Origin of the sequence: Nostoc sp. UHCC 0251 (assembly GCF_034932245.1) — a bacterium.
In the GTDB taxonomy this organism is placed as follows: domain Bacteria; phylum Cyanobacteriota; class Cyanobacteriia; order Cyanobacteriales; family Nostocaceae; genus Nostoc.
In genome coordinates this window covers 1-52,967 of record NZ_JAYGHD010000297.1, presented here as the reverse complement: position 1 = coordinate 52,967, position 52,967 = coordinate 1, and the positions used below count along the sequence as shown (strand labels likewise).

At 41.3% G+C, this 52,967-nt stretch carries 56 protein-coding genes and 1 pseudogene; 40 read left to right on the top strand and 17 right to left on the bottom strand.

Annotated features, from left to right (window positions below; translation table 11 throughout):
• Positions 1-167 precede the first annotated feature (167 nt).
• The 10 genes from VB740_RS22035 to VB740_RS21990 all read left to right on the top strand — a co-directional run bounded on the left by VB740_RS22035 (position 168) and on the right by VB740_RS21990 (position 7,045).
• Entirely contained in the window at positions 168-1,361 is a 1,194-nt protein-coding gene (locus VB740_RS22035; protein WP_323202039.1) for an aminotransferase class V-fold PLP-dependent enzyme, read from the top strand.
• Between the two features lie 86 nt (positions 1,362-1,447).
• Positions 1,448-2,554 carry a glycosyl transferase gene (locus VB740_RS22030; RefSeq protein ID WP_323202038.1) on the top strand — a complete coding sequence of 369 codons (1,107 nt, stop codon included), beginning with the start codon at positions 1,448-1,450 and terminating at the stop codon, positions 2,552-2,554.
• Between the two features lie 6 nt (positions 2,555-2,560).
• Positions 2,561-3,058: a hypothetical protein gene (locus tag VB740_RS22025; RefSeq protein WP_323202037.1), complete on the top strand. Its 498-nt coding sequence runs from the start codon at positions 2,561-2,563 to the stop codon at positions 3,056-3,058.
• Positions 3,055-3,279, top strand: a complete 225-nt coding sequence (locus VB740_RS22020) for a hypothetical protein (RefSeq protein ID WP_323202036.1) — start codon at positions 3,055-3,057, stop codon at positions 3,277-3,279. Before VB740_RS22025 ends, VB740_RS22020 begins: the two co-directional genes overlap by 4 nt.
• A 43-nt stretch (positions 3,280-3,322) precedes the next feature.
• Positions 3,323-3,736 (top strand): secondary thiamine-phosphate synthase enzyme YjbQ, encoded by a 414-nt coding sequence (locus tag VB740_RS22015; RefSeq protein ID WP_323202035.1) that lies wholly within the window; start codon positions 3,323-3,325, stop codon positions 3,734-3,736.
• 291 nt (positions 3,737-4,027) lie between these two features.
• Entirely contained in the window at positions 4,028-4,777 is a 750-nt protein-coding gene (locus VB740_RS22010; protein WP_323202034.1) for a hypothetical protein, read from the top strand.
• 39 nt (positions 4,778-4,816) lie between these two features.
• Positions 4,817-5,605 carry a Nif3-like dinuclear metal center hexameric protein gene (locus VB740_RS22005; protein WP_323202033.1) on the top strand — a complete coding sequence of 263 codons (789 nt, stop codon included), beginning with the start codon at positions 4,817-4,819 and terminating at the stop codon, positions 5,603-5,605.
• Between the two features lie 291 nt (positions 5,606-5,896).
• Entirely contained in the window at positions 5,897-6,115 is a 219-nt protein-coding gene (locus tag VB740_RS22000; protein ID WP_229454773.1) for a hypothetical protein, read from the top strand.
• Positions 6,116-6,355: 240 nt separating this feature from the next.
• Positions 6,356-6,514: a hypothetical protein gene (locus VB740_RS21995; protein WP_323202032.1), complete on the top strand. Its 159-nt coding sequence runs from the start codon at positions 6,356-6,358 to the stop codon at positions 6,512-6,514.
• Positions 6,515-6,733: 219 nt separating this feature from the next.
• Positions 6,734-7,045, top strand: a complete 312-nt coding sequence (locus VB740_RS21990) for a DUF6679 family protein (RefSeq protein ID WP_012408115.1) — start codon at positions 6,734-6,736, stop codon at positions 7,043-7,045.
• 77 nt (positions 7,046-7,122) lie between these two features.
• Here the strand turns inward: VB740_RS21990 and VB740_RS21985 are convergent, their stop codons facing one another.
• Complete coding sequence (locus VB740_RS21985) at positions 7,123-8,790, bottom strand: MBL fold metallo-hydrolase (RefSeq protein WP_323202031.1); 1,668 nt, start codon at positions 8,788-8,790, stop codon at positions 7,123-7,125.
• An 839-nt stretch (positions 8,791-9,629) separates the two neighbouring features.
• Between VB740_RS21985 and VB740_RS21980 the strand changes: the two genes are divergently transcribed.
• The 6 genes from VB740_RS21980 (at position 9,630) to VB740_RS21955 (ending at position 13,712) form a co-directional block, all read left to right on the top strand.
• Positions 9,630-10,187, top strand: coding sequence for an RDD family protein (locus tag VB740_RS21980; protein ID WP_323202030.1), 558 nt, complete (start codon positions 9,630-9,632; stop codon positions 10,185-10,187).
• Positions 10,188-10,230: 43 nt separating this feature from the next.
• Entirely contained in the window at positions 10,231-10,425 is a 195-nt protein-coding gene (gene rpmG / locus VB740_RS21975) for a 50S ribosomal protein L33 (RefSeq protein ID WP_094333178.1), read from the top strand.
• Between the two features lie 2 nt (positions 10,426-10,427).
• On the top strand, positions 10,428-10,643 hold the full coding sequence (gene rpsR, locus VB740_RS21970) for a 30S ribosomal protein S18 (RefSeq protein ID WP_012411240.1): 216 nt from the start codon (positions 10,428-10,430) through the stop codon (positions 10,641-10,643).
• A 245-nt stretch (positions 10,644-10,888) separates the two neighbouring features.
• Positions 10,889-12,949, top strand: coding sequence for a ribonuclease R family protein (locus tag VB740_RS21965; protein WP_323202029.1), 2,061 nt, complete (start codon positions 10,889-10,891; stop codon positions 12,947-12,949).
• Positions 12,950-13,122: 173 nt separating this feature from the next.
• On the top strand, positions 13,123-13,407 hold the full coding sequence (locus VB740_RS21960) for a type II toxin-antitoxin system ParD family antitoxin (RefSeq protein WP_323202028.1): 285 nt from the start codon (positions 13,123-13,125) through the stop codon (positions 13,405-13,407).
• Positions 13,407-13,712: a type II toxin-antitoxin system RelE/ParE family toxin gene (locus VB740_RS21955; protein ID WP_323202027.1), complete on the top strand. Its 306-nt coding sequence runs from the start codon at positions 13,407-13,409 to the stop codon at positions 13,710-13,712. The genes VB740_RS21960 and VB740_RS21955 overlap by 1 nt, the downstream gene beginning before the upstream one ends.
• A 13-nt stretch (positions 13,713-13,725) precedes the next feature.
• Here the strand turns inward: VB740_RS21955 and VB740_RS21950 are convergent, their stop codons facing one another.
• A complete protein-coding gene (locus tag VB740_RS21950) occupies positions 13,726-14,259 on the bottom strand; it encodes a GrpB family protein (protein WP_323202026.1) in 534 nt (177 codons plus the stop codon).
• 115 nt (positions 14,260-14,374) lie between these two features.
• On the opposite strand from VB740_RS21950, the gene rpmI reads away from it, so the two are divergent.
• The 9 genes from rpmI to VB740_RS21905 all read left to right on the top strand — a co-directional run bounded on the left by rpmI (position 14,375) and on the right by VB740_RS21905 (position 23,444).
• Positions 14,375-14,572 (top strand): 50S ribosomal protein L35, encoded by a 198-nt coding sequence (gene rpmI / locus VB740_RS21945; protein ID WP_109007939.1) that lies wholly within the window; start codon positions 14,375-14,377, stop codon positions 14,570-14,572.
• Between the two features lie 19 nt (positions 14,573-14,591).
• Positions 14,592-14,948, top strand: coding sequence for a 50S ribosomal protein L20 (gene rplT / locus VB740_RS21940; protein ID WP_069069781.1), 357 nt, complete (start codon positions 14,592-14,594; stop codon positions 14,946-14,948).
• Positions 14,949-14,960: 12 nt separating this feature from the next.
• The gene (locus tag VB740_RS21935; RefSeq protein ID WP_323202025.1) at positions 14,961-15,776 is read left to right on the top strand and encodes a transporter substrate-binding domain-containing protein; all 816 of its coding nucleotides are present in this window, start codon (positions 14,961-14,963) and stop codon (positions 15,774-15,776) included.
• Between the two features lie 115 nt (positions 15,777-15,891).
• Positions 15,892-16,416: a tetratricopeptide repeat protein gene (locus tag VB740_RS21930; RefSeq protein ID WP_323202024.1), complete on the top strand. Its 525-nt coding sequence runs from the start codon at positions 15,892-15,894 to the stop codon at positions 16,414-16,416.
• 294 nt (positions 16,417-16,710) lie between these two features.
• A complete protein-coding gene (locus tag VB740_RS21925) occupies positions 16,711-18,693 on the top strand; it encodes a primary-amine oxidase (RefSeq protein ID WP_323202023.1) in 1,983 nt (660 codons plus the stop codon).
• Between the two features lie 119 nt (positions 18,694-18,812).
• Positions 18,813-19,382: a peptidylprolyl isomerase gene (locus VB740_RS21920; protein ID WP_323202022.1), complete on the top strand. Its 570-nt coding sequence runs from the start codon at positions 18,813-18,815 to the stop codon at positions 19,380-19,382.
• 784 nt (positions 19,383-20,166) lie between these two features.
• The gene (gene bchB / locus VB740_RS21915; protein ID WP_323202021.1) at positions 20,167-21,693 is read left to right on the top strand and encodes a ferredoxin:protochlorophyllide reductase (ATP-dependent) subunit B; all 1,527 of its coding nucleotides are present in this window, start codon (positions 20,167-20,169) and stop codon (positions 21,691-21,693) included.
• A 145-nt stretch (positions 21,694-21,838) separates the two neighbouring features.
• Positions 21,839-22,465: a hypothetical protein gene (locus VB740_RS21910; RefSeq protein WP_323202020.1), complete on the top strand. Its 627-nt coding sequence runs from the start codon at positions 21,839-21,841 to the stop codon at positions 22,463-22,465.
• Positions 22,449-23,444: a DUF262 domain-containing protein gene (locus tag VB740_RS21905; protein WP_323202019.1), complete on the top strand. Its 996-nt coding sequence runs from the start codon at positions 22,449-22,451 to the stop codon at positions 23,442-23,444. The genes VB740_RS21910 and VB740_RS21905 overlap by 17 nt, the downstream gene beginning before the upstream one ends.
• A 169-nt stretch (positions 23,445-23,613) precedes the next feature.
• On the opposite strand, the gene VB740_RS21900 is transcribed toward VB740_RS21905, so the two are convergent.
• Positions 23,614-24,105, bottom strand: coding sequence for a hypothetical protein (locus VB740_RS21900; RefSeq protein ID WP_323202018.1), 492 nt, complete (start codon positions 24,103-24,105; stop codon positions 23,614-23,616).
• Between the two features lie 703 nt (positions 24,106-24,808).
• Here VB740_RS21900 and VB740_RS21895 point away from each other — a divergent pair.
• On the top strand, positions 24,809-27,955 hold the full coding sequence (locus VB740_RS21895) for a plasmid replication protein, CyRepA1 family (RefSeq protein WP_323202017.1): 3,147 nt from the start codon (positions 24,809-24,811) through the stop codon (positions 27,953-27,955).
• A 188-nt stretch (positions 27,956-28,143) separates the two neighbouring features.
• On the opposite strand, the gene VB740_RS21890 is transcribed toward VB740_RS21895, so the two are convergent.
• A complete protein-coding gene (locus VB740_RS21890; protein ID WP_323202016.1) occupies positions 28,144-28,428 on the bottom strand; it encodes a DUF2470 domain-containing protein in 285 nt (94 codons plus the stop codon).
• Between the two features lie 253 nt (positions 28,429-28,681).
• Here VB740_RS21890 and VB740_RS21885 point away from each other — a divergent pair, with 253 nt between their 5' ends.
• Positions 28,682-29,437: a metallophosphoesterase family protein gene (locus VB740_RS21885; RefSeq protein ID WP_323202015.1), complete on the top strand. Its 756-nt coding sequence runs from the start codon at positions 28,682-28,684 to the stop codon at positions 29,435-29,437.
• A gap of 117 nt (positions 29,438-29,554) precedes the next feature.
• Here the strand turns inward: VB740_RS21885 and VB740_RS21880 are convergent, their stop codons facing one another.
• Complete coding sequence (locus tag VB740_RS21880) at positions 29,555-30,418, bottom strand: M48 family metallopeptidase (RefSeq protein ID WP_323202014.1); 864 nt, start codon at positions 30,416-30,418, stop codon at positions 29,555-29,557.
• A gap of 381 nt (positions 30,419-30,799) precedes the next feature.
• Here VB740_RS21880 and VB740_RS21875 point away from each other — a divergent pair, with 381 nt between their 5' ends.
• A complete protein-coding gene (locus VB740_RS21875) occupies positions 30,800-31,333 on the top strand; it encodes a DUF4330 domain-containing protein (protein ID WP_323202013.1) in 534 nt (177 codons plus the stop codon).
• Between the two features lie 95 nt (positions 31,334-31,428).
• On the opposite strand, the gene VB740_RS21870 is transcribed toward VB740_RS21875, so the two are convergent.
• The gene (locus VB740_RS21870; protein ID WP_323202012.1) at positions 31,429-32,421 is read right to left on the bottom strand and encodes a metal ABC transporter solute-binding protein, Zn/Mn family; all 993 of its coding nucleotides are present in this window, start codon (positions 32,419-32,421) and stop codon (positions 31,429-31,431) included.
• A gap of 906 nt (positions 32,422-33,327) precedes the next feature.
• Here VB740_RS21870 and VB740_RS21865 point away from each other — a divergent pair.
• The 3 genes from VB740_RS21865 (at position 33,328) to VB740_RS21855 (ending at position 34,804) form a co-directional block, all read left to right on the top strand.
• Positions 33,328-33,663 (top strand): hypothetical protein, encoded by a 336-nt coding sequence (locus VB740_RS21865; RefSeq protein ID WP_323202011.1) that lies wholly within the window; start codon positions 33,328-33,330, stop codon positions 33,661-33,663.
• Between the two features lie 239 nt (positions 33,664-33,902).
• A complete protein-coding gene (locus tag VB740_RS21860) occupies positions 33,903-34,253 on the top strand; it encodes a YtxH domain-containing protein (RefSeq protein ID WP_229484176.1) in 351 nt (116 codons plus the stop codon).
• Positions 34,254-34,264: 11 nt separating this feature from the next.
• A complete protein-coding gene (locus VB740_RS21855) occupies positions 34,265-34,804 on the top strand; it encodes a DUF948 domain-containing protein (RefSeq protein ID WP_323202010.1) in 540 nt (179 codons plus the stop codon).
• 190 nt (positions 34,805-34,994) lie between these two features.
• On the opposite strand, the gene VB740_RS21850 is transcribed toward VB740_RS21855, so the two are convergent.
• The 4 genes and pseudogenes from VB740_RS21850 to VB740_RS21835 form a co-directional block, all read right to left on the bottom strand.
• Positions 34,995-35,867, bottom strand: a complete 873-nt coding sequence (locus tag VB740_RS21850) for a hypothetical protein (protein ID WP_323202009.1) — start codon at positions 35,865-35,867, stop codon at positions 34,995-34,997.
• A 261-nt stretch (positions 35,868-36,128) separates the two neighbouring features.
• Positions 36,129-36,542, bottom strand: coding sequence for a heavy metal-responsive transcriptional regulator (locus VB740_RS21845; protein WP_323202008.1), 414 nt, complete (start codon positions 36,540-36,542; stop codon positions 36,129-36,131).
• Between the two features lie 98 nt (positions 36,543-36,640).
• A complete protein-coding gene (locus VB740_RS21840) occupies positions 36,641-37,558 on the bottom strand; it encodes a cupredoxin domain-containing protein (RefSeq protein ID WP_323202007.1) in 918 nt (305 codons plus the stop codon).
• Positions 37,559-37,569: 11 nt separating this feature from the next.
• Positions 37,570-39,346, bottom strand: a pseudogene (locus VB740_RS21835) (heavy metal translocating P-type ATPase).
• 307 nt (positions 39,347-39,653) lie between these two features.
• Here VB740_RS21835 and VB740_RS21830 point away from each other — a divergent pair.
• Both VB740_RS21830 and VB740_RS21825 read left to right on the top strand, forming a co-directional pair.
• Positions 39,654-40,463 carry a TPM domain-containing protein gene (locus VB740_RS21830; RefSeq protein WP_323202006.1) on the top strand — a complete coding sequence of 270 codons (810 nt, stop codon included), beginning with the start codon at positions 39,654-39,656 and terminating at the stop codon, positions 40,461-40,463.
• Between the two features lie 104 nt (positions 40,464-40,567).
• Positions 40,568-41,197 carry a precorrin-8X methylmutase gene (locus VB740_RS21825; RefSeq protein ID WP_323202005.1) on the top strand — a complete coding sequence of 210 codons (630 nt, stop codon included), beginning with the start codon at positions 40,568-40,570 and terminating at the stop codon, positions 41,195-41,197.
• A gap of 175 nt (positions 41,198-41,372) precedes the next feature.
• Here VB740_RS21825 and VB740_RS21820 read toward each other — a convergent pair whose 3' ends face one another.
• The 4 genes from VB740_RS21820 to VB740_RS21805 all read right to left on the bottom strand — a co-directional run bounded on the left by VB740_RS21820 (position 41,373) and on the right by VB740_RS21805 (position 44,143).
• Complete coding sequence (locus VB740_RS21820; protein ID WP_323202004.1) at positions 41,373-42,059, bottom strand: phosphate ABC transporter permease; 687 nt, start codon at positions 42,057-42,059, stop codon at positions 41,373-41,375.
• A gap of 39 nt (positions 42,060-42,098) precedes the next feature.
• On the bottom strand, positions 42,099-42,935 hold the full coding sequence (gene dapB / locus VB740_RS21815) for a 4-hydroxy-tetrahydrodipicolinate reductase (RefSeq protein WP_323202003.1): 837 nt from the start codon (positions 42,933-42,935) through the stop codon (positions 42,099-42,101).
• 571 nt (positions 42,936-43,506) lie between these two features.
• Positions 43,507-43,674: a hypothetical protein gene (locus tag VB740_RS21810; protein WP_323202002.1), complete on the bottom strand. Its 168-nt coding sequence runs from the start codon at positions 43,672-43,674 to the stop codon at positions 43,507-43,509.
• 88 nt (positions 43,675-43,762) lie between these two features.
• Positions 43,763-44,143, bottom strand: a complete 381-nt coding sequence (locus VB740_RS21805; protein ID WP_416290364.1) for an IS200/IS605 family transposase — start codon at positions 44,141-44,143, stop codon at positions 43,763-43,765.
• A 465-nt stretch (positions 44,144-44,608) separates the two neighbouring features.
• Between VB740_RS21805 and VB740_RS21795 the strand changes: the two genes are divergently transcribed.
• The 3 genes from VB740_RS21795 (at position 44,609) to VB740_RS21785 (ending at position 46,043) form a co-directional block, all read left to right on the top strand.
• Positions 44,609-44,752 (top strand): hypothetical protein, encoded by a 144-nt coding sequence (locus VB740_RS21795; RefSeq protein WP_323202001.1) that lies wholly within the window; start codon positions 44,609-44,611, stop codon positions 44,750-44,752.
• Between the two features lie 42 nt (positions 44,753-44,794).
• The gene (psbP, locus tag VB740_RS21790; RefSeq protein WP_323202000.1) at positions 44,795-45,340 is read left to right on the top strand and encodes a photosystem II reaction center PsbP; all 546 of its coding nucleotides are present in this window, start codon (positions 44,795-44,797) and stop codon (positions 45,338-45,340) included.
• A gap of 109 nt (positions 45,341-45,449) precedes the next feature.
• On the top strand, positions 45,450-46,043 hold the full coding sequence (locus tag VB740_RS21785; protein ID WP_323201999.1) for a nucleoside triphosphate pyrophosphatase: 594 nt from the start codon (positions 45,450-45,452) through the stop codon (positions 46,041-46,043).
• Positions 46,044-46,092: 49 nt separating this feature from the next.
• Here VB740_RS21785 and VB740_RS21780 read toward each other — a convergent pair whose 3' ends face one another.
• Positions 46,093-46,320: a hypothetical protein gene (locus VB740_RS21780; RefSeq protein ID WP_323201998.1), complete on the bottom strand. Its 228-nt coding sequence runs from the start codon at positions 46,318-46,320 to the stop codon at positions 46,093-46,095.
• Between the two features lie 348 nt (positions 46,321-46,668).
• Between VB740_RS21780 and VB740_RS21775 the strand changes: the two genes are divergently transcribed.
• The 4 genes from VB740_RS21775 to VB740_RS21760 all read left to right on the top strand — a co-directional run bounded on the left by VB740_RS21775 (position 46,669) and on the right by VB740_RS21760 (position 52,028).
• Positions 46,669-47,406: a phycocyanobilin:ferredoxin oxidoreductase gene (locus VB740_RS21775; RefSeq protein ID WP_323201997.1), complete on the top strand. Its 738-nt coding sequence runs from the start codon at positions 46,669-46,671 to the stop codon at positions 47,404-47,406.
• Between the two features lie 979 nt (positions 47,407-48,385).
• A complete protein-coding gene (locus tag VB740_RS21770) occupies positions 48,386-49,810 on the top strand; it encodes an HlyD family efflux transporter periplasmic adaptor subunit (RefSeq protein ID WP_323201996.1) in 1,425 nt (474 codons plus the stop codon).
• Between the two features lie 226 nt (positions 49,811-50,036).
• Complete coding sequence (gene devC, locus VB740_RS21765; protein ID WP_323201995.1) at positions 50,037-51,191, top strand: ABC transporter permease DevC; 1,155 nt, start codon at positions 50,037-50,039, stop codon at positions 51,189-51,191.
• A 126-nt stretch (positions 51,192-51,317) separates the two neighbouring features.
• Positions 51,318-52,028 (top strand): DevA family ABC transporter ATP-binding protein, encoded by a 711-nt coding sequence (locus VB740_RS21760; RefSeq protein ID WP_323201994.1) that lies wholly within the window; start codon positions 51,318-51,320, stop codon positions 52,026-52,028.
• A gap of 55 nt (positions 52,029-52,083) precedes the next feature.
• On the opposite strand, the gene VB740_RS36835 is transcribed toward VB740_RS21760, so the two are convergent.
• Both VB740_RS36835 and VB740_RS21755 read right to left on the bottom strand, forming a co-directional pair.
• Positions 52,084-52,212, bottom strand: a complete 129-nt coding sequence (locus VB740_RS36835) for a DUF3105 domain-containing protein (RefSeq protein ID WP_416290380.1) — start codon at positions 52,210-52,212, stop codon at positions 52,084-52,086.
• A gap of 412 nt (positions 52,213-52,624) precedes the next feature.
• Positions 52,625-52,967: transposase (locus VB740_RS21755; protein ID WP_323201993.1), on the bottom strand; the 343-nt coding region annotated here is incomplete at its 5' end.

Sequence of the window (52,967 nt, the reverse complement as noted above, 5' to 3'; positions counted from 1 at the left end):
CGGGATGATTTTACTATTTTTGTGGGATGGGCATCTTGCCCGTCCCTTGTATTTCGGGGCGGGCAGGATGCCCACCCCACAAGAATCATCCCTTAATTCAGCAACGCCAAAAATAACTAATCATCAATGACTTTTGACTAATCCAAAATCTAAAATCCAAAATTGGTATGACTAGTATTTCTGTCGCACAAACCAGGTTGCATAACCATCGAGAGCAATTTCCCGCTTTAGCGAATAAGACTTATTTTAATTATGGGGGACAAGGGCCGATGCCCCAAAGGGCAATGGATGCCATGACTCAAACTCAAGCTCATGTTCAGCAAATAGGCCCCTTTGGTAATGAGGCGTATCGCTGGATAGCACCGCAGACTCAAGCTGCTAGAGAAGCGATCGCTTCGGAGTTACATGCATCAAGTCAAACAATTACTCTCACCCAGAATGTCACTGTTGGCTGTAATATCGCCATGTGGGGCATTGAATGGCGTGCTGGCGACCATATGCTGCTCTCGGACTGCGAACATCCAGGCGTGATTGCCACATCACAGGAAATTGCGCGGAGATTCGCTGTGGAAGTTACCACCTGTCCTCTCAAGGCGACCTTAAATGAAGGCGACCCGGTAAAAGTCATTGCCCAGCACTTGCGCCCCAATACCCGTCTTGTAATATTAAGTCATGTTTTCTGGAATACTGGTCAAGTTTTACCTCTTGATAAAATTGCCGAAGTATGCAGAAATAATCATTCCTTATTACTAATAGATGCCGCCCAATCTGCTGGTTTGTTGCCTTTAAACTTAACTGAACTGGGTGTAGATTTTTATGCTTTTACTGGTCATAAATGGTTATGTGGCCCAGCCGGTGCTGGTGGCTTGTATGTCCGACCAGAAGCACGAGAAAGCCTGAAACCTACGTTTATTGGCTTGAATGGCATTGTTGTGGATAGTCAATCTCAGCCTGTGGATTGGCTTCCAGATGGTCGACGATATGAAGTGTCTACATTAGCTTATCCGTTGTATGTTGGTTTAAAGGAAGCGATCGCTATCCATCAGGAATGGGGAACTTCACAAGAACGTTACGAGCAAATTTGTCAAAACAGTGAGTACCTTTGGCGGCGCTTGATGGCGTTACCCGATGTCAAGTGTCTGCGAACTTCTCCACCTGAAAGCGGTATAGTCTCATTCCAACTTGCAAATAATCAGCCTCAAGCTAATCTCAAGTTAGTGCAATTTTTAGAGTCGCAAAACATATTAACTCGGACAATTGCCGATCCTAGTTGTATACGCGCTACCGTCCATTACCTTACTTTAGAATCGGAAATCGACCTATTGGTTGAGAAGATTCAAGATTTTAGCAAAATTAATTAAAACTTAGGAGTGATAAGTTATCAGTCTGGGAATTATGATGTTAACTCCTACTCCTGTACAGACGCGATTAATCGCGTCTCTATAAAATGGAACGCCCAATCTTATACTTAGCCATAACTAACCACGGCTTTGGTCATGCAACCCGCATTGCTTCTGTAGCTGCGACAATTCAAAAATTATGTCCAGAAGTTCTGCTAATTCTGGTAACTACTGCCCCGCGCTGGTTGTTAGAGTGCTACATAGAAGGCGATTTTATCTATCGTCCCCGTGCATTTGATTTGGGTGTGGTGCAAACCGATAGTTTGACAATGGATAAAGTAGCGACTTTAGAAAAGTTGCTCGATATTAAGAAGCATCAAAATTCGCTCATTGCCTCAGAAGTGAATTTTATCCGCCAAAATCGCGTTAATCTCATTTTGGCAGACATTCCCTTCCTCGCTCCTGGGTTTGCCAAAGGTGCAAATATTCCTTGCTGGATGATGAGTAACTTTGGCTGGGACTTTATCTACCGAGATTGGGGAGGTGAATTTACCGCAGTTGCAGATTGGATTAGTGATTGGTATTCAAAGTGCGATCGCTTATTTCGTCTTCCCTTCCACGAACCAATGCAAGCTTTTAACAATATCACAGATGTTGGCTTAACAGGCGGTTCCCCTCGTTATTCTGCTGATGATTTACGTTCTCTTTGGGGAATAACTGCACCAGTAGAAAAAACTATTTTGTTGACCTTTGGCGGCTTGGGTTTACAGCAAATTCCTTACGATAACCTGCGGCGATTCCCAGATTGGCAATTTATTGTCTTTGATCAATCTGCTCCTGATTTACCTAACTTAGTAAAAATTAGCGATCGCAAATACCGCCCTGTAGATTTTATGCCTATTTGTGGGCGAGTCGTCTCTAAACCCGGTTACAGTACTTTTGCTGAAGCCACACTATTAGGAGTACCTATTGTTACCATACCGCGTGAAGATTTTGCTGAAGCAACTTTTATAATTGAAGGCATCACTAATTATAACCAGCATCAAATCATTACCCCATCTGAGTTTTTTCAAGGAACTTGGGATTTTCTGTGTGAGTTACCTCAATTGCCAAAGCAATATCAACCAATTGCTAAGGATGGTAATGAAGCGATCGCTCATGCTGTAATTAATTATTTCGAGTCGAATAAAGTTGTTCAAAACAACATACATTAATAAATAATGGAAGATCTGACAATAGACGAAGAAACCTTAGAATTAGCCGCTCAAGATGTGCGTCGAGTGATTGAAAGACAAAAAGAAGAGCGGCAAATTTTAATCACCCAGATGAACATCCTATTTGTCACAAACACTGCATTATTAAGTTTTCTAACTATATCTAGACTAATTGCAATATTTAGTCTTTTCAGTGTAGTAGAAATATTGTTACTACTTTTTAACTTTATGCTATTAATACGATCTTTATTGCCACGCAAATTTTTTGTCACCCCCAACCTAGAAACTGACGATTTTGAGAATAGATATTTGAAGTTTTCACCTCAAGAATACCAGTCACAGATGTTAGTTAACTTGAGAGAGACTTATAATGAAAATCAGAAGCAAGTAGAGAATATTTCTCAATCATTGACATATGCTACTTTTGTAACTGCCGGAATCGCATTTGTTGCATTGTTACATCAAGTAACAGTTTATTTCATTCCTGAACTACAAAAACTATGAATACCAACCAAGACGATATAACATCCTCTAAAAAGAGTTTACAACTGCCAGAGCCAGATCGGGCTAACATTACAGCTTTATCTCACAATCTGCCTAACACACCTATCATCCCCGATGTCCTTAAAGAGTTTGTAAATGCGGTGTTAAGTCTCTTTAGGAGAAGACATACTCAGTCTAACGATCAAGAAACCGCAGAACAACAACCAAATCAAGCAGACTGAACGGCTAATTAGCTTTTACTGTCATCAATAATTACTATTTTAAATGACTCACTACCAAAAATTACTAAAAATTTCCACCATCGGTAAATCTTTTTACAACATCACTACGAAAATTGAAGCCACAGTTGCAGAATCGGGAGTTGAAACTGGTCTTTGTACCTTATTTTTACGGCACACTTCAGCCAGTTTAGTCATCCAAGAAAATGCCGATCCTGATGTTCTTGTGGATTTAGCTAACTTTATGGCAAAACTCGTGCCAGAATCAGGCAAATACATCCACGATGCAGAAGGCCCCGATGATATGCCGGCACACATTCGTACCGCACTCACCCATACTTCTGAACATATCCCCATTAATCGTGGTCATTTGGTATTAGGAACTTGGCAGGGAATTTATATTTGGGAACACCGCCAGCGCAGTCATTTAAGAGAATTGGTTGTCCATATCTCTGGATAACTAATTATCAAATTTTATTTAAAGTGGAATTCTGGAGAGTTTAAATACTCTGGTTATCCCGCTTACGCTTTGGCTATAATTTCATAAACTCGCGGTGATATACATGAAATAAATTTCGCCGCGATCGCTTTGTCATGAAAATTAATGATGCAAAATTAACTAGATATACACTAAATAATTTGTATCAATTTGTAACTTTAAAAGTAAAGTTTATTTATGATTATTTAAAAATCAATTTATTCCGAGATAAGCTAATATGTGTTGTAAGCTGTCTGGGCTATTTCAATTAATATGAAGCAAGAACTGACACCAACTCATACTTTCCAATTGATTGATGAAATCCTTGCCCAGCAGTCTGTTAATTTATTGTCACTTAATCCCCAAAAAAAATTAATTACCAGTTTTGCAGAATTGGGAAGTTTAATTACTGAACAAGATACCGAAATTGAACTTCTGACAACCCTTCAGGAAACTCTCGGAAGTATAGTCTATGCTCAGTTACAAAACTTCCCAGAAAACATCTTCTGGGATTTTGATTTTATGGTTAGTAGTATGTTTAGGCAGGCTTTAGTAGCAGATGAGGGTGCTATTACTTTTTTAAAAGTTTTTGGTGAAAAGATGGGTTCTCTAATAGAGATGTTTGGAAGTAAAACAGAAATCCGCTTTCGTTATGTTCACGATTTTATGTATGGGTTTGAGTGGGCAAGGTGGGTACAAAAAGAGCCACAAAAACGCGCACATATAGAGCCTTTTAGTCCGGTTTTTTTAGATTATCTCCTCGTTAAAGGTAAAGAAATTTTACAACGGATTAATCATGGTCAGGTTACATCTTATAAATTATGTGACACAGGCTACCGTAATCCCTTCACTTTTTCTCGTGAACCAGAAGATGAATATCGTCTCTTAACTTGTCTTGCCCAAGAAGAACTTATCCCAGTAGCAGTGTGGAACTGGAATGCTAGCCCTGTTTGGAATAAACCTTTCCAAGAAATGCGCCAGCAATTAGCATTAAAATTAAATATTCAACCACAGAGACACTAATTAGCAATTAAAGATTAAAAATTGCTGAAGAAAATAATTATGAAAATTGCTGACTTAATTACTTGGTTTGAAGCATGGGCAAATCCCGCTTGGTGTGAAAGCTGGGATAATTGCGGCTGGCAGATTGAACCAGGAGTGTTACAGGAAAAAGCGCGGGTTTTGGTATGTTTGACACCGACTTTGGCAGTAATGCAGGAAGCGATCGCAGAAAATGCTAATCTGATATTTGCCCATCATCCCTTGATTTTTACTCCTCCCAAATCTTTACGCACAGGTGAAGCGATCGCAGAAATGGTACGGTTATCCTTCACCCACAATATTGGTATTTACACTGCTCACACAAATTTTGATCAAGTGCAGGATGGGACTGCTGACGTTCTAGCTCAGATTTTAGAACTTAAAGAAGTTACTCCTATAGAACCTACACAAGCAGGGTTAGGATATGGTCGTGTTGGTTTACTAGAGCCATTTCTAACATTGCAAGAGTTACTCGCAGCTATTCAAACGCGACTTGCTGCTCCTAATTTGATTTTTTCTCCAACTGCTGATTTACAGCAAACAATTTCACGAGTTGCTGTTTTGGGTGGTTCCGGGGCTAGTTTTATTTCAGCCGTCGCCAAAAGTGGTGCTCAAGCTTATCTGACTTCTGACTGTAAATTTCATCAGTTTCAAGAAAGCCGCGATTGCAATCTCATTTTAATCGATGCCGGACATTACGCTACCGAACGTCCGGCTTGCGATCGCTTGGTGCAAAAATTACAGTCGTTAAACCTAGATTGGGTGCAATTAAGCCAAAAAGATGAGGATTTCCGCCAGTTTTTTGCTTGATTACTTATGTTTGAATATATTTTTGGGAGACTTACTTAAAAGTTTTCCTATGTTTTAATATTTTATAATATGTACTATCTCATCATTGGTACTAAAGGTTTTTGTAACCATGTATCTCCGTAGATTAATAGATAGATGCACTTAAAGTTCATATTGTGACCGATTGTTGTGATGGAAATCACCAATTACGTGTAATGATAATCACATGATCTTCCTGTTCCATATCAATTACTAGCAGAGAAAAATGTTCCACACTTGATGTAACAATTTGTTTACTCTGCCGTAACCAAGATGATTCGCACACTCGTTGAATCTGCTTTCCAAACTGGATATCTTAGTGTTGAATCTGAGGGTTTACTCCATCAAGTGCTGGTCACCAAATGCTGGAAGGAAGAGGATTTATCAGCCCTGGCAGCCCTATACGATGCAGTTCGCGCAGGTAAAATTAAACGAGAAGCGTCCTCGTCGAACGTGCTTATGGAATTTCCGCTACCCTATAAATCTTGCTGATACTCTAAAAGAAGCAGCGGCTAATTTTCTCATGTTTCCCCTTATCCCCCCATTTCTTTTGCCCCTGAAACTTCTCACCTCTACTCCGTTGCCTTTTAATTAGCTATCATCAAGCAAAAACCTTCAAAAATCGAAACTATTTAGGTGTTATTGTTGAAAACCATCAAGGTCAGCAAGAGAATGAGTTAAGATCATATACAGATGGGTAAAAGTAAAGCCAAGTCCCCGGACTTCCCAGTAATGCCAATGATTATAAGTAGGCAAGTTAAACAACCGCAATCAACGATTGATTTGGAGTATTCTTTATTACATAATAGTAACAAGGACTCACCAGCAAATATCAACCTGGTTAGGACAGGTTCCGAATTGTTTGACTTCGATGAAGCAGACATTCCGTAGAATTGAGCCGGAGAGAGATTGAGTTCATTGCTAGAGCAACCATTGACTTATGACCCAAAAATCCCGATATTTTGACAACTACAATCAAGTCTTGGGATTGGATTATGATGCTTAGTTGTTCTTAACGGTGAAATTAACCTCTTAAAGGTGTAATGTAATGGGGTAGAACCCAGATTTTGACAGGTTTAACTACGTTGTTTAAAAAGGCAGAAACAATACATGCTACACCGCAAGATTTATCAACTCTGTTGCGATGGGCGCGAGGTATGTGTTTTCTTGCGGGACCAGCAACGCTGGATTGAACGCGCCCGCATCATCGACATAGAGGGAGATTTAGTAACCCTACGCTATGAAACAGAAGAAGAGGACGAAGTTTGTTCTTGGGAAGAAATGGTTCGCCTCGAGAGCATTGGTGCTGTAACGCAAAAACTAGCTTCAGTACCACGCGGCAATGTGGAGCCTTTGATGACTGAAGATTGTCCCGAAGCCGAACGCATCCACAACCGTTACACTGACTCAAATCCAGAATAATTAGTCATTAGTTAGTAGTCATTAGTCATTCGTCAATAGTCATTAATTAAAAATGACAAAAGATACCGGATTAATGACTATTGACTATCATTCAAACCTTCAAAAGCAGGGCAGTAACCTTCTAGAGTTACCTTAAAGTTATACAACGGGGAAGCTGGATTCCAACACCGCTGCCCCCTTTGATGTCGGCAAGTACCGCAACAGTCTACATCTGTCCATGTATAGCGATCGCTATTTTGGTTGAGCAATTCTCGTTGAGACAATCCCCTCAATACTAGTTCTTCGCCTTGCCAACGAGCTTCGATTAAACCAGTATCAGCAAATTGTCGCCAACGAGGATCGGTAGTAATCACATCCGCTAAGGTGATTGTGATTACTGTTCCCAACTCTGTCAGTTCGCCTTCATAGTTAGTTTCTGGTGCTGCCGGTTGTAAAAATGTCTCGCCGATAGGCAATTCTACTAAGGTTTCAGCCGCCGGAGAATGGATATGGTAGCGGTTTTGCAACTCCTCTAAGCTAGTCAAGTCTGCTAAGTAGGCAGGAGAACCGTGAATAAAAATGACGTGCTGTGGTCGCAAATTATGAATTAGCTGCGTAGTACCAGGGCCATCACTATGTTGAGCTAAGAGATAGGTTTCAACAGTGGTAGGTGCTAAATATTCTTTATTAACTTTTATATCAATTTTTTCTGGTAAAAGGATTAGCCAAGGGCCTGTGTCTAGTTGGCAATGCTTACCCAAATCATCTGTAGAGTCGGTAAGGACAATACAAGGTGACTTACCCACTGTGGGACGATGTTCTGCTTGTAAACGACGCACGCGGGGACGCACTCGTTCATCCCAAAATAAGGGTTGATGGCGGGCGAAGTTCTGTACAGATGGGGGGAGGTGGGGTAGGAGTTCTAGGTAAGCATCGCACCCAGTAGCGACAGCACCATCTACCCAGATATCTAAATCTCGTCCAGTGAAATGGTGATGAGAGCGTAAGAGCATTAATAGTTCTTGACCCAATCCTAAAGCAGGAGTGGGAAGAATTACAGAACAATGGTCAGCGATCGCGCGGTTAATTCGTTCTGCTAGTTGATTTTCTTGGTTGCGGCGGTGAGGATGACGGGATGTGCCATAACTGCCTTCAATAATTAGCACATCCAAGTCTAATCCTCGCAGTTCCTCTAAACGCAAACCTTCTACCAACCGCGAGTTTGACAGGAAAAAATCTCCTGTATACAGTAGCTTGTAAGTACGCTGTTTAGTGGTGTAGGTAAGAAGAATTGCCACTGCCCCCGGTAGATGCCCTGCGGGAAATAATTCTGCCACCAAACCATCTTGAAATTCCACAGGCGATCGCAACGGCAAGGCATGACAAAATTGAGAAATTTTTTCCGGGTCTTGATCTAGCCAATTCAATGGCAGCAACTTGCTGGTTACTTCGCTACCATAAATAGGTAACTTTGGAAAAGCTTTATGCAGTGCCAGTAAGCCTCTGGCGTGGTCTGGGTGGGCGTGACTAATTAAAACGAAATCTGCTGGTAGGGGCGAACTAGTTCCACGTACCGACTTAGGAAGCCCCTTCACCAGCGATGAAATATCCTCCAAACCACAATCCAACAGAATGCGGTGTGGGCCCATCTTCACCAATAAACACACGCCCTCATCGTAATGCTGGACACTATAGGGTAAACATTCTAATTCAGTACCCCCTACCGCAGCATCTACGCGAGAGGATGCCGACAGATTATCCCTCATGCTCTCCTCCCCTCAAACCTCATCATCATGGACATATCCCAAAAGCCAAAAGTTACAAAAATTTTGGTTTTGTGACTTAGGGGTAAGTTTTATCGTGCGCCCCTACACCCTGAGAATACAGATTTTTGATTGGGGAGGACGCCTCTACCAAACCCGCACTGGTTCGGAAAGGTGGACTAACCACAAGGCATCAAACTACTAGCTAAAGGATGCCTCTTGTCTATTTTCCCTTTGCAAGTTCTGAGCGCTCTTAGCCAACTTATCCTACAGGAAGTCGCCCAAGCGTCTACAGGTTTATCTCAATGTGCAGAGCCATTGCCGTGATAGTTATCTGAATCATAGAATCCATTTTTTGTGCCAAAAAACAAGCACGAAAGCGTAAATATAACTGTTAAACCAGCTAGAATCAGCTTTACATCCATTTTTTTGCTGCCCCTTACTTAAAGACTTTCCTATATTAATTTAGTGCTTCCGCAATCAAACGTAATCACTAGAAAATCTTTACTATGCTTATGTGGATTGGGCAATAGGTAAATTTACCGCAATCAGTCAGATTGTAAAACCTTTCGGTTCACCTGTCCATCCATTTAGATGTAAAGCAATATGACAGCAGGAGTAATCTTCTACATCCCCTAAAAATCCTCAGTAGTTAGGATTGGCCCACCGTTCAAATAAGCTTTTGAGGCTCTTTAGATGAAAACCTTTAATAATTTACTAAACTTTACCAAAAACGCTCTCTTCATCTAAAACTAGTCTCAACGCCAAACCCAAGTCATCACCTTAATATTAAAAACAGGAGCAATTATTTCCCAACCCCTAAATAAAAATACCTATTTTGTATGACTATCGAACGACTTCCCCAAAAACACTATCCCAAGGCTGAGATTGGGCGGCGAGGTATGGCATTAGGGCTTGATTTCCTTGGCGTCTGGTTAGTCAGTTCCCTACTTGGAGGCGGCGATATCGGTATTCAATTTGTGCAAATCCTAGTTTTTGTGATACTTTGGCTGATTTTGCGAGTGTTGGTGGTATACAACAATCAAGGGCAAAGTTTAGGGCGTTGGGCGTTCGATTTAAAAGTCTTGGAAGTTGAAGATGGGGAAGTAGTGGGCAGAATCCCAGATTTGCTCTCACTAGTGAAACGAGAGGCAATTATCGGCTTGGGTGCGCTTTTAGTATCAATTGCTCTGAGCAATATTAGAGCCAATCCCACTGCTATACTGCTAGTACTTCCCCTAGCAATTGATTGTGGGACTGCCTTCTCTGATACCCAGATGCGGCAGGCTTTACACGATCGCTATTGCGGAACTTTCATAGTTTCGTCGCGTCGTGGCTACTCGCTTGACATAAAAATTAAAAGATTAGTTGATAATATGCGGCGGAATGTGAGAAGATAGTCATTTGTGTTAATTCTCTTCAGGCTTCACTGTTTGTAAGATTATGGCTAAGAGTAAAGGTGCCCGCATTATTGTGACACTAGAGTGTACCGAGTGTCGGACAAATTCAGACAAGCGTTCTGCTGGTGTTTCACGTTATACCAGCACCAAGAATCGCCGCAACACCACTAACCGGCTAGAACTGAAAAAGTTCTGCACCCACTGCAACAAACATACTGTTCACAAGGAAATTAAGTAGAGATGAGTTATTTCCGTCGTCGCCTTTCTCCGATCAAGCCTGGAGAACCAATCGATTATAAAGATGTTGATTTACTGCGTAAGTTTGTCACCGAGCGGGGTAAGATATTGCCACGTCGGATTACTGGGCTAACATCTCAACAACAGCGAGAGTTAACATTAGCAATTAAACGTTCGCGGATTGTGGCTTTGTTGCCATTTATCAATGCGGAAGGCTAAAACAATTTTGGATTTGGAATTTTGGATTTTGGATTATAAAGAGAAGCTGCATTGAAATAAACATCTGGCTTTGTCTTTCTGAGTCCAAAATCTCAAATCTGAATTCAGAGAGTGTAAAATGGATTGCTGCATGAAAAACCCTTGGACTTAGGATTTAACACCAGTTGTAAAATCCAAAATCTAAGTTGTGCTTCCAGCGCACCAAAGGTGCGACTAAAATCTAAAATTATTAGAGTGCGAGAGTTGTGGAGAAGGGGACGCTAGTTGAATTTAGGGTTCAAGGCGATCGCCGTCTGGGCATCGTAGAACGTCCAGACGGTAAAACCCGCTGGTTTGTGGTAGACGAACGTGGTCAATCCCACAGCCTCGCGCCTAGACAAATAACTTATACAGTTACCGGACAGACGTACAAGCCCTCTGAGATTGCCAATTTTCTGGAGCAGGTCAAGCCTTATTTAGATCCATCTAGTTTAGAAGTGGCTTGGGAATTACTGGTTGAAGATGGGGAAACAGTCACCCCAGATCAAATGGCAAATTTGCTATTTTCTGAATCAGCTGGGCCTCATTCTTACGCCGCCTATTGCTTGTTATCAGACGACAAACTTTATTTCAAGCAAAAAGGAGACGCTTACGAGCCGCGAACTGCTGCTCAGGTAGCAGAACGTAAGCACCAGATAGAAGTAGAGGCGCTAAAAGCTAAGGGACAGCAGGAATTTTTAACTCGTGTAGAGCAGGCGCTCAAAGGTGAAGCAGTAGAGTGGGGACGCCACGATCGCCAGCGCTTAGAAGGGCTAGAAAAATACGCGGCGCTGCTTGCTGACACCGTGCGGACGGGAGTCAATTATGATTCCTTGGCTCGCGCTTATCCGCCAAGCGCTCCAGTATTAGAAACTATGACCATGCTGGGACGACCGACAACACCCCAAGGAGCCTTTCAACTGTTGGTAGATTTGGGTTACTGGAGTCCTTATGAAAACTTGTTCCTGCGTCGTTCTTCAATTCCGATCCAATTTCCTAATAAGGTATTAGAAGTGGCGCAACAGCGTTTGGATTTCCCGCCAATTGACTCAGATACAAACCGCCTTGATCTGACTCACCTGAAGGTCTACACCATTGATGATGAAACCACCACAGAGATCGATGATGGTCTGAGTTGGGAAGTACTCCCCGATGGTCGGGAACGTCTGTGGGTGCATATTGCCGATCCCACGAGATGGTTAGTACCCGAAGATGAATTAGATTTGGAAGCCAGAAAGCGGGGTAGTACAGTCTATTTACCTACGGGGATGGTTCCCATGTTCCCAGAGGTATTAGCGACTGGGCCAATGAGTTTAATCCAGGGACGGGTTTGTTGCGCCCTCAGTTTCGGGATTATTTTAGATACAACTGGGGGAGTTGAAGATTACAGCATTCATACCAGCTCGATTAAGCCGACTTATCGCCTCACCTACGAAGATGTAGATGAAATGCTGCAATTACGGGTACAAGCAGAACCAGAAATTGCAGCGATCGCTACTTGGGCGCAGAAGCGCAAGGCTTGGCGTTATGCTCAAGGGGCAATTAGCATCACCATGCCGGAAGCGATGATCAAAGTCAAAGATGACGAGATCAATATTGATATTTTGGACGATTCCCCGTCGCGGCAAGTAGTAGCAGAAATGATGATTGTTGCTGGCGAAGTGGCGGCTCGTTATGGTAAAGCTCATAACATACCTTTGCCCTTTCGTGGTCAGCCGCAACCAGAATTACCCCCGGAAGAAGAATTGCTGCTACTTCCCGCCGGATTCGTTCGCGCTTGCGCTATGCGTCGTTGTATGCCCAAGAGCGAAATGAGCATTACGCCTCTGCGCCATGCTGGTTTGGGTTTGGATACTTACACTCAAGCAACCTCTCCCATCCGCCGTTACAGTGACTTACTTACCCACTTCCAACTGAAAGCCCATTTGCGGGGTGAAGTTCTGCCATTTTCCGCAGATCAACTTAAAGAAGTGATGATGACTGTCACCAGCATCACCCAAGAGGTGACGATGGTAGAACGGCAAACGAATAGATATTATGCTCTAGAGTATTTACGCCGTCATCCAGAGGAAACTTGGGATGTAACAGTGTTGATGTGGCTGCGAGAAGACAGCAACTTGGCCCTAATTTTGATCGAAGATTTGGGTTTGCAGTTACCAATGGTTTTCAAACGTTCTGTGAACTTGGGCGAACAGATATTGGTGAAAGTCAGTCACGCCGATCCGCAAAAAGATATGATCCAGTTTCAAGAAATAATTTATCAAGAAGCCCAAACAGCGGCGAATTAATTCGTAATTCGTAATTCGTAATTCTTGGTGAAACACTCGCGCGTAATTGTCTTTTTTGACGATCTTTAATTAGTTGGGCATTTAGGCCCCAATCGATTCAATGACGAATTATTTTAATCTTGCTCTAACCCCTGTCGGTTAGGATATAGGGTAAATGGAATGAGGTAATAGTTGTGAATATATCTTTGACCCCAGAACTGGAGCAGTTGGTTAAGGATAAGGTTAGTAGTGGTAAATATCACTCAGTTAGTGAGGTGATGGGTGAAGCATTGAGATTGCTAGAAGAACGCGATCGCCTTCGAGATCAGCGTCTAGCAGAATTGAAAGCTAAAATCCAAGAAGGAATAGAAGCCTCAGAGCGCGGTGAAGTAGTCGATGGCGAAGAGGTATTTGCAGAAATTGAAGAAGATATCCGACGTGCTGAAGCTCAAATGCAACAAGCAGAGGGCGCTAAATAATGAGTCGGTATGTTTTAACAATTCCAGCCAAGCAAGACGTTAAGGAGATTAATCGCTATATTATCCGCTTTAATCCTGGTGCGGCTCGAAGATTCAACGAAAAATTTAAACAGCAGTGTAAATTGCTGGCTGATTTCCCTAATATGGGGCAAAGTTGCGATAATTTTATAAGCGGTTTACGGAGTTTCCCCGTAGAAGATTATTTGATATTTTATCGTCCGATTGATGACGGTGTGGAAGTTGTGCGTGTTATCAGTGGTTATCGGGATTTAGAGACAGTTTTTTTAAGTGAGGATATTCCTTAAAATTGCATTTTATCTAAGGGATTTTCCCCATCTCCTCACACCGCGCTTTTGACATCACAGCCCGAATATAGTCATTTTTACCATTAGTATAAGCCTCGCGATCGCTCCGAAAAGTTGCCGCCAAATCGCGTTTTAAAGCCTCATATCGTTTCGCCTCTTCAGGATGCCTCCTCAGATAGTCGCAAAATAGCTTGCGTTCCCAAAATTCGCTGTCAACCTCGACTATATGAACATGGTGAGTCCGTTGCTTTCCGTATGGTGGCATTCCTTTCACAAAAAACATCCGTCCAGGGCGCGGATCTTCACACCAATAAACGTATCCCAAAGATTCTAATATCGGAACAGCAGATTTCGCATTTACTAATGAACGTACTCCCACCATAATGTCAATAACTGGTTTGGCTGCCATTCCTGGTACTGCGGTACTACCAATATGTTCAATTTCCACAACTAAGTCATTGCTTAGTGCCTGCCAAATCCGCTTGGCTTCTTCTGCAAACAAAATCTGCCAACGTGGGTCATATTCGACTATATTGACCTCATCCATAGGTGAAAATAATTGGTTCTTCAGCGATCGCAGTTGGTTAAATCCTTTATTTAATTGCTATTCTAGCGATTTTTATAGTATATAATAATGGATCGTGTCGAATCAAAACTAGACCATGCCTAAACTAAAGACTCGTAAAGCTGCGGCAAAGCGATTCCGTGCCACCGGCACCGGCAAAATCGTCCGTCGTAAAGCGTTCAAAAGCCACCTTTTAGAGCACAAATCTTCTGACAAAAAGCGTAGTATGCGTCAGAGTGCGCTTGTACATGAACGCGATGAACTTAATGTGCGCTTGATGCTCCCATATTTGTAAGTATTTTAGGAAATAAGTTATGACTCGGGTAAAACGCGGTAATGTAGCTCGGAAGCGCCGCAATAAAATTCTCAAACTAGCTAAAGGTTTTCGCGGTTCTCACTCAACTCTGTTTAGAACTGCCAACCAACAAGTGATGAAGGCGCTACGGAGTGCCTACCGCGATCGCAAAAAGAAAAAGCGCGATTTTCGCCGTCTCTGGATCACCCGCATCAACGCTGCTTCAAGGCAACACGGCTTGAGCTACAGCCAGTTGATCGGTAACTTGAAAAAAGCTGATATCCAACTAAATCGCAAGATGTTGGCACAATTAGCAGTCCTCGATCCAGCTAGCTTCGGCAAAGTTGCTGAATTGGCAAATCAAGCTAAAGGATAAAGGTGGCAAGGGATGTATAACAGATGTAACAGATGGCAAGTAATTACTCGGTTACATCTGGTATTATCCGCCACTATTTTTTGGATATCTTGCTTTTCCATAGTGGGAACAGGATTAACTGCGTCTGCTGCCGAAATGCCAGAAATTCAGCAGCGGGGCTATCTAACTGTTGCCGTCAAAGATAACTTGCGTCCCTTGGGATTTAGAGATGCCAAGGGGAATTTGCAAGGCTTGGAAATTGACTTGGCACAGCAATTAGCACTTGACTTGCTTGGTAAAACAGAGGCTGTAAAATTGGAACCTGTAGCGAATCGCGATCGCTTGTCTGTAGTCTTAGACAAGAAAGTTGATTTTGCGATCGCTAGGGTGACAGCAACCTCCTCACGCGCCCGCATAGTTAGTTTCAGTGTTCCCTACTATTTGGATGGCACTGTATTAGTTACAAAAGATGCCTCTGTGCAGAAGTTTAGTGATTTGGCAAAACAAAAAATTGCCGTACTGAATAACTCCAGCACCATTGCTCAAGTGCGGTACTATGTGCCAAATGCCGAATTGGTAGGAGTGAATTCCTATCAAGAAGCGCGAGAGAAAGTAGAAAGTAATGCTGTCCTTGCCTTTGCCGCAGATGCTAGCGTTTTGAGCGGTTGGGTGCAACAATATCCCCAATATCGGCTACTGCCAACCAAGCTATCAACTGAACCCTTGTCTGTAGTTATGCCCAAGGGATTGCAGTACGATGAGTTAAGACGAAATGTGAATGAAGCGATCGCTCGTTACTTAGCAGAGGGTTGGCTCCAACAACGTGTTCAATATTGGGGCTTACCGTAAGTTGGTCATTAGTCATTGGTCATTGGTCATTAGTGAATAACCAAGGACAAAGGACAAATAACAATAGGCTGATAATAGATACAAAAGCAACTTTATAATATTTGTATTTGCAGCAATGGATAACAGTCTAGCCATAATTTATCTCTCAATTTTTGTGAGTATACTTACACTTGCAGCCGTGAGTGTTTTTCGCCAGATTTTCAAAACTCGCAAGATTGAAAGCTCTTTTGCGAAGTTGCGAAAGAAATTAGAGAAAGAAAAGGGTACGACTCAAGAATATTATGAGTTAGGTAGTATTTATTCAGAAAAAAAACTGTATTCCCAAGCGATCATTCTGTTTCAAAAAGCGCTCAAAGTTGCCCAAGAAGAGGGAGAAGAAAATATCGCTCCCATTTACAACGGGCTGGGTTATGTTTATTTTATCCAAGAGCAATATGACCTAGCAATTCGTAATTATAAAGAAGCCCTAAAAGCTAAACCAGACTACGTAACAGGGTTGAATAATCTTGGTCACGCTTACGAGAAAAAAAAGTTAACTACTCAGGCGTTACAAAGTTACGAAGAAGCATTAAAGTTTGCTCCAAATAACCCTATTGCTAAACGCCGTGCTGAATCTTTACGTCGTTTGGTTTCTGCCTAAATGAGAACATGAGGCATGGAAATGTAGGGAAAACGAACTTTTCACTAGTATAGTACAGCGTAAATAAACCACCCATTCCAAATCGCCAAAAAGTCTGTCTTAATAAGCTTTTTGACTTTTGACACTTCGACTTCGCTCAGTGTTAACTTTTGATTTTTGACTTCCGCCATGCGGTACTAGTCCCCAGTCCCTTCAACTATTAACAAATTAATTTGGCTTTAGCCTCTTAATTTATCGGTTTTCCGGCTTAGGCTTGGAAATAGATAACTATAAGTCTTTTTTTAAATGTAAAAGATGATTAAGCGGCTAAAGCGTTTTTTGTGGCTACCTATTGCCATTATTGTCGTCGTTTGTATCTTACTGGGACTAATGGGAATACTAACGGCTCAACAGCCTTTTATTTCCCATCCTCTCACTTCGCTAACAGAGGCAGAAATTAGTACAGCTGTTTCGTTTATCAAAAGAGAAAAAACTTTGAGCGAAATGGCGGCTTTTCCACTTATTGCTTTACAAGAACCAGATAAAGAAGAAGTTCTCAATTTTGGGCCAGGTAAAGCTTTCCAGCGAAAAGCTTTTTTAGTAATTTATGAGCGATCGCAAAACAAAACGTATGAGGGAATTGTTGATCTAAAAAACAAAGCTTTAAATTCCTGGAAAGAAATACCCTCGGTTCAGCCTGCGATCGTCAATTCAGATTATGAATTGGCAACCGAGGTAGTTAAAGCTGATCCCCAATGGCAAAAAGCGATGCAAAGGCGAGGAATTACTGATTTTGATCAAGTCAAAATTAGTTGTTGGGCACCAGGAATCCTAAGTAAACAAGAAGAAGCAACAGGTAATCGTCTTTGTCGGGCCTTATCTTACTACAAAGGCCAAGGCTGGAACTATTACGGTAGTCCTATTGAAGGAGTCTTAGCAAAGGTAAATTTGAACGCAGGTAAAATTGTTAGTTTAGTTGACAAGGGAAACGTACCTTTCTCTAAAGAAAACTGGAACTATGATGTAAAGTCTTTAGGCAAATTACTTTCAGCGCCTAAGGCATTAAAGATTCTGCAACCAAATGGTGCAAGTTTCCGAATTGATAATAATGAAATTAGCTGGCAAGGTTGGAAGTTTCGGTATTTAATGCATCCCCGTAGTGGATTGGTGCTGTACCAAGTGACACACGACGACGGAAAAGATATCAGACCAGTTTTATACCGCGCTAGCCTATCAGAGATGGTAGTTCCTTACGGCGATCCAGATCCCACTTGGTCGTTTAGGAATGCATTTGATGTTGGGGAATACAACCTTGGTTTGCTAGCAAATACGATGGAGTTAGGTAAGGAAATTCCTGAAAACGGCCTTTTGCTGGATACTGTATTTGCTAATGAGCAGGGAGAACCTTATAAAATACCAGGAGTTATTGGTATCTATGAACGCGATAACGGAATGCTGTGGAAACACTATGAGTACAATACTCAGCGTAATCATGTTCGTCGCAGTCGAGAACTAGTCATGACAATGACGGTGGCCGTTGACAACTATGATTACAGCATTAATTGGATTTTTCACCAAGATGGAACTTTGGAAGTCCAAAATGAATTAACGGGTATCTTACTAACGCAGGGAACGGCTGCCCAAAAGCAATCTGAGAATGATTTATATGGTCGGTTAATTGCTAAGAATATCCTCGGAGTAAATCACCAACACTTTTTCAACTATCGCCTAGATTTCGATGTCGATGGTCAGGCTAATTCTGTGATGGAAATGAATGTGAAAGCTTTACCAATGGATGAGAAAAATCCTTTAGGAAATGCGATCGCAGTTACAGAAGATCCCCTAGCAAAAGAAACGGCTGCTGTCCGCGATTTGGATATGAAAAGCAGTCGGGAATGGATGATTGTTAGTGCAAATAAGAAAAATACGCTAGGGGCTGCACCTGGATATATGCTGATGCCTGGTGAAAACTCCATATTTTTGCCTGTAGAACGCTCAAACATCCGTCAAAGGGCAGAATTTGCGACTCACCACGTCTGGGTAACAAAATATAAACCTACTGAATTCTATGCTGGCGGTGATTATCCCAACCAGACTCAACCTGGACAGGGTTTACCACAATATATTACAGACGATGAATCCTTGATGGGTGAAGATATCGTGCTGTGGTACACAATGGGCGTAACTCATGTTCCGCGATCGGAAGATTGGCCTGTAATGCCTGTTCATCGAGTTGGCTTTAAGCTAGTCCCTAGAGGATTCTTTAGCCGTAATCCAGCGATTAATTTACCCGAGTAAAATATTCGTTTTCTAAAGTTTCCTTGGTTCAGTTTTTTCGTAATCTGTAAACCTGTAACTTGAATGCTGATAAGCTTATCGTAGTCCAAAAACTGGCAGTTTTCAAAATAGGATACCTCATGAATTTTCCTGAAATTAATATTCCCGGTGAAGGCACACTGCACGCTCGTTTAACTACTTCCTTGGGTCAAATTATAGTTCTTTTGGAGGAAGACAAAACCCCCAACACCGTCAAAAATTTTGTAGGTTTAGCAACCGGGACAATCGACTGGAAAGACCCTAAGACAGGTCAATCTCAAAAGGGGACTCCTGCCTACGATGGAGTTCGCTTTCACCGAGTCATCCCTGATTTTATGATTCAGTGTGGCGATCCCTTAAGTCGTTATACGGATATGGCTAACCGTTGGGGTACTGGTGGCCCTGGATATCAATTTGAAGATGAATTTCATCCTGAATTGAAACACTCTAGTGCGGGTATCCTCTCAATGGCAAATGCAGGACGCGGTACTAATGGTTCGCAATGGTTCATTACAGAAGGGCCAACGCCTCATCTTGACCGCAAACACAGTGTTTTTGGTAAAGTTGTCGAAGGTATGGATATAGTCAACCGCATCGCCAATGTACCTACAACTAGAGATCGTCCTAATCAAGATGTAGTCTTAGAAAAAGTAGAAATTTTTCGGCAATAACTAACACCTCTCTAGGTTAATTCCTACTCCCTCGAATAAATTCTGCTAGTGTTATTCCCCCCTTTTCCCCTTGTTTAAAAAGGGTTGGGGGGATATTGATACAACCTGATTCTTTACAAACATCCTGTAAGATTTGTTTGTATTTTCGGAGAAGTTGTTCTCGAAAAAGAATTCAGGAGCCAGAATGGGCTAAACCTTAGCTATCCGCTAACAAGAGTCAGAATCAAGACACTCTTAGACTCGCTATCAGTGGGCGATTCAGACCCACCACTACGAAAGTTGACACCAAATAAATCTCCAATTTGGTGGGGGTTTTAAACCCACTTATTCAAACGCTCGTTCGCGTAGCGTCTCTCCTTCTCCCAAAGGGAGAGGCTAGCGCTAAGGGAGAAGACTCGCTCTAAGCGTAGCTATGCCGCAGGCTTTACGCTACGCTATCCGCTTTTTCGGTCAGAATACCTAACTGAATTCTGTTTCGATAAATTTTCTAAATTTATTGGTGGCTAACACATTTCCCAAAATTTCAAACAAATTTGCCGAAAAATTAAGATTTATTTTAAAAAAGTAACAGTATTACTGTTAAATTCAGAAGCTAGATTCCAATCAGGAAGAAGGTTTGAGCGATGCCTACACCTACATACCTCAGGGAAAAACCTTACAAGTCTTTACTTCATCAGGGATACAACTTTTGAGACAATCAGAAACGATTTAATAATAATCAAGCACTTATAGTCCACTCTTATCGGACTCCGTGTTATTTCTGTTGAAAAGGGAGAACACAAACATGAAATTGGCTTACTGGATGTATGCAGGCCCAGCCCACATCGGCACTCTGCGAATCGCTAGTTCTTTTAAAAATGTTCATGCGATCATGCACGCCCCCATTGGCGATGACTACTTTAACGTCATGCGCTCAATGCTATCGCGGGAGAGGGATTTCACTCCAGTGACAACCAGTGTTGTTGACCGCAACGTTTTGGCACGCGGCTCACAAGAGAAGGTAGTAGATAACATCGTCCGCAAGGATGCCGAGGAACACCCAGATTTGATTGTGTTAACTCCCACCTGCACCTCCAGCATTTTGCAAGAAGACCTGCACAACTTTGTGGAACGGGCGCAACTGGAAGCGAAAGGAGACGTAATGCTGGCGGATGTAAACCACTACCGCTACAACGAACTGCAAGCCGCCGATCGCACTCTGGATCAAATTGTCCAATACTACATTGAAAAAGCCCGGAAGCGGGGCGAATTGGCACAGGGCAAAACTGCGAAACCCTCGGTGAACATTATCGGTACTACTACCCTTGGTTTCCACAACAATCACGACTGCACCGAACTGAAACGTTTGATGGCTGACTTGGGAATTGAGGTAAATACCTTAATTCCCGAAGGTGCTTCGGTAAACGACTTGAAAAAGATGTCCCAAGCCTGGTTTAACCTGGTGCCTTACCGTGAACTCGGTTTGACCACAGCGCGTTACCTGGAAGAACAATTCGGCACACCTTATATAGACATTACTCCAATGGGTGTGGTGGAAACTGCCCGTTGTATTCGCAAGATTCAGCAGGTAATTAACGCTCAAGGTGCAGAAGTTGACTATGAAAACTTCATCAATGAGCAAACCTTGCATGTATCTCAGGCTGCTTGGTTCTCCCGTTCGATTGACTGTCAAAACTTGACTGGCAAAAAAGCTGTCGTCTTTGGTGACAACACCCACGCCGCCGCCATTACCAAGATTCTGGCGCGAGAAATGGGGATTCATGTTGTTTGGGCTGGAACCTACTGTAAATATGATGCAGACTGGTTCCGCGAACAGGTTAGCGAGTATTGCGATGAAGTGCTAATCTCCGAAGATCATGGTGAAATTGGGGATGCGATCGCTCGTGTCGAACCCTCTGCCATTTTCGGCACCCAAATGGAACGCCACGTTGGTAAACGCTTAGACATCCCTTGCGGCGTAATTGCTGCACCAATCCACGTCCAAAACTTCCCCATTGGTTACAAACCATTTATGGGTTACGAAGGCACGAATCAGATTACAGATTTGATCTACAATTCTTTCACTTTGGGAATGGAAGATCACTTATTAGAAATCTTCGGTGGTCACGATACCAAAGAAGTGATTACTAGGGGAATTTCTGCTGATTCTGATTTGAATTGGACAAAAGATGGTCAAGCAGAATTGAATAAGATTCCTGGATTTGTTCGCGGTAAAGTGAAGCGTAATACTGAAAAATTTGCCCGCGATCGCGGTTTCAAAGAAATCAACGCTGAGGTATTGTACGCCGCGAAAGAAGCTGTCGGGGCGTAGGTTAGGGGGTTAGTTAATATAACTTAGTAGTGAAGTTTAATATTTATGCTTTACTACTAAGTTTTACTTTTTTTAATATAATTTACGTTATTATATATACCAAGTATCTAAAATATTACTAGATCTTACTGAGAAAAATATAGCTGTGAATGTACATGAATTTATATCATCTCTACAAGAAATTAAAGATGATGCCGCTGTAATAGATTTATGCAGGAAAAAAGTTTTGCATGGCACTCCACATATCTTTGAGGGACAAGAAGATAAATACTACGAATTTAGAAAAAGAATTTCTGAAGAATTTGATATTGCTTTTCATGAAGTTTTCATAACAGGCTCCGCGAAATTGGGATTTAGCCCACGTAAAAGGAAAAATTTTGATTATGACTCAGACATTGATGTTGCTATAGTATCCCAGAACCTATATGACAGAATTATTGATATTATTTGTATTTATCAGATGGAACTAAGGAGAGCAAGAAGAACAGTCACATACGATGAGTTAAAGATGTACCATTCTTTTTTAGAATACACAGCAATGGGATGGATAAGGCCTGACAAACTACCAGTTTCATTTAAAGTTAACGAGTTAAAAAATCAATGGTTTGATTTTTTTAACTCTATTTCTTACGGTAAATCAGAAGTTGGTGACTATAAAGTAAATGCTGGTATATTCAAAACTTATCAACATTTTGAAACGTATACAGTAAGTGGGTTAATAGATCTGAAAAAATCTTTAGAAATCAGTGGAGAGTATGGCAAATCAAATTAAACCATCAGTGACTAATCCTACTATTGCTGATATTTACCAGAATATTGAAGGAGGAAAATTTATATTAAGACCTGACTTTCAACGAAAGTTTGTGTGGACTCATGATCACCAAGAGGAATTTATAGATACTATTTTAAAAGGATATCCTTTCCCTGAAATTTATGTTTGCCAAGGTGACATTGATACAAAAAAGCTGCGTACAACACAACACGTTATTGATGGACAACAAAGACTAACTACAATAAAACGGTATATTGATCATCAATATGATAACGATAAAAGCTTAAATAAAATCCCTAAATTTGAAGATTTAACAGAAGATAAAAGAGAAGAATTCCTCTCATATCAAATTGTTGTAAGAGATATAGGCAAAGTCTCAGAGGAAACAATCAGAGAAATATTCCGCAGAATTAATTTGACAGAGTTTAAACTGGACGATATAGAAATACATAATGCTATATATAGCGGCTATTTTATCAAAACTGGTAAGAGTATTTTAGAAGATATTTCTTTGCAAGAATATGGTGTTTTTCATGAATCAGAATTCACCAGAATGGCTGATTTATACTTTATATTATTAGTAATGGCAACTATTGAAAATGGTGGGTATTTTCCTCAAGATAAAGAAGTTGAAAATTATATCGCTCAATACAATGATGAATACCCTAATAAAGATCACATGAAAGCTATGCTAATAAAGACTTTTGCTACCATTAGTGATATGGCTTTACCATCTGATTCAATTTGGTTTAGAAAGTCTAATTTCTTTACGCTTGTTGTCGAGTTAGCAAAACACATAAACCAGATACCAGACAATGTTGTTGAACGTCTAACAAATTTGGAATCACTGCTGTTAGAGAATAGAAATAAACCTGATAATAAGTATGGAAAATATTATTCATATATGTACGCAGGAACTACTAATAGAAAGGGGAGAGTGGTAAGAGCAGAGGTATTTAATGAGCATATTTTCGCTTAAAAATATATACTCCAATTAACGGTTTGGAAACCAAACAAAAATTGCAGTTTTATAAGCTTATTGCTCATGGTATTGAGGGTTTTGTTGAGGAAAACGTGCTGTTACAACATCCCCAAATTGTAAAGAACGAGTAGTCAAGCTACTTTTGTTACATTCTTCGCTATTTAATTTATCTATGTGCAGTTCTATTTATAGAATAGCTGCTTCCCCTAAAGCTCAATTTATAGTTTACTGGTGGTGTAATTATTCCAGCCGATTGGGCATTAGGATCAGCGCGAACAAAATAAGTACATCCCCTAAAGCTCAATTTATGGGTTACTAATGGTACGGTTACTCCATTTGATTTAGCATCAAGGTCAGCACGATAGGAAGCCCCACGATAGATTAAATTATAATCTGGTTCAGATTTAGGAACTGGCTGTTGTGGATATTGTATTTCCCTGTTGACTACCTTGCTTGTGTAGTATTCATAGCTTGTACTGATAAGAATAAAAATTAATAGTAGAAGTAAAATCTGCCAAGGAGCTAACATTAAACCCAAAATCAGGCTGATAGCTGCAAATACAGCGACTAAATGCGAAATTTCATTATTACTTTTTTTTAATAAAAAATAGCCAGTGATGACACAAGCACACGGTATACTCAAAAAGTATAAAGCCATATTCCCTACATTCGGAACTAAAAGCAAAGGCTTTATAAAGCAATACAGGTCAGATAAAACCAAAACACTTGTAGAGACGGCGATTTATCGCGTCTCGAAAACCCACAATTTTGTACAACTAGCCCTTAACTGAACCGTATTGGTTTATAAAGCAGATTGAACTTGTTTGAAAAGTTGTTGTCTATTTTACCTCCAATTAGCTTTTGAAGTTACCGTGCTACTTGAGTAAAAGTGTTACGTCAAGTTATCTGTATTAATCTTGTTTGCGAAAGGAAAATTAATAGCCTTGGCTATCTCAAACCTTTGTTAGCCACCTTTAGAGTGAGGTTTTTATCTTGATTCATTAGAGATGCCACACCCCAAACATGAGGCGTGTTAACAGATGTATACCCAGTGTAAAGTTTTTGTTGAAGTAGATAAAAATGTTACCCTATAGCGATCGCTGCTGCAACCCCTCTAGCGATCGCATTCCTTAACTTAGAAATTTACTGATAAATAAAAATTAATTGCGAACAAATATCACAATACAAAATTATTAGTTCGGGGATCTAATAGGCAGAATAACCCACTAGAGGCTTAACCGATGTGTCTCCCATAACAAGGTAAAAAAAGCATCACAAAAGCCTCGCAATATCTCTTATAGGAAAAAAGCAGATGCATGTTAATGTTTTAATCTCATTGACTTCCCTTCAAACCTTTTCCTATGCATCTGCACTATTTACACCCCCAACACCTTGAGGAATTAGTCAAGAGTAGTGGTATAGACTTACACTTAGTGCAACTCAATTTTAGGTCGCTCCAAGGCGTAACTGCTTATGAGTACCTATTGATTTCTGAACTGCTCCCCCGCAGCAATACTGGAATGGTGAAAAGCGGATGGTTGCAGCGTTATGCTCATATTACTGAAGGTGGTTGGTGGTGTTCGGGACTAGACCCTTTGAATAATTGGCAAATGATGGAATGGGGATGCTTTAAGCCAAACCAACCCCGACAGAATCACAATGGTAAATCCATCAAATACGAGCATCCCCCCAGCACGCCAACGCGGGTGTTTTGTTTGCGGGTAACGCTGCAAGTGTGGCAGCAAGTCGCTGCACGTTACAATCTGGTCATGCCTGAAAATATCACCATTACTGCTGATGGTGAAGCTAGAGGCTTTTGGCAATGGGTGATGCAATATAACATTCCCCTCATTCTCTGCGAGGGTGTGAAGAAAGCAGCAACACTGTTGACACAAGGATATGCAGCTATTGCTATTCCCGGAATTACCAGTGGTTATCGGGTTGTTAAAGATGAATTTGGCAAAGTTACCCGTCGTCAGTTGATTCCCGACTTAGCAGTTTTTGCAATTACAAAACGTAGCTTTTATATTTGCTTTGATTTTGAAACTCAACCTAAAACAATTGCTGCTGTAAATAATGCTATTTCTCAACTTGGTTGTTTATTCCAGCAAAAAAATTGCACTGTTAAAGTCATCGAACTTCCAGGAATAGAAAAAGGAGTTGATGAGTTTATCGTTGCGAAAGGTGCAACTAGTTTTGATAAAGTTTATCGCCAAAGTGTTGATTTAGAAATTTATTTAGCTCAAACCAAACCCCACACTGAGCTAAGTATTCCTGCTGCTCTCACTTTGAATCGCCCTTATATAAGTGAAATTCCTTTCCCCACTTCTGGATTAATAGGAGTCAAATCAGCAAAAGGAACAGGTAAAACTACAGCACTGCAAGCCGTTGTTAAGCAAGCGAAAATTAGAAATCAACCAGTTTTATTAATTACTCATAGAATTTTACTAGGAAGATTTTTGTGTGAAAAAATTGGTATTCAATGGGGAACATATAAAGAAGATGTGGAGAAAAGGATTGATAAAACACTTATCCCCGCTCCCCCCATCCTCCGCTCTCTCTCTCCTCAGCACTCTCTTGGATTATGCGTTGATTCTATTTGGAAACTTAACCCGGAAAATTGGCGGGGAGCAATAGTAATTCTGGATGAAGTAGAGCAGTCTTTGTGGCATCTATTAAACAGCAATACTTGTAAACACAAGCGTGTAAAGATATTAAAATTATTCCAGCAACTAATTTCCACAGTTTTAATAACTGGGGGGTTAGTAATTGCCCAAGATGCTGATTTATCAGATGTATCAATTGAATATTTACAAGGATTAGCAGGAATTAAATTAACACCTTGGGTAGTTCTCAACCAGTGGAAACCTCAGCATGGTTGGGATGTAACTTTTTATGATTCGCCGAACCCAACACCGCTAATTCACCAACTGGAATTAGATTTACTTGCTGGACGGAAATGTTACGTTACTACCGATAGCCGCACTGGGCGTTACAGTTGTGAAACAATTGAACGTTATCTAAAAGAGCGGTTACAAAAATTACGAAGGCAATTTCCCAAAACCTTGGTAGTTAGTAGCCATACTACAAACACACCTGGTCACGCAGCCGTTGATTTTATCGCAGCTATCAATCAAAAAATCTCTGAATATGACGGCGTTTTTGTTACCCCTAGCCTTGGTACAGGAATTAGTATTGATGTCCAACATTTCGACCGAGTGTATGGCATTTTTCAAGGGGTAATTCCTGACTCGGAAGCAAGACAAGCATTAGCGAGAGTGCGGGATGATGTGCCGCGTATTGTCTGGTGCGCTAAACGAGGTATTGGCTTAATTGGTAGTGGTAGTACAAATTATCGCTTGCTATCTGATTGGTATCAAGAAAATCAAAAAGAAAACTTAGCTTTGCTTAGTCCATTACATAAAATAGATGTGGATTTACCTTTAGTTCATGACCCGATTCATTTGCGAACTTGGGCTAAGTTATCTGCACGGGTAAATGCTTCTATCCGCCTCTATCGTCAATCGATGCAAGATGGTTTGATTGCTGATGGGCACCGAATTCAGTTGCGGAGTAATGCTGTTCACAATAATATTATTCGAGATTTACGACTTGCGTTTTTGGCAACTGACGCTGATGATTTAGCTACCCGGAGAAGATTAGTTTTAGAAATTGTCAAAGTTCAAAAAGATTGGGCACAAAGCCGTCAAAAGGCTAAAGAAATTAAACGCAAAATTAAAGATATTAAGCAGCAAAATCAATTGTCTGTAGCAAATGCTGTAGCTAATGCTAAAGATATTGATTATGTCGAATATGAGCAGCTATTAGTGAAGCATTCTCTGACTGATGGAGAACGTAACCAAATCAATAAATACGTTCTCAGACAAAGGTATGGTGTAGAAGTTACTCCTTGGCTGAAATTGCAGGATGACCACGGATATTATCGTCAACTGTTAATTCATTATTATCTAACTCACGAAAGCGAGTATTTTCATGTCAGAGACCAGCAAGAATGGCATCAGCAATTGTCTTGGGGTGAAGGGAAAGTTTTTCTGCCGGATTTAAAAACTTACACGCTCAAGGTTGAGGCGATGAGAGCTTTGGGAATGCTTCAGTTTCTCGAAGCAGAACGAGAATTTACCGAAAGTAATCCAGACTTGATATTGCTTAAAAATGTTGTGTTTCAACATAGTAAACATATTAAAAGAGCGCTTGGTATTAACTTAGTCGGCGAGAAAGAGCAGGTTTCGGCAATAAAAATACTCAGCCGATTGTTAAATTTGTTGGGCTTGAAACTAAAGCGGGTAAATGAGGTTTATCAAATAGACTTAGAAACGCTTTATGATGGCAGAGAGAAAATATTTGCAGTTTGGCATCAACGGGATGAGTTGATGCTGGCTCATGTTAAGAATGTTGGCTATGAGTTGCCTGATTATTCTTCAGATTGGAAGCTTGAAATTATCCAACCCAAGGTTTATGCCGCAGTAGCTAATATCCCTGATAGCTAAGATAAACCCAATTCGCAATTCGCAATGGGCTACGCCCCTCTTCGCTAACGCAATTCACAATTGAATTAAGCCACCCACTTTCTTGTGGGGTTTTTACCTAACTTCAGATACCAGAACTTTTTCTCTACGAGACGCTACCGCGAACGCGCCACTTGCGGACGAGGTTTTTAACCTTTACTTTTGTCTTTTCACTTTGCGTTCACCCGCGCCTGCTTCACCATCGCAATTAGAGTTTGATGGGCATCTTCTGCATCTGCTAAAACATGATCAAACTGAATGCGAACTGGCACAACTTCCCCATTCACTTGTGCTGTCAAATCCATACCTTGTGCATCAATTGACAGCATTTGTGCTGCATTCGCATCTGTTATACCGCCAAAAGCCTTAGCATAAAGAACTATGGCATCAGCATGATCATCATTCATATGCTTGCAGATGCGTGAACTAATATCAGCAGAAAAATCCTTAGACATTGTTGAAATAGAAAGTGAGCAATACAGCAACAGCTTAAATTCTAAGCTAACAACGTGAATGAAATTTGCTGATTTTCTTTCTTACCACTCAAGATTACGCATTTCCACCCATTGCCATCATAAATTAATTTTATTTTTGAGATAATAATTAAATTAAAATAAAACTTATTCAGTATTTTTACCTTCTATTACGGAAACCAGACAGCTTAAACTGTAGCAGAAGTATTAGCCAAACTATTGAAGCTAAGAGACAATGAGCGAAACTAGCCCCAGACGAATTGTAATTGGGGATGTGCATGGACACTATGAAGGTTTGATGACATTGTTGGAGGCGATCGCCCCCACGTCAGACGATCAAATCTATTTTCTGGGAGACTTAATTGATCGTGGGCCTCATAGTTCACAAGTAGTTAATTTTGTCAAGCGAAATAACTACTCATGTTTGCTGGGAAATCATGAGCAGATGTTATTAAACATTCTGACCAATGAAAGAACCTCCTCCCCGACTATGCAAGCATGGTTGTACAGCGGGGGGCAAGCTACCGTAGCCAGTTACCATGAGGCGTCAATCCCTGATGACCATCTGGATTGGTTCAAGAGTTTGCCTACATATATCGACTTGGGGGATATTTGGTTAACTCATGCTGGCGTTGACCCTTACAGATCGGTAGCAGAACAAACTGCCGATCAACTGTGCTGGATACGAGAGGAATTTCATAGCATTGAAAAACCCTACTTTCCAGATAAGCTTATTATCATTGGTCACACTATTACTTTTACTCTGCCGGGTGTTTCTCCTGGTAAACTGGCACAAGGGCAGGGATGGCTAGACATAGATACTGGCGCTTATCATCCCCGAAGTGGCTGGTTAACTGGATTGGATGTCACGAATAACCTAGTTTATCAAGTTAATATTTTTAAAGACTATCTCCGTACCCTGCCCTTAGAAGATGTAGTAATTAGAGTTGATCCAGCTAAAATCAAAGTCGATCGCCGCAATAAGAATTGAGCAATATTCGAGATGAGGGAGATGAGGGAGCAGGGGGAGCAGGGGGAGCAGGGGAGGCAGGGGAGGCAGGGGGAGAAGAACTATGATTATTGACCTAATGCCCAATACCCAATGCCTTCAAGACCTCACTAATGGTCGAATATTAGCTTGATAGCTAGCTTTATCTAAGCCATCATTTCCTTTACTAGGTTGAGAGTTAATTGCACGTCTGAGGCCCTCAATGCGATCGCTGGTTCCGGGGTGCGTACTCAAAAATGTCGGGACAGAACCACCCTTTTTCAGCAGCTTTTGCATAAAAGTAACCATTCCAGACTGGGCATAACCAGCGCGTGCCAAAGTTCGTAGTCCTCTTTGATCGGCATCAAATTCATCTTGACGACTGCGGGGACGATTCAAGGCAAGGTCTACACCAATGCCCACGGCTATATTACGATCTAAACCAGTTGCTGTTGCTAAACCACTAGCGATCGCTTTTTGCCGCATCTGTTTAACCAGGTGTTTCCCGCCAATGTGACCAATTTCATGGGCAATCACACTTGCGAGTTCTGCTTCATTATCTGCGGCTTTCAGCAAACCTGTGTGGACATATACATAACCTCCTAAAGTTGCAAAGGCATTAATAGCATCATCATCAACTACTTGGAAGGTAAAAGGAAGCTTAGGGCGATCGCTACTAGCTACTAAACGCCGACCAATTTGTTCTACATAGCGATTAACTTCAGAATTCCGGTAAAGTTTGACTTGGCTCCCCAGTATTTGCTGATTAATCTGCTTGCCAATATCAGTTTCCTGGCGATCGGATATATTAGAAAGCTGAAGTACTTGGACTCCCTGCAATATAAGAGGCAAGAAGTCTAAAGTTCTTCCAGGCAAAGGTGTACTAAGGCACAGACTCAGGGCGACTACCACTGAAATTAGAGGATAAAGCCAGCGACGCCGCCACACACGGTAATTTACAACAAAACCTTTCCAATTGAACATAATACGCTCTGAAAATTATTTCGGGAGAACATAAAATAATGGCACAAATTATGAGACGAATTTAGAGTATTCAAAGTTGCATTCTTAACTCAAGGTCAAAGGAACTGTGATACAGCTAATGCTTACGCAAATCTACCGAATTGTGGTGGGTTAATGATTCCCTCTAGAGATAGGCTTAAACATTAGATATTACTTTTTGGGTGCGTCAGTCTTAACGGGCACAAATTTAAGGTTTAGCTGCCGCACAAACTCGTGATAAACTGTCGCATAACCGCAACACCCAGCCGCTTTGAGTTATTACCAAGTAGGGAAAATTGCCTTTCCCATCGCAAAACTTCTTGCTACAATCAATTACTTCGCTATTACCTGGGAAAAGTTTTTATGGCTATTTTAGATTCAAAAGGTCGCTTGTTTGGCAAAATCAACCTCTTAGATTTAGGTGCTGTGCTGGTAATTTTGCTAGTTATATTCGGCATCTTTGTCTTTCCTGGCACTTCAGGTTCTGTTGCCCAAGTGGGTACGAAAACAGTACCCATAGAAGTAGACTTATTAGTTCGTGGTTTGAATGTCCGTGATCCTGAACAATTATTGAATAACGGATTAACAAAAGGCGGAAAAACTAATGTGATTATCCGCAATCAACCCTACGGAGAGATTAAGATTAAATCCATTCAACAGCTACCTAGAACGGTCAATGTTTTCCAACCTGATGGCACTGTTAAAGAATTACCAGATCCCAAATCTAACAATTTTAGTACAGATTTGCTTTTGACTTTAGATGGCAAAGCCCAGGTAACTCAGAATGGCCCAGTTCTGGGTAATAGTAAAGTTAAAATTGGAATGCCATTTGAGTTGGAAGGTTTTAACTATAACTTCAATGCAACTGTTATTGATATCAGAATAAAAGACAAATAGCATTCAATTTTTGTCTTGACAAAATAGGCTGATAAACCGAATTTTATTGACTCTAAAAGACTTCGGTTTATCAGATTCATAAATAGAGGTTAGAATTACTTAGCAGCTTTCGCTTGAAACATTAAATACGTCCCTCCTAACCCTTCTACAATTGTGCGTGTATTGGCAATCATCATTTTCTGATAAGTGTCCGCATCGCTTCCTGTTTCACCAAGCCCCTCAGCATACAACTTCCGATCAGAAATTTTCACTTCAGCAAGTCTTGCTACAGATTGAAGCAAATTAGGGTTAATTGCCGCCGTGGGAAAAATTGTTGATACTTTAGCCCGTTTAATATTTGTAACCAAGTTTTTCACTCTTGTATTTGTCAGGTTTTCGTCAGTACTAATACCTTGTAATCCCCCTGCTAATGGAATCCCGTATGCTTTGGCATAATAACTAAGTGCATCAGAGGTTGTAACTAACTTGCGTTCTTTAGCAGGAATACTGGCAATTCTTGACTTAATCCACCTATCTAATTGAGATAGTTCATTTGTAATTCTTTTGGTATTGTTCGTATAAGCCTCTGCATCGTTAGGTTCTAATTTTCTCAGGTTACTATTAATTACCTCCACCATCCTGATAGCATTTTTAGTATTGTGCCAAAGATGAGGATTAGTTAGATTCTTGCCGCCTTTCTGAAATTTCTGTGGCTTAGACACCGCAAGTTGACCGACGGCTATTTTCGGTGCAGTGTTTTTAATCGCTTTAATTAATTTGATCAGATTTGGTTCTAAATTGTAGCCACTATAGAGAATAAGATTAGCTTGCTCAATGGCTCTACGATCTTCAGGCTTGGGTTTATAAACATGAGGATTGGCACTAGGATCAATTAAGCAGGTGAGGTTTACTGTATTCCCGGCAATTTGTTTGGTTAAGTCACATAATATACTTGTCGTTGCTACCACTTGCGGTAGATTCTCATTTACCTGGGTGGAAGTTTGAATGAATGTAGTTCTAGCAGCTTGATTTCCACACCCAACAAATCCAATCGTCAAAGCAACAAAAATGGCTCGGAAGAAATTAGTTGATGGTAGTTTTTTTGACATCCTCACCTCTTACTAGATATATAGAAAAAATAATCATTATCAGTAACGGATTAGTGAAATACTAGGGAAAACCTTTAATAAGGAAGAAATTAAAGGCAATACGCTTGGGTTGAGGCTTGATCATCTCTATACCTCCTTTTTCAGGAAGGAATTAGAGCAAGCCTTCTTAAAGAAAGAGGAATTAATAGACTTTCTCCTTTCTCACTTTCCCTTTCCCCAACGCACTCCAGTAATTTTTGCTTGGGGAACCCCTAGTAGTCCGCCAAGAAAAATTGGCGGGGTAAAAGGGAAAGGTGTCTTATACTTCTCCTTTAACCTTTAACCTTTACCCAATCTTCATCCAGCATTTTTGGGTTGGCAGACTATTAGTGAGGTTTTTGCAGGCAAAATGTTAGTTAACTTCACTCGACAGAATAGAAAACTGGTAGAGGTAAAAGCACAATAATAAAGGTGATGCTGGGGAGCCTCCAAGAGTGTAGTGTAGTTCTCTCACAAGAGGCTATGCTATCGTGCTTCCATGTCACAAAGGTCGCAAATTGACTAGGATAGTCGGGTTAAGGAGTGGAACGTAGTAATGCTGGGGCTTATTGAGCATACGGGTTGATTTCGCAAACCGAGTCGTGAATCTAAGGCAATTGTAGCTGTGGTTTTGCAAGGTGTGGGCATATAGCCGTTACAAAATTGGCGATTTGGCGATTTTTTAGGCATCAGCCTTTGTTAGACTAATTTTCACCGAGTAATGCCTTTCAATAACGCTCAGAGCATCACCTAACTGTTCTTTGTTGCTATAATCCCGGCTGTACTTCATAGCATAATTTTTATCCTTTAGTTTCTTCATCATTAAATTAAGAGCCAAGTACAGTATATAGAACAATTCCTTAAAGCTAATATTGGTGAAGATAAACAATGGTAATTTTAGTTATCCTCGTTAACACACTCATTTCGCTGACACTACTCTATGTGGCTTGGCGAATGTGCCAACTCAAGCAGCAGCTAGCATTTATAGCAGATAGGTTAACCACCTATGAAAGTTGTACTCATGCAGCACTGAATAAAGCACCTGAAATTATTTATCTCAGCCAGGATAATTTTTATAACTTACGGCAGAAAAATCAAGTGCTACAAATGCAAATCCAACAAGTGCGGCAAATTATCAGTCTACTTTTACTAGGACAGCAAATCTGGCAGCGTTATTTTCGTAGGCTAGAGTTAATACCAGGGAAAAGAACTGTTGCAAAATGAGTTATGTCAAGTTCACATGAACATTTATAATTAGGGCTGACACAGGGACGCGGGGATTACGGTGAGATGGGGACGCGGGGAGTTTTGAATTATAAGTAATTAATGATTTTGATAATTAATGAATAAAAGCAACATTTTTAGCTGATATTTTGTCACGATAGATTAACTGAATAAAATCGGTGGAGTCTTGCAAGGAGAAAAAACCCACCTAAAATAGGTGTAAGGAGAGAAACAACAAGATGTCTAATAACCGTTCTGGAGTATTTTTTGGCGGTTTGATGCTGGGAGCTACCATCGGTGCTTTGACCGGTTTGCTAGTGGCTCCCCGCACAGGGCGCGAAACGCGTAAAATTTTGAAAAAATCTGCCAATGCTATCCCAGAATTGGCAGAAGATTTATCAACGAGTGTACAAATTCAGGCAGATCGTCTCTCTGCTAGCGCACTACGAAACTGGGATGAGACTTTAGATAGATTACGGGAAGCGATCGCAGCAGGTGTAGATGCCAGTCAAAGAGAAAGCCAAGTCTTGAAGCGGCAAACATCTGTTGAAGACTCAGATCCTCTTCCCCAGCAATTAGAACGCTCATAAATGACATAACCGTGATTGACCCCCTGTTTTGGTTGGGACTTTCCTTACTCTTAGTCGCCGCAAGTTTGACTGCGGTATTAGTGGCGGCAATACCGGCTTTGCAGGAGTTAGCACGCGCTGCTCGGAGTGCAGAAAAGCTATTTGATACACTCTCACGAGAACTACCGCCTACTCTAGAAGCTATTCGTGTAACTGGTTTGGAAATCACCGATTTAACTGATGATGTAAGTAAAGGTGTAAAAAGTGCTAATCAAGTCGTAAAACAAGTTGATCAAAGCCTTGATAGTGCAAGAATTCAGGCTCAAAATCTGCAAGTAGGTACACGCAGCATCTTTGTTGGCGCGAAAGCTGCTTGGAGAAACTTCACACGCCAAAAACCCTCAAGGCGAACAGGCGAGCGCTTGCCAAGCAATGAAAAACCACCACTAACGCTGCGAGAACGAGAAGTGCTCAGGCAAGAAAATCGCCGGGTTCAAGCAGAAGTATACCGAGCTAATGACGGTTACAGCGACGCCGCTAGCTGGGAAACCAATTTTGATGACGAAGATTGACTCAAAACCCTATTCTTTAATACATTTTTTAAAACCCTCCTAGGGAACTTAAATATAAATAAAACTAATGGTTTAGCCAAAAAGGTAAGGGTAACTCTCGCATCAGAATATAGTTCTGATGCAGTGACTTGGAATTTTTGTCAACCTAGAATCAGGGCGATCGCATTTTACTGATAAAATATCAGCTAAATTAAACAGCATTTATCCAAAAATCAGCTGTGATGATTTTGCCATTGCGATTGAACTGACCCCAGAGCTTATACTTTCCTGGTTGAGGAAAGCTAGTCATAAAATGAACCTGTCCAGTAGGGGTATCTTTTAGCGCATGGGCATGAACGTAATCTTCTGCTTTCAATGGAGTTGACTGCCGTAAGATGACTAAATGCCCTCTTTCTCCCAAGTAAGGCTGCAAGTCTGTAAGCGGTCGATTGTTAGAAGCATCTTGTAATTTAAACATTAAAGTGACTTCTTTACCTGCTTTCACGGTGGGTTCAGAAACAGCGAGATTGACTTTAGTATCATTGAAAGTTTTACTGCGATTTAGGTCAATTTCTGGAGCAGCAATACTGTTTCCAGAAACTTGTGTTTTCAATACTGAGACTTGTTCTATTTGACCAGCAGGTTTGTAGTCACTAAAAAATGTGTAACCACCTGCTTGCGGAAAACGGGCTGCAACTTCAAATTGCCCATTTTCCGTATATGTGGGATGAAGATGACTGAAAAACTGAAGATTGTCACTGACAAGAATGAGGTGCATTAGCTTTTCTTGGAAAGTGTCAAAATTTGCGATTGCTTTCCCATCCGAATCTTGAACATCAATCAATATCGGAATACTTTTATTGGGGGTAATGATGCTTGGAACTTTGAGTCTTGCCTGAGTCAATGCTTTCTTCTCATCATGACTAGTCGCACTTGTTGAATTTTCTCCATTATGGCTCCTACTCATTAAACGCTCCTCATGCTGATGTGTATTAATAGATATTGGTTTTTCTTCAGATTGGGAGCAGCTTTGAGCCAGTATCAAAGTAGTAGCTATAGCAATTGCATTCACAAATCGATTCATTGATTTTGCTCCATTTTTTAATAATTGTGTTGAATTAATTATTGAAAATAACTAATTTCATGAAAATCATTGAGTAGATATACAATTAATCTCCTCAACTTAAATTAGTTTAAATTCTCCAGCTTACGGGAGAGTCAATAGGTAAAATCAAAAAAAATAACTAATTTATTTGATAAATCATTAATTGAATTCATAAAAAATCAGCACATTAACTTCATCCGTCGATGTGGGGATAAAAAATAAAATGAACGGCTAGATTGTTTATTTTTTTTCAATAATAGGACAAATTGTTTGTTCAGGATTGTCAGGTATTGTTTCCCAACCAGAAACTAATCCTGATAATTCTTGCTTCAGAATGAGTAATTGCTGAATTTGTTCATCGATAACTGTTATCTTATCTTGCAGTTTAGCTTTTATATGTACGCATGGTAATTCACCTCTGTCGTGAACATTCAAAAATTCCTTAATTTCTGATAAGGTCAATCCCAGGCTTTGGGCACGTTTAATAAAGTGAAGTCGCTCCAAAACATCAGAGTTAAATAATCTAAATCCACCCTCGGTTCTCCCTAATGACCTGAGTAAACCTAGCTCCTCATAGTAGCGGATAGTTTTAATTGGTACACCGCTAAACTTGGCAACATTACCAATGAGTTTTGGCGCTTCTTGGACTAACATACTTAGCTGCTCTCATGCTAGATAAATGTATTTACCTTATCTTAGACTCTCCAGTTAACTGGAGAGTCAAGTGAGAACAGGATCATCTTGCTACTTGATTATGTGGCAGGCTTGACTTCCACAACACCACGATACATTTTCATGCCGCAGGTGAACTCATATTCACCAGGATACTTAGGAGTAAACTCTACTGAAGTGGTTTGGTTAGGAAGAAGGTCAATGGCTAAGTCAAAGTCCGGCATGAGCAACTTATCAAAGCACTTGCTCAAGTTGTGACGTTGGAAGTCCAATCTGACTAGTTGTCCTACCTCTACAATTACTCGTTCCGGTTTGTAACCCTTTTCAACCGTAACAGTCGCTTCTTGAGTACCTTCTGGTGTTTTCACTGCTTTTGTTGCTGACTTTGTAGGCAAAGAAAGCTCTGCTTGGCTCTGTTGAGTAGTCGTTACTGGAGTTGCTTTTGCAGTGGAGTCAGTAGATTGAACTTCTATAACTCCTCGGAACATATTCATACCGCAGTTGAAGGTATAAGTACCTGCTTTGTCGGGTGTGAACTCAATTGATGTAACCTGATTGAGAGGTAAATCTTTGGCAATCTGGAAATCAGGTAGCCGTATTTCTTCAAGACAACTACTAGGGTCACGGCGTAGGAAATTCAAGCGGACTCTTTGACCTGCATTGACTAGAATTCTACTAGGTTCGTAGCCTCCATCTACAGTAATGCCAACTTCTTGAATACCATCATGGGCTTCGGCTTTTTGCGACTTTGGTTTACTCAAGAGAAACCACCAAATTTCTAGTCCGATTAACCCAAAGCCGACTGTTGTAACTGCACCTTTTACCCAGAATGGTTGTTCAATACGGCGGAACTGAGTTGTCTGCGATGCCTGCGGCGGGCGTAGCCATCGCTCGGTAGTTGGCATTTCATGATTCATCTGTGCAACTACTTGATCTGAAGCAACACTGAATGCTAATCCCAAGCTTGCTATAGTGCCAATAATAACTTTACTTAACATTTGCTACCTCCTTATACTACTGCTTTAGCTTGAAATTTCCGCAGACGTAGGGCATTTGTCACAACTGAAACCGAACTAAATGCCATTGCTGCACCGGCAATGATCGGGTTAAGCAACCAACCGAAGATGGGGAAGAGAATACCAGCGGCGATTGGAATGCCGGCAACGTTGTAAATGAAAGCAAAAAATAAGTTTTGCCGGATGTTACGAATCGTAGCGCGGCTGAGTTGAATGGCAGTAACAATACTTCGCAAGTCACCGGAGATGAGTGTGATGTCACTAGCTGCGATCGCTACATCTGTCCCAGTGCCAATTGCCATTCCCACATCGGCTTGGGCTAGGGCTGGTGCATCATTAATACCATCACCAACCATTGCTACAATCTTTCCTTCTGATTGTAATTTCTGCACTGTAGCGGCTTTTTGATCGGGGCGGACTTCTGCCAAGACGCGCTCGATACCAACTTCACGAGCTATGGTTTCTGCGGTGCGGCGATTATCTCCTGTGAGCATCACAACTTCTAAACCCAGTTTTTGCAAAGCCCGAATTGCCTGTATGGAGGTGGGTTTGATGGCATCAGAAATACCCATCAATCCCTGAATTTGCCCATCAACCGCGATCCAAATTGCAGTTTTGCCCAAATACTCCAAACGTTCTTTATCTTGTTGTAAGGATTTGGTGTCAATGCCTAATTCTGACATCCATCGTTGTGTACCAATTTGTACAAGCTGATCAGAAACTATACCTTGTACACCACTGCCTGTAATTGCCTCAAATTCCTTGACTTGTAGAGACGCGATTAATCGCGTCTCTACTTGAGATTGGGCATATCTGACAACAGCTTCTGCTAATGGATGTTCAGAATTGCGTTCCACATCTGCTGTAAGTTGCACCAACCTCATTTCGTTGCCATTAGCAGTACCATTAACGGTGACAAAATCGGTGACTGTTGGTTTACCCTGAGTGATGGTTCCAGTTTTATCTAGCACGATTGTTTGGATTTTGTGCGCTAGTTCTAAGCTTTCAGCACCTTTAATTAAAATGCCATTTTCCGCACCTTTACCAGTTCCCACCATTACAGAAGTTGGTGTGGCTAAACCCAGCGCACAAGGACAGGCGATAATTAGTACCCCAACTGTGGTGATCAGCGCCAAAGTAACGTTGCCTGTAAAATTAAACCAAATGATAAAGGTAAGGATGGCGATCGCAATCACCGCAGGTACAAACCATCCAGTTACTTGGTCTGCTAATCTCTGAATTGGAGCTTTAGAACCCTGTGCTTGCTGTACTAATTGGACAATCTGCGCCAGCACTGTATCACTTCCGACTCGTGTCGCCCGAAACTTGAAACTCCCAGTTTTGTTGATGGTAGCTCCAATCACCTCATCGCCTGGTTGCTTTTTGATGGGTACACTTTCCCCTGTCACCATCCCTTCATCAATTTTGGATGCTCCCTCAATAACTTCCCCGTCAACAGGAATTTTCTCACCAGGGCGAACCAGTATCACATCTCCAATAATTACTTCTTCTATTGGGACATCTACTTCTTGTCCATTGCGAATCAAACGCGCTTTCTTGGAGTGGGTAAGCAGAATAACCTGCTGCATCTACCGCCTCTTGAATGGCTTCTAAATCAGTTCTTCTAGGATCATATTTAACTGTTGCCTGTTCTGCTCCAAAATTCACGATACATTCATTGACACCGGGGACAGAATTAATCGCGTCTTCAATGCTGCTGGCACAAGAGGCACAACTCATGCCGCGCAGTTTGAGTGTGGTATTCTCCATCTGACTACTCCAATGACTAAATGACGCTAACTAATTTCATCTTGAATGCTCCAGTACACTGGAGAGTCAAGGGTAATGCTGAAAAATTTTCTAAGGGTATATTTAGATGCGGCGTTAGAAATGCTTACACTTGGAGATGTATCAAAGTCTCACGAATATCACTCCCCAATCCACACTCCCTAAAAACGCTTTGCTTTGATCCCTTAGATTAGAGTAAAGTAAACAAGTGTAAAGAACTATCACTTTTCCAGTACTCTTTTAAAACAACTTGTTCACTTCTAGCGTTGATATTTGTATAAAAACGTCCATGCAATCTTGTTTTTGGCGACGAATTCTCATATCTGTTGCAGTGTTTTTCCTGGCTGGGTCAATTTGGGTCATGCATTCTCCCCCAGCGCTGGCTTATGACAATCCTGAGTTACTTCCTAGCACCTTTACCCCAGTTGTAGACTTAGCAAAATCTCTTCCTGTGCTACAAGAAGAAAAGCTTGTCAAAGATTTAGAGCAGTTTGAAGCTGATACGGGCTGGAAACTGCGAGTGTTGACCCAGTATGACCGCACCCCAGGTCGGGCAGTCATAAAATATTGGGGGTTGGATGACAAAAGCATTCTTCTAGTTGCCGATTCTCGTGGCGGTAACATCCTCAGCTTTAGCGTCGGCGATGCTGTTTATGAACTTTTACCCCGGACGTTCTGGATAGAACTGCAAACCCGCTTCGGTAATTTGTACTTTGTTCGCGAACAAGGCGAAGACCAAGCCATTCTGCAAGCCTTAGAATCTGTTAAAGGCTGTTTGCTCAAAGGTGGTTGCAACGTAGTCCCCGGACTGCCACGAGAGCAATGGATTCTCACCTTGATTACCTCAGTGATTGGCGGGGTGATTTGTGGATTTGCAGCTCAACCCCGCGAGAAAGGACAAGTTTTTGCTTGGCAATGGGCTTTAATTTTCTCACCTTTGTGGGGAATCTTGTTTCTTGCCTTTGGCATTGGGCCAGTGGTGACACGCACCAGCGACTGGTTACCTCTAGTTCGCAATATCTCTGGGTTTCTTATTGGCGTCTTGGTTGCCTACCTATCTCCTGTTTTCAGTCGGCCTTCTTCCAGTAATGAGTTATGAGTGCTGAGTTGGGAGTTATAAGTTTTTAATTAACTTATAACTCCTAGCTCCTAACTCTCTGAAGCTGATAAGCTGAAAGCTAATATTTGAGAAGCTCAACAAAAATGGAATGGCACGTAACTGATGCTCAAAGTTTAGCAATCATTGATGGTGAAATTGATAATCATGTCTTTTCACCAGCAGAGTATGAGATTGTGCGTCGGGTGATATACTATACAGCAGACTTTGAGTATAAGTCTTTGATTCGTTTCTCTGAGCGTGCCTTGCAAGCAGGAGCAGCAGCACTAGCCGCGCGTACAACGATTGTAGTAGATGTCCCAATGGTGCAAGTAGGTATTGCATCTGAGATTCAAAACACCTTTGCCAATCCGGTGTATTGCAGTATGGAAGCTGTGACACGCCCTCAAAAAGAAAAAACTCGGGCAGCATGGGGAATAGAAACCTTAGCAAAACGCTATCCAGAAGGTATTTTTGTGGTGGGTCAAGCGCAAACAGCACTAACAGCACTAGTGGATTTAATCGAAGCTGAGGAAATTAGACCTGCTTTGATAATTGCGACTCCAGTCGGATTTGTTAATGTTGATGAAGCGAAAGGGCGCTTACAAGATTCTCTAGTGCCTCATATTATAATTGACAGTCGCAAAGGTAATGCAGTTGTAGCAGCTGCGATCGTTGATGGATTAGTAGAATTGGCTTGGCAAGCCTATGGACAAGATAGAAACCGTGGGAGTTAGGAGCGTCGGCTTTATCGTACCCTTTATACTAAATACTATTTTAAAATACTGAAGATACCGATATTTTTGTTAGGGACATCCAAGAATTAAATTACTCAATTCCTGCATCCAACCTCACTATCCAATTTTTTCTCCCCCTGCCTCCCCTGCCTCCCCTGCCTTCCAAAACGATTGATTAGTCTTCTGTACTACGACGCCGCCGACGCGGCTTTTGTTGTTGGTCTTCACGCAAGCGACGACCAACTTCGTTAAAGAAATCTCGCCGTAAATAAGGATAATCGCTAACCCACAAGTCACGGCTAGGAAAGTATATATCACTGAATTCTTCAATACTGCTCAAATCTGCGCGATTTGACATAACTACCATTTCTGCAATTTGACCGCGAGTAATAACTTTGTAGGCAGAACGCAATGGTGCTACAAACTCAACGCTGAATCCCGTTTCATCACCCACCTCTAAGTTAATCTGTTTTTCTCGGTTTTCTATAATCACCAATTCGCCTTTGCTGTTGACTGTTTCGGTTTTACCCATCAGCTGGTCTGTAATCCACCAATCTAGGACTCGACCACGGAAAAAGCCGCCGTACTTATAACGGCGGCATTGTAAATTCCGCATACTTGCTTGAAACACTGGATACCACAGCCAGAAAAAAGCGCTAACTATCCCTAACACAAATTCTATTGAAGCAAACTCAAGCCTAAAAACGACTGTCACAATCAATATAAAAACTACGGCAACTACAGAAATTAACAGCCGTTGCAAAAAATTTGAGAACTTCCCCCAGTAGTACTTGTACTGTAAACCAGTGGCAATTAAGGGAACAACTTGTTCAAATTTTTGACGAGTCAGTGGTACTAACATGAGTGCTGAGTGATAAATGCCCAATAGTGTGTTTGAAGTTTAAAGTATCTTTTCTAATCCATATACTAACGACTTTAGCGCTAAGACCTTGCGAATCGCTAGTAGCACTCCTGGCATATAACAAGCGCGATCGCTCGTATCATGTCGTAAAGTATAAATCTGTCCTGCTGCGCCAAAAATAACTTCCTGATGGGCAATCAATCCTGGCAAGCGCACGCTATGAATTCTAATTCCTTCATCTGCTAGACTGCCTCTGGCTCCTGGTAATTTCTCCGTTTCTTCTACAAGAGCAGGGTTAAAAGTTTTACCCAATTCTCCTAGTAACTGCGCCGTTTGAATGGCAGTACCACTGGGAGCATCAGCTTTTTGGTTGTGATGCAGTTCGATAATTTCCACATGGTCAAAATATTTAGAGGCTGCGATCGCGGCTTGTTGCAACAGTACCATCCCAATGGAAAAATTAGGAATAATTAGACAACCAGTGCTAGCCTTCTCGGCAAAGTCTGCCAAGTCTTGAATTTGTTCTGGACTTAACCCAGTGGTGCCGACTACAGGACGAATACCGTAAGCGATCGCACTACGAATATTGTCATAAACTGAATCGGGATGGGTAAAGTCTATAATCACTCCTGGAGGAGACTGTCTGTCGCCAGCCACATACCCCAACATCGGTTCTAATTGATTGGTAATCGGCACTTCCAGGGGTTCGCTTAAACCTGCCAACTCTCCAGCGTCTTTATCTTGATGTTCCAAACTGTAGTCAATTGCACCCACTAGGTTTAAGTCAGGCGCTTGCGCCACCGCCTTAACTACCTCACGGCCCATTTTACCAGCAGCACCGTTGACAATAACCGGGATAGGAGCTTGATTCGTCATAGGTCGAGAAATACTTTTTGAGCTAACAAGGGAATTGTAAAGACTTTGGTGATCTGGTAGCTAGCTTCTCAAATCTTTGGTTTAATTCCGACTACCTTGATTTATGCAGCTAATCGCTCAGTTTTTTACTCTCTACAGCAGATCGGTTCTCATTTTCATCTCACTATCTTAGCCAGTAACTGTTGCATTTTTGCTACTTCACCTACCACACCTTCAAAAATAATCCCATACTGTCGCTGATAAGTACTGCTTATAAAATACATGAGTCTTTTTTTGTCAAGTCTAGTTGACTATTTGTAATATTATTGTTAAATTTATTTACATAACTTAGCAAAGACCAAACTTAACTATCTAACTGGTGTTAGCTAAGAAAAAAAGATTTCGGCATTGGTATATCCCATCGACATTTGGACTTCTCCCATCTACCTCGGCTATCAAGTCGGGGTTTTTTGTATCTTTAATTAGCCTTTAATTTATTTAACTTTTCTTGAGTCATCTTTGAGATGACTTGAGCTATTAGCCGTAGGTTTCTAACCTATGGCGGGTGATGGTTCTGGTGCGAGATTGGAAATTATGTATTTGAATAATTGTGGAATCTTGGCTGATGGCGGGTGATGGTTCCGGCGCGAGATTGGAGATTACGTTTTTGAATAATTGCGGAATCTTGGCTGATGGCGGGTGATGGTTCCGGCGCAAGATTGGAGAGTTTTTGAATAATTGTGGAATCTTGGCTTGACAACAAGTCCGCCTCAGAATGAATTCTGAGGCTTATAGCTCAAGTCAGCTTAAGCTGACTACGGTTTAATGAACGTGAAGATTAATGGAATTCATTGGTTTAGCTGCGTGAGTTTTGGGCCATCATCTTCATGATTATGCCGTTCCAAAGACGAAATTGTAGTTCCATTGGAATGATGCGCTTTCTGATTCTCTACATACACAACAGCTTGCTCAAGTTGTTTGCTTCCCATTGAAAAAACGCCATATCCGCGTTGCCAGCCAAACAAATCTTGTGAGGGGGAGAAATGATTGAGATGATGAGCGCTACTGCCTTTAAGATTTTGGACAAAATCAGAGATAGAAAATCTCGGTGGTATAGAAGCCACTAAATGGATGTGGTTTTCTATGCCGCCCACAGCATGGACAATGCTACCAAGTGCATTGGCTTTGCCAATGATGTAACTTTGACATACTCCTTGACCTAAAGGCACAAGGATTCTCTAAGACTCACGACTTAGATTTCTGTTTCATAGCAACTGCCTCTACCCCGAAGGTTTTCTGGTCTTATGTTCGCTCCACAGACTTAAATTCCCGGATGTCCCTCGGTACATAGTTGAGCCTATCACAAAGCCGTCCTTTATGAGGGGGTTTTTAACCCAAATTTTCGATAAAGTTGGGTTTCGCGTTCGGGGGTAATTAGTGGCTGTCGCTCTTTTGTCGCCCAAATAAGATGATAGTAAAGTCGCCACAGAGCCATTTTCGTGCTGTTTTTGATGGATACTGTGTCTAGTATTCCCGCGCTCGTTAAAAATCTTCCAGTCAGATTGATCTGACTTGAGCTATTAGCCTTGGAATTCATTCCGAGGCGGGTAGGGTTGCAACGCTACCGCTACGCTACCGCTACGCTATCTGCTTTTCTTGATAATCCTTGGAATTCATTCCGAGGTGGGTAGGCGATGTCTACGATAACCTACGCTTACACATTCCACACCACTTGCAATACACCAGGGAGTATCTGCCGATTTTGGGCATTTATCTCTCCCCATATAATGCGTCATCCGAAGCGTCCCGGTTGGTGGGAGAATAATAACGAGAAATGATGCAAGCCTGGTATTGTCTCCAGCCCAAAGGAACCTGTAAAAATGTGGAAACGAATTATATTAATTTTGCTATTGGTGTTGAGCTTCAGCCTGAGTAATTCTGATGTAGCGGCTGCTGCTGGACTCAAAAGCTTTGTAGATACTAATGATGGCTATCAGTTTTTATATCCTAACGGCTGGCTGCAAGTTAAAGTTGCCAATGGGCCAGATGTGGTTTTCCACGATTTGATTGAGGTATCTGAAAATGTTTCGGTTGTAATTAGCCCAGTTCCAGAAGGCAAAACTTTGTCAGAATTGGGAACCCCAACAGAAGTAGGATACAAATTAGGAAAAGCGGCTCTTGCGCCTCCTGACTCTGGTCGTTCGGCTGAATTAGTCAATGCCGCACAGCGAGAAGTAGACGGTAAAACATACTACCTTTTAGAGTATGAGGTTAAACTGCCCAATCAACAGCAACGACACAACATCGCCAGCGTCGCTGTTAGCCGTGGTAAAGTTTTTACCCTCAACGCGTCAATTCCTGAAAAACGCTGGCCGAAAGTTAAACGAATGATTGATGAGGTTGTAAATTCTTTTTCTGTTTATTGATTAGGGAATGGGGAATGGGGAATAGGGGATAGGAAGAAACTGAATTACTAATGCCCAGTGTTTAGTCCCCCATGCCCAATTCCTAATTACTAAGTTTGTCAGAAATATTATGAAAATTCCACCTTTTGTACTTGCCTCCGCTTCCCCAGCCAGACGCCGCTTGTTGCAAACTGTTGGTATTGAACCGATAGTTCGAGCAAGTGATTTTGATGAGTCGCAAATTGAATTAAGTGAACCAGCACAATTGGTCAAAACTCTTGCCCAGTACAAGGCAGAAACTGTAGCCCCGCAGTTTGAATCAGCTTTAATTATGGGTTGTGATTCGGTTTTGTCCATCAATGGTGAAATTTACGGCAAACCAGCAGACGCTTCAGAAGCGATCGCTCGTTGGCAGATAATGCAAGGTAACTTTGGCGACTTATACACAGGACACGCCTTAATTGACATCGACCAAAACCGTACTTTAGTCAAGTCTCAAGTTACAAGAGTTTACTTTGCTCAAATGAGCGATCGCGCCATTAAAGCTTATGTTGCCACAGGTGAACCCCTCAAGTGTGCTGGAGCCTTTGCCATTGAAGGTTTTGGTAGTTTCTTCGTGGAAAAAATTGAAGGCTGTCACAGCAATGTAATTGGACTCAGTTTACCCCTGCTACGGCAGATGCTAGCGGAACTAGGATACGATGCCACTGATTTCTGGCAATAGTCTTTTGTTCAAAGTTATTAACCAATGACCAATGACCAATGACCAATGACTAATAACTAAATTGCCCGATCTTGAGTATTGCCTCTCCATGATCTGGAACCCAGGCTAGCCACTCATCCGCTGAAACCGGACACAATAAAAGTGCTTCGTCAAAACTAAAGGGGTTGGGAAGTAGCAAAAGCTTTACCCAAGTAGAAGCCCTTAACCGCTGCAAACCTTCCAGATTCTGCCTTCTTGCTTGCACAGCAAAATCTGGTCTATGAGAATCTAGTTTCATAGCTTTCTATTAACCTTAACAAATGGGCTAATCTAAAAATATTTCTGTAACCTAGACTACAAAATAAATAATCCTTGTGAAAAGTATCTGTCTTATAAATTTACGTTCGCTGGGTGCAAGTGTTTGCTTATATTGCAGTCCACAACAGTTGTGGCACAACAGGTTGTAGACTGGCCACTAGTACGCAAGGCGGAAGTCACGCATAATTTCCGAGCTTCTTGCGCTCTTGCGCCATTTGAAATGGTGAATCAGCGCTGCGGGAGGGTTTCCCTCCGCAGGCGACTGGTGAACCCGAAGGGTATGTTTATTTCCGCGTCTGTTTTCCTCTTTCGCATTCCCAACTAGAATATGTCATTTACTTCTATGCCCTCGCTGCGTGAGCAACAACATCCCCTAATTCGTCAGCTAGCTGATTGCATTGAAGCAGCTTGGCATCAGCACCTGGATCTATCGCCCTACCATTTGCCTGATGAGTTGGGGTATGTGGAAGGTAGACTAGAAGGCGAAAAACTGACGATCGAAAATCGCTGCTATCAAACGCCCCAGTTTCGGAAAATGCACTTGGAACTGGCAAAAATCGGAAATATGCTGGATATTTTGCACTGCGTTATGTTTCCCCGTCCAGAATACAACCTGCCGATGTTTGGTTGCGATTTAGTTGGGGGTAGAGGTCAAATTAGTGCAGCGATCGCAGACCTTTCTCCTATCCAATTAGAGCGCACCTTACCAGAATCTTATAGTTCTGAACTAGCACAGCTACCAGTGCTTAACTTTTCCCAACCCCGTGAATTACCAGAATGGGGAAATATTTTTTCGGATTTTTGCATCTTTGTGCGCCCCAGTTCCTCAGAAGAAGAAACAATGTTTCTCTCGCGTGTGCATCAATTTTTAGACATTCATTGTACCCAAGCGATCGCCTCACATCCTGTTTCATCTGAACAAGTCACGCAAAATCTCGCCGGACAGTATAACTACTGTACCAAACAGCAGCAAAACGATAAAACCCGCCGCGTACTAGAAAAAGCCTTTGGCCCAGCTTGGGCAGAAAATTACATGACCACAGTTTTATTCGACCTCCCAACTTAAAATAATTCGTAATTCGTAATTCGTAATTCGTAATTCGTAATAACGAACCACAAAACTTGCCTCTGCTAGTTGCTATGCAACTTAAACCCCCAAAATTAGTTAATTATCTCCCTCATCTCCCCTATCTCCCTCATCTGTAGGCTCTGTTACGTTTTCGCGTAACGGATAAATGTAGAATTCATTCAACGAGAGTTTAATGGAGTCCCAAAACAGCAACAAAGAGAGTAGTAAGGTCTTTGAAGCGAATATCACAAAATGGTTTGTTGTCTTGGTAGGTGCTAAGCAACTAGCTCTGCTAACTCATTGACCAGAAAGTTAAGGAAACTCTAATGTCAGGAATACTCAAGTTGACAAATTTTTTTAGTTAGTTAATCATTTATTGACTTAAGGAAGACTAACTTTTGTAGCAAGATTGTATCCAGCAAAGGCAACAGTCTATTTTTGATGTTTCTTTTCAATTTTGTGACTAACTGTAGCCGTAGTGAATGTAGCAGTAAAGTACCGCATCATACCAATTTTAGATTTTGTGTAGAGACGTGAGATACCGCGTCTCTACATCTAGATTCATACTGCTTGCGAATTCTGTTCACTCCCATTGCACTCATGTCTCAATAATACTCAGAGTTATTGAATAGCCAGCTACTATAGCGCTTCTCGGTTTCAATACAGACCTAACAAGAATAGCCCCTTTCCTACTAGTGTTACGGAGTAAGCCTCAAAGCCTCTCTCCTTTTAGGAATGGAAGTGAGGTCAGTTTATTGCATACATAGACGCATAGCGGCTTACCGCAGGGTACGAGTGACCGCTATAGAAAACACCATTTTGTAAAGCCATAGTGTTAAGCGTTCATCACGCAATGGATTTTTAAGCCATACCCAGCTTTAAACCACTGTTGTTTGTCCTAAGCGGCTGGCTGTTGATTAAAAACCTTTTTATTTTTACTTCCATCAGCACAATTCAGGTAAACGGGCAACATACTATGTCAAGGGTGACTGAAAAGCCAAAGCCAAGTGAGCAGGCATTTAATCAAGAACAACCTAAGATTTGGTGGGGTATCGCTGTAGCTGTCCCAATAGTAATCGCCGCTGGGATACTAGGTACAGCTAAAATCGAGCAGCTGAGAAAATTAACTACATCCGTACCCGTAATGCCATCTACCAATAGCGTTAGTGCTGTAGGGCGTTTGGAACCGCGAGGCGAAGTTGTTAAATTGTCCGCCCCATCATCAGGATTAGCACCATCATCACGAATTCAGCAACTTCTGGTAAGAGAAGGTGAACAGGTAAAGCAAGGCCAAATTGTGGCAATTTTGGACAACCGCGATACCCAAATAGCCGGGCTAGAAGAGGCAAAAGCCAAAGTGCAAGAAGCCCGTGCGAATTTAGCGCAAGTTAGGGCCGGATCTCCAAGAGATATTCAAGCCCAAAGAGCAGTTATTGCTCGCCTACAAGCACAGTTAATTGGCGAAAGGAATGCAGGGCAAGCGATGATTACTCGGATTGCAGCTCAGTTAAGTGGGGAAAAACTCGTTCAACAAGCAAGCGTGAATCGCCTAGAAGCTGAACTTAGTGGGCAAAGAGATACTCTAAGAGCGACAATTGCCCGTATTCAAGCCGAACAGCGCAATGCTCAAGTCGATGCCGGACGCTATGATTTTTTATACAGAGAAGGTGCGATTTCTCAGCAAGAGCGCGACAGAAGACGCTTGAGTGCAGTAACTTCTAATCAACAGGTTGTTGAAAGCCAAGCTACGCTAAAGCAGACATTGGCAACTCTACGACAGCAACTTGCTGAGGCTAGAGCTAACCAAATCCAAAATATAGCCATTTTGCAACAGCAGCTAATCGAAGCCAAAGTTAACCGCGATAAAACCGTAGCAACTTTGCAAAGACAAATCGATGAAGAAAAGGCCAAACTGAGCAGAATTCTGGACGTTAGCCCTACCGATGTACAAGTAGCGCAAGCCCAAGTTAGTAACGCCCTCGCAAATGTTCGAAAAGCCGAATCAGAACTGAGATTGAGCTACGTTCAAGCACCAATCGCTGGAGAGATTTTAAAGGTTTACACCAAGTCAGGCGAAGCCATAGGGGCAAATGGTATTGCTGAAATTGGACAAACCAGCCAAATGTTTGTGATTGCTGAAGTCGCCGAAGACAGTATTGGAAAAGTGCGTATTGGTCAAAATGCCATTATCAATAGCGATAATGGAGCATTTAGCGGTGAATTGAAGGGAACTGTCACTGAAGTTGGTAGAAAAATTGGTAAAAAAGATGTGCTGAATACAGATCCAGCAGCAGATGTAGATGCCAGAGTAGTAGAAGTAAAAATTGCTCTGTCTCCAGAAGATAGCGAGAAAGTTTCTGGTTTGACTTACGCTAAAGTTGTTGTCGAAATTAACAACTAATCAAGTTATTGGCGAGCAGTAATACCAATTTATTATTTGATACTTTGGATGATAAATATTCTTCAATAGGCTGCTTAATGGAGTTTAAGCATTCTATAAATTCGATACTATCTTGCCCGAATTGAGTGGCAAACTTCAAATTTTAACTAATACTGGGGGTTTAAATCAATAGCAACAGTCAATTACGAATTACGAATTATTATCACTGTGCCTGGATGCCTATAAAATGAATAAAAAAATACCTCTGTCGTGGCTACAACTGACAAGAGAAAAAACTCGTTTAGCTGTGGCTTTGGCAGGAATTTCTTTTGCTGATATTTTAATGTTTATGCAACTCGGTTTTCGGGATGCTTTGTATTATAGTAACGTTAGATTTCATAACAGCTTGCAGGGTGATATTGTTTTAATCAATAGTCAATCCAGTGCTGTTTTGGCGATGAGGAGCTTTTCTCAAAGACGGTTATATAAAGCTTTAGAGTTACCCGCAGTCCAATCAGTACATCCGATATATCTGGACTTTACAATTTGGAAAAATCCTGAAACAGGTCGCCCTCGTAGTATTCTGATATTTGGAATGAACCCAGAAACTAACATAGTTAACTTACCTGGAGTTCAGGAAAATTTAAATAAACTAAAACTGCCTGATGTAGTTTTATATGACCGTTCTTCTAGGGTAGAATATGGGCCAATTGCTGCTAATTATGATCAAGGAAAGACTGTAACCGCAGAAGTGCGAAGACGGCGAATTAAAGTAGAAGGTCTATTTACATTAGGTGCATCATTTGGTGCAGATGGTAATTTAATTACAAGTGATATTAACTTTTTACGAATATTCAACAATCGTCAACGAGGATTAATTGATATTGGTTTGATTAGATTAAAGCCAGGAGCAAATTCTACAGTTGTAGCCCAAGAGTTACGAAAATATTTACCTAGTGAGGTAAATGTTTTAACTAAGCAAGAATTTATCGATTTTGAGCGGAATTATTGGGCAAATAGTACAGCTATTGGATTTATTTTCACATTAGGGACTGTCATGGGTTTCATTGTGGGGACTGTGATTGTTTATCAAATTCTTTATACAGAAGTTGCAGACCATTTATCTGAATACGCTACTCTCAAAGCAATAGGTTATACACAAAATTATTTATTAACCGTCATTCTTCAAGAAGCTTTGCTGTTAGCAGTGTTAGGATATTTGCCTGGAATAGTTTTTGCTTTATTTATGTATAATAGCGCCAGAAGTGCAACACTTTTACCAGTTTTCATGAGTTTTGAGCGTGCCGTAATGGTGTTGATTTTAACTATGCTAATGTGCATTATCTCTGGTGCGATCGCAGTTAGAAAATTACGTTCTGCTGATCCAGCAGATATCTTTTAATTAATTCAATATTAATTAAAAGATGTCCTTGGTAAATCTATTTTACAATTAATAATCAAGAAACCTTAATTTCTTGCATTTACTACAGTTTAATCTCAAAACTACTAATTTATAACTAACAAAAATATGATAGCAAAAGAACCTGTAATTGCCATTAAAACTCTCAACCACTACTATGGCAAAGGGTCACTGAGAAAACAGATATTATTTGACATCAATCTAGAAATTTATCCAGGTGAAATTGTAATTATGACCGGGCCATCAGGTTCAGGTAAAACAACATTACTGAGCTTAATTGGTGGTTTGCGGTCTGTACAAGAAGGAAGTTTAAAATTTTTAGGTGAAGAACTCGTTGGCGTCAGTCAAAACAAACTGGTGCAGATGCGACGCAACATTGGTTATATTTTCCAAGCTCACAATTTGCTAGGCTTTTTGACTGCCAAGCAAAATGTGCAAATGGCGGTAGAACTGAATGATAATATTTCTCAAACAGAAGCAATGGCTAAATCAAAAGCTATGCTGGGGTCTGTTGGGTTAGAAGAACGAGTTGATTACTACCCTGATAATCTTTCTGGTGGACAAAAACAAAGAATTGCGATCGCTCGGGCCTTAGTAAATCGTCCCCCATTGGTTCTAGCAGACGAACCAACAGCTGCATTAGACAAGCAATCAGGACGCGATGTCGTGGAAATAATGCAGAGCCTGGCCAAAAATCAGGGAACTACCATCTTATTAGTGACACACGACAACCGCATTTTAGATATAGCCGATCGCATCGTCGAAATGGAAGATGGTCTGTTAACCCGTAATTCCCCAAATGAAGCTATTCAGTCATGATTCCAAAGTGAAAAATCACAACTGATAACTAAGCTGTGACGCAAACAAATATCACCTATAGGAATCTGCTTTGATTTTTGAACTTATCTTGATCTTTAATTTGCTTCGGGTTGTAGCTAATAGTCACCCCACCATGCTCCAAATTATGTACTAAAAATCCATCGGCGGGTGTATCTTTGTATATGCCCTACGCTGCTGGGTACGGGTAGTGCGGGTCCGAAGTTGGTGGATTTGAGTTATAAGCGATTGAAGTACCTACTTCCACATGTTGTTGCTCTGGGTGTAAGGGTATAAGGGGATAGGGGTGTAAGTAGGCCGGTGTGAATATTTATCATCAGGTTTAGGCAGGAGGCAGATCGCTTTTAGCGTCTCCCCTTGGGAGAAGGCAGGAGGCAGGAGGGAAGAGGGTTTTAGTTTACTTAACCTTTATTAACATAGTTTGGTTTTTTCCAGATGTTCTACTTAAGCGAAAGAACTACCGCGTTAACCAATGCTAAATATTAGCTTATTAGAAATTTATTAATACAGCTAGGGCAAGAAATAGAAATAATGCAAAAGTCCGACAGTGGAAACTTAGCTTGGGTCGTAATACCAATTTAATATGAAGCTGCATAGAAAAGGGCTTCTAAAATAAAGTTATAAGAGGAAACAGAAATTACCTGCTCGAATGTAAGTTGATTGAACAATTGCTGTATGCGATCGCGCAAGTTTTGTATAGAAGAAAATAATTCATTTTTGAGCGACTTCTTGAGGAACTGCCAAAGCCTCTCAATCGGGTTCAGTTCGGGAGAATGAGGTGGTTGAAGTAGAGGAATAATATTTTCTGGCCAATTTATTGCACTGCTAATATGAGCAGGAGCTTGGTCAATTTGTAAAATTGCATAATAGACCTCTTGCAAAAGCGCTTTTTGCAAGAGGGGGAAAAGGGTAAAGGTTAAA

Coding starts and splice junctions, on each gene's coding strand:
- VB740_RS22035 (WP_323202039.1), top strand. CDS start 168: ATGACTAGTATTTCTGTCGCACAAACCAGGTTGCATAACCATCGAGAG.
- VB740_RS22030 (WP_323202038.1), top strand. CDS start 1,448: ATGGAACGCCCAATCTTATACTTAGCCATAACTAACCACGGCTTTGGT.
- VB740_RS22025 (WP_323202037.1), top strand. CDS start 2,561: ATGGAAGATCTGACAATAGACGAAGAAACCTTAGAATTAGCCGCTCAA.
- VB740_RS22020 (WP_323202036.1), top strand. CDS start 3,055: ATGAATACCAACCAAGACGATATAACATCCTCTAAAAAGAGTTTACAA.
- VB740_RS22015 (WP_323202035.1), top strand. CDS start 3,323: ATGACTCACTACCAAAAATTACTAAAAATTTCCACCATCGGTAAATCT.
- VB740_RS22010 (WP_323202034.1), top strand. CDS start 4,028: ATGAAGCAAGAACTGACACCAACTCATACTTTCCAATTGATTGATGAA.
- VB740_RS22005 (WP_323202033.1), top strand. CDS start 4,817: ATGAAAATTGCTGACTTAATTACTTGGTTTGAAGCATGGGCAAATCCC.
- VB740_RS22000 (WP_229454773.1), top strand. CDS start 5,897: ATGATTCGCACACTCGTTGAATCTGCTTTCCAAACTGGATATCTTAGT.
- VB740_RS21995 (WP_323202032.1), top strand. CDS start 6,356: ATGCCAATGATTATAAGTAGGCAAGTTAAACAACCGCAATCAACGATT.
- VB740_RS21990 (WP_012408115.1), top strand. CDS start 6,734: ATGCTACACCGCAAGATTTATCAACTCTGTTGCGATGGGCGCGAGGTA.
- VB740_RS21985 (WP_323202031.1), bottom strand. CDS start 8,790: ATGAGGGATAATCTGTCGGCATCCTCTCGCGTAGATGCTGCGGTAGGG.
- VB740_RS21980 (WP_323202030.1), top strand. CDS start 9,630: ATGACTATCGAACGACTTCCCCAAAAACACTATCCCAAGGCTGAGATT.
- rpmG (WP_094333178.1), top strand. CDS start 10,231: ATGGCTAAGAGTAAAGGTGCCCGCATTATTGTGACACTAGAGTGTACC.
- rpsR (WP_012411240.1), top strand. CDS start 10,428: ATGAGTTATTTCCGTCGTCGCCTTTCTCCGATCAAGCCTGGAGAACCA.
- VB740_RS21955 (WP_323202027.1), top strand. CDS start 13,407: ATGAGTCGGTATGTTTTAACAATTCCAGCCAAGCAAGACGTTAAGGAG.
- VB740_RS21950 (WP_323202026.1), bottom strand. CDS start 14,259: ATGGATGAGGTCAATATAGTCGAATATGACCCACGTTGGCAGATTTTG.
- rpmI (WP_109007939.1), top strand. CDS start 14,375: ATGCCTAAACTAAAGACTCGTAAAGCTGCGGCAAAGCGATTCCGTGCC.
- rplT (WP_069069781.1), top strand. CDS start 14,592: ATGACTCGGGTAAAACGCGGTAATGTAGCTCGGAAGCGCCGCAATAAA.
- VB740_RS21935 (WP_323202025.1), top strand. CDS start 14,961: ATGTATAACAGATGTAACAGATGGCAAGTAATTACTCGGTTACATCTG.
- VB740_RS21930 (WP_323202024.1), top strand. CDS start 15,892: ATGGATAACAGTCTAGCCATAATTTATCTCTCAATTTTTGTGAGTATA.
- VB740_RS21925 (WP_323202023.1), top strand. CDS start 16,711: ATGATTAAGCGGCTAAAGCGTTTTTTGTGGCTACCTATTGCCATTATT.
- VB740_RS21920 (WP_323202022.1), top strand. CDS start 18,813: ATGAATTTTCCTGAAATTAATATTCCCGGTGAAGGCACACTGCACGCT.
- bchB (WP_323202021.1), top strand. CDS start 20,167: ATGAAATTGGCTTACTGGATGTATGCAGGCCCAGCCCACATCGGCACT.
- VB740_RS21905 (WP_323202019.1), top strand. CDS start 22,449: ATGGCAAATCAAATTAAACCATCAGTGACTAATCCTACTATTGCTGAT.
- VB740_RS21900 (WP_323202018.1), bottom strand. CDS start 24,105: ATGGCTTTATACTTTTTGAGTATACCGTGTGCTTGTGTCATCACTGGC.
- VB740_RS21895 (WP_323202017.1), top strand. CDS start 24,809: ATGCATCTGCACTATTTACACCCCCAACACCTTGAGGAATTAGTCAAG.
- VB740_RS21890 (WP_323202016.1), bottom strand. CDS start 28,428: ATGTCTAAGGATTTTTCTGCTGATATTAGTTCACGCATCTGCAAGCAT.
- VB740_RS21885 (WP_323202015.1), top strand. CDS start 28,682: ATGAGCGAAACTAGCCCCAGACGAATTGTAATTGGGGATGTGCATGGA.
- VB740_RS21880 (WP_323202014.1), bottom strand. CDS start 30,418: ATGTTCAATTGGAAAGGTTTTGTTGTAAATTACCGTGTGTGGCGGCGT.
- VB740_RS21875 (WP_323202013.1), top strand. CDS start 30,800: ATGGCTATTTTAGATTCAAAAGGTCGCTTGTTTGGCAAAATCAACCTC.
- VB740_RS21870 (WP_323202012.1), bottom strand. CDS start 32,421: ATGTCAAAAAAACTACCATCAACTAATTTCTTCCGAGCCATTTTTGTT.
- VB740_RS21865 (WP_323202011.1), top strand. CDS start 33,328: ATGGTAATTTTAGTTATCCTCGTTAACACACTCATTTCGCTGACACTA.
- VB740_RS21860 (WP_229484176.1), top strand. CDS start 33,903: ATGTCTAATAACCGTTCTGGAGTATTTTTTGGCGGTTTGATGCTGGGA.
- VB740_RS21850 (WP_323202009.1), bottom strand. CDS start 35,867: ATGAATCGATTTGTGAATGCAATTGCTATAGCTACTACTTTGATACTG.
- VB740_RS21845 (WP_323202008.1), bottom strand. CDS start 36,542: ATGTTAGTCCAAGAAGCGCCAAAACTCATTGGTAATGTTGCCAAGTTT.
- VB740_RS21840 (WP_323202007.1), bottom strand. CDS start 37,558: ATGTTAAGTAAAGTTATTATTGGCACTATAGCAAGCTTGGGATTAGCA.
- VB740_RS21830 (WP_323202006.1), top strand. CDS start 39,654: ATGCAATCTTGTTTTTGGCGACGAATTCTCATATCTGTTGCAGTGTTT.
- VB740_RS21825 (WP_323202005.1), top strand. CDS start 40,568: ATGGAATGGCACGTAACTGATGCTCAAAGTTTAGCAATCATTGATGGT.
- VB740_RS21820 (WP_323202004.1), bottom strand. CDS start 42,059: ATGTTAGTACCACTGACTCGTCAAAAATTTGAACAAGTTGTTCCCTTA.
- dapB (WP_323202003.1), bottom strand. CDS start 42,935: ATGACGAATCAAGCTCCTATCCCGGTTATTGTCAACGGTGCTGCTGGT.
- VB740_RS21795 (WP_323202001.1), top strand. CDS start 44,609: ATGTCTACGATAACCTACGCTTACACATTCCACACCACTTGCAATACA.
- psbP (WP_323202000.1), top strand. CDS start 44,795: ATGTGGAAACGAATTATATTAATTTTGCTATTGGTGTTGAGCTTCAGC.
- VB740_RS21785 (WP_323201999.1), top strand. CDS start 45,450: ATGAAAATTCCACCTTTTGTACTTGCCTCCGCTTCCCCAGCCAGACGC.
- VB740_RS21780 (WP_323201998.1), bottom strand. CDS start 46,320: ATGAAACTAGATTCTCATAGACCAGATTTTGCTGTGCAAGCAAGAAGG.
- VB740_RS21775 (WP_323201997.1), top strand. CDS start 46,669: ATGTCATTTACTTCTATGCCCTCGCTGCGTGAGCAACAACATCCCCTA.
- VB740_RS21770 (WP_323201996.1), top strand. CDS start 48,386: ATGTCAAGGGTGACTGAAAAGCCAAAGCCAAGTGAGCAGGCATTTAAT.
- devC (WP_323201995.1), top strand. CDS start 50,037: ATGAATAAAAAAATACCTCTGTCGTGGCTACAACTGACAAGAGAAAAA.
- VB740_RS21760 (WP_323201994.1), top strand. CDS start 51,318: ATGATAGCAAAAGAACCTGTAATTGCCATTAAAACTCTCAACCACTAC.